Below are 55386 nucleotides of genomic sequence, written 5' to 3'. Positions count from 1 at the left end.
CACGACCCACGCGTGACGACGCGGGCGAGGCGATGGATACGACCATCAAGTGGTACAAACGCCTCAAAACGATTGGCGATATCATCGAATGGCTTGAGCGCTTTGGCGGGGGGACGCCGCCTGTGAGCTAGCCACCGCACGCTCCCTCCAGGCCTGCGCAACAGCCGCCATTTTGCCCGACGCAAAGCCGACACATAGCCGACAGATGTCCGACAGCGAAAATCCTTTGATTTTCAGCGCCTAAGGCGCATCCGGTATCAGGACTTACTTGGCCCTCCGTTCGGTGCGTTAGGATTACGTTAGGCGGCGCCATGGCTCGGGTTGGGGCTTGCGCTCGGCGCCCTTGCCATGTCACTGGCAGGACCATGAGCGCGCCCCTTTTCATCTCGTGCCTTTGGGTCTTGGCGGCGACCGTCACCGCGATGCTGCCCATGCGGCGGCAGTTCGTGCCTGGGCTGGTGCTGCTCGGCCTGGCTCCCGTTCTGATTGTCTGGATCGGGGTTGTACATGGTCCTACGGTTGCTATTCTGGGCGTACTGGCCTTCCTGTCCATGTTCAGGCGCCCCCTGATCTACCTGATCCAACGGGCGCGCGGCCGCAACCAGACCCCGCCGGAGGACCCACCGGAATGACGCTCTCTTTGATCCTTGCTTGCCTCTGGGTGCTCGTCGCCTCGCTGGCGGCGATGCTGCCCACGCGGGACCGGCATTGGCGGCTGGCTTACGGCCTGATCGCGGTCGGCATCCCCCTGCTGGGCTATGTCACCTACCAGAACGGCCCCTGGGTGGGGCTGCTCTGCCTGGCCGCCGGGGTCTCGGTGCTGCGCTGGCCGGTGATCTACCTGCTGCGCTGGCTGCGCGGGCGGTTCACGGCCTAGGGCTTGCGCCGCTGCTGGTGGCGTGCTGATCTCTCGCAAAAGGGGAGGTCGGTTCCATGCGCAACATCGTCATCACCGGGGCGGCTGGCGGGATCGGGCGCGCGTTATGCCCGCTCTTGCGCGGCGAGAACCTCTTGCTGATCGACCGCCCCGAGAGCGGCGTGGAGGCGCTGGCCGAAGATCTGGGCGCCAAGGCCGTGGCGGGGGCGCCGCTGAGCGCCGAGGAATGCCACGCCGCGCTGGCCGAGCTGGACGGGCCCGTCCATGGCTTCGCGCATCTGGCGGGCAGCTTCACCCCCGACCCCGAGCTGGGCGGTGACCCCAGCATATGGACCAGCACGATCCAGAACAACGTCGAGAACGCCTATAACTTCGCCACAGCACTAGAGCCGCGTCTGTCCGATGATCACATGACCCGCATCGTGTTCGTGGCCTCGCTGGCCTTCCGGCAGGGCTCGGGCGATCACACGGCCTATTCCGTGGCCAAGGGCGGGATCGTGGGGCTGACCCGTTCGCTGGCGCGCCGCTTTGCGCCGCGTGCCACGGTGAACGCGCTGGCGCCGGGCATCATCGAGACGCCCATGCCCGCGCATATCATCGCCACGCGGGGCAACCTGCTGCGCGCGAGCAACCCGCTGGGCCGGTTCGGGCAGCCCGAGGAGGTTGCCTCGGTGATCCGGTTCCTGCTGTCGGACGAGGCGAGCTATATCAACGGCCAGACGATCAACGTGGATGGCGGGCATTCCATGGCGTGACGCGGGGGCCTATTCCCGCGCGATCCGCGCCAGGATCGTGATGTCGATCCGCGGGCCGACCAGGTCGGCAAAGCCGCTGGCGCCGAAGGCGGTGCGATCCACCGAGCCGGTCAACAGGATCGACAGCCGGTCCAGCGCGCCCGGGGCGGTGCCGCGCTGCCGGTAGAGCCGGGCCTGCAATGTTACCGGCCGGGTCACGCCGCGGATCGTCAGCTGCCCGGCCAACTGTGCGGCGCTTGGCGTGCCACGCACCGCGGTGGAGACAAAGCGCATCTCGGGGTGGCGCTTGGTGTCCAGAACCCGCGCGCCGCGCATCGCCTCGGTGGCAAAGATCAGCCCGGCGCGGGCCTTGGCGGCGTTGAGCGTGACCTGGGCGGTGGAGTTTCTGAGATTGGCAAAGTCGATCTCGATATCGGCGCGGGTGACGGGCATCCGCCCGGTCATGGGCTGGCCGTTGAGCTGGTAGGTGAATTGCACCGTGGAGGCGTCGGGCTCCAGCCGGTAGCTTTGCGGGGCGGCGAGCGCCGCAGCGGCGCCCAGGAGGGCGAGCACGGCGGCCAAAAGGGTCCGTTGCATGGGCCAAGGCTTAGCGCGCCGGGCCGCCTCGATCCAATCATAACAATTTGAGGGGCGCGTTACGGGATGAAATCCGGCGCGGGCGTCAGCTGCAGCTGCCCGTTCCTGGGCGTAACATGCCAGCTTTGGCGCGGCGCGGTGCGCGCCCGCAGCCGGTCGAGCCGCCAGGCGCGGCGCCCCTCGGCGCCGTGATCGCCGGTCATCTGCCAGCGGCTTTCGATCCCCTGCGCGCCGCCCGCGCCGGGTGTTAGGATCAGCCCCAGCGGCCAGGCGCCCGAGATCTCGCGCCCGGTCTCGGCCGCCAGGTGCAGCCGCCGCACCGGGGTCAGCCCCGGCGTGCCCGGCAGGTCCAGCACCACCAGCGGCACCGCGCCCGCGCGCAAGACCTCCTCCATGCACCACAACAGGTCCTCGCCCCGCAGCGGATCCAGAAAGGTCACCCGGCCCGGCTCCACCAGGTGGCACAGCCCCTCGGGGTTCAGCCGCTCCGCCTGCCAGGCGGGGGCGATCCAGAACACCGGGCCCTGGCTGCGCGCCGCGATCATCGCCGCCAGCGTGCGCCGCGCCGGGCCGCAAAGCTCGTGCGCGCGGCCCAGGCTGAGGCTCAGATCGCCCAGGAAGGGCAGCTCTGGCCGGGCGGGGCGGCGATGCGTGGCGCGGTTGAGAAGCTGACTTGTCATCGGGCGGCCAGTATAGATGTTCTATTTTTGTTCTCAAGTCGTTTGAGGCCAAGATAGGGTGTTTTGGACCGGAGTGGGCCTTAGAAACCCGCCTTGGGCTTGACCCGGGGCCTCCCCCATGAACCAAGCACAACCTGGGCAGCGGCCGACCTGGAGGTCGCTTGCGCAACGTCGGTACTTGGCGGGCGCGCTCTACAAACGCAGTTGTTTCATTAGTTTGCAGCGTCGCAAAAGCGGCCTCCTGGGGGAGGTCGGCCGCTGCCCGAGGCAAGCTCGGGCGGTCGCACTGCTTGGATTCTGACGTGTCTGGTGTCGGCGAGCGTTGCGCAAGCGACCTCCAGGTCGGCCGCTGCCCGCGTCGCGTTTGGTTCAAGGTGGAGGCCCCGGGGCAAGCCCGGGGCGGAAGATCTTCAAAGCCCGCGCGAGCCCAGAACCACCCACACAGGCAAAAACCTAGGGCGACACATGTGGGTTGAACACATGCCCGCCCACCGAGATCGCAGGGCAAGTCCCCGCGCCGGCGCCGGTGATCAGGACGCGCTTGCTCACCGGTTCCGATTCACCGTGGCGCGCCCACGTAGCGACCCACGCCCTCGGGCCGCTCCAGGGCGGCATGGGCGTCGTGGATCGCCGCCATCCGCTGCGGGATCACGCCGGTCGGCTCGGAGGGTCGCCGCGTCTCAAGTGAGACATGGATCAGGATATGCTCGCCGCTGGCGCAGAGCCGGTCCCCGGCCCAGAGCTGGTGGAAGAGATGCATCTTCTTGCCCTGGCCGTTCAGACAGATCGTCTCGACGCGGATGCGCTCGCCGGCCTGGATCTCGTCCAGGTGGCGGATATGGGTCTCGGCGGTGAAGTAGCTGCCGCCGGTGGCGATGTACTCGGCGTCGCAGCCCACGATCCACATGAAGCGGTCCGTGGCGTCGCCGAAGGCCTGCAGGTACTTCGCCTCGTTCATGTGGCCGTTGTAATCGGTCCAGTCCAAGGGCACGGCGCGGCTGACCGTCTCGATCGGCTTGGTCAGGTCATCAATGTCGGGGAAGTCCTGCACCGTCCCGTTCTGGTCGCGCAGCCCCTTGTCGGTCTCGTTCAGCAGGGCCCCGGCGCCGTAATCCTGATGCTTGAGCGCGCGCATCATGCCCACCAGGTTGTTGTCGCGGATGCGCTCTAGCTCGCGGATGGAATACTGCCCGGACTGCGCGTCGGACTGTCCCGCGATCAGGTCCACCAGCTCGTCGGTGAACTCGGGCACGTCCATCAGCTTGGTCCAGGGCCATTTCAGCGCCGGGCCGAACTGCGCCATGAAGTGCTTCATGCCGGCCTCGCCGCCCGCCACGCGGTAGGTCTCGAAAAGGCCCATCTGCGCCCAGCGCAGGCCGAACCCATAGCGGATCGCGTCGTCGATCTCTTCGGTCGAGGCGATGCCGTCCTTGACCAGCCAGAGCGCCTCGCGCCAGACGGCCTCGAGGAAGCGGTCGGCGATATGGGCGTCGATCTCTTTCTTGACATGCAGGGGGTACATGCCGATGGCGCGCAGGATCTGTTGCGCGCGGGCGATGGTCTCGGCCGAGTTGGCCGCCGTGGTCACCAGCTCGGCCAGGGGCAAGAGGTAGACCGGGTTAAACGGGTGCGCCACGACGATCTGGCCGGGGTTGGAAGTGCCCTCTTGCAGCTCGGAGGGCTTAAAGCCGGAGGTGGACGAGCCGATGATCGCGTCGCTCGGCGCGGCGGCCAAGAGCGAGGCGTAGACCTTCTGCTTTAGCTCCAACCGCTCTGGTACGCTCTCTTGGATCCAGGAGGCGCCAGCCACCGCGTCGGCCAATTCGGCATGGAACGTGATCGCGCCTTCCGCCGGCAGCGCGGTGTCCGAGAGCCCCGGGAGTGAGCGCCGCGCGTTGTCCAGGACCTCGCCGATTTTGCGCTCGGCCTCCGGGTCGGGGTCGAAAATCCGCACCTGCCACCCCATGAGGGCAAAGCGCGCGGCCCAGCCGCCGCCGATGACGCCGCCGCCGATGATCGCCGCGATGTTGCTCATGTCATTGTCTCCTTTGGTCGGTTGCGTCCGCTATTCGACGCAGACCGTGGCGCGCGCGCCTCTATTGGTCAGAATTTCGTGGCAGCCCACCAGCGGCTTCACCGGCGCGCAGGTCCCGGAGCGCGCAAGGCATGCCCCGTCGCACTCGCCCGCGCTGACGCAGCGCCTATTGGCGTCGCGCGTGCGGGTGACGCAGACGAAGGCGCCGGATTTGAGCTTGCTGAGGCTGCCCTTGCGCTTGGTGCATTCCAGGCGAAAGGCTGCGTTTGGGTCGGGCTTTGCGGGTTCGGCCTCTGCCTGGGGCGCCTCTTCGGCCCCTTGCGGGGCCTCCTCGGCGGGGCTTTCAGCAGCCTCGTCCGCCCCTTCCGGGGCGTTCTCGGCGTCGTCGAACACATAGCCGCTGTCGTCGGTCTCGGGCGCGTCCTCGGTCGGCGGGGCCTCGGTGGTGCCGAGGCAGCCCGCAAGCAGCAGGGCCGCAAGGAAAGGCAGCGCCCGTTGGATCATTTCGCGACGGGCGCCCGCTTGGTCAGGCCGAGCTTGGCGCGCACCTCGTCGGGGCCGATGATCCGCGCGCCCATATTGGTGATAATCGTGGCAGAGCGCTCCACCAGTTGGGCGTTCGTGGCCAGCTCGCCCTTGCCCAGCCAGAGGTTGTCCTCTAGCCCGACGCGGACATTCCCGCCCGCCAGCACGGCGGCGGCGGCATAGGCCATCTGATCGCGCCCCAGCGAGAAGGCCGACCAAGTCCAGTCGCTTGGCACGTTGTTGACCATCGCCATGAAGGTGTTGAGATCGTTCGGCGCACCCCAGGGCACGCCCATGCACAGCTGCACCAGGGCGTTCGGCTCCAGCACGCCGTCCGCCACCAGCTGCTTGGCGTACCAAAGATGCCCGGTGTCGAAGGCCTCGATCTCGGGCTTGACGCCTATCTCGGTCATCATGCCGCCCATGGCGGTCAGCATGCCGGGCGAGTTGGTCATGACGTAATCCGCCTCGGCGAAGTTCATCGTGCCGCAATCCAGCGTGCAGATCTCGGGCAGGCACTCGCGCACATGCGCCACGCGGGCGGAGGCGCCGATCATGTCGGTGGCGTCCTCGTTGACGGGGAAGGGGGCCTCGGGGTTGCCGAACACGATGTCGCCGCCCATGCCCGCGGTGAGGTTCAAGACCACGTCCACATCTGCGTCGCGGATGCGCTCGGTCACCTCGCGGTAGAGGTCCAGCCGGCGCGAGGGCGTGCCGGTCTCGGGGTCGCGCACATGGCAGTGCACGATGGCCGCACCCGCTTTGGCCGCGTCAATCGCGGAGCTCGCGATCTGCTCGGGCGAGCGGGGCACGTGCGGGCTGCGGTCCTGCGTGCCGCCGGACCCGGTGACGGCGCAGGTGATGAAGACCTCTTTGTTCATGGTCAGCGGCATGGGGCGCATCCTTTTCTTGAGTTGCCGCGTAGTGGCGCGGATTCGCCCCGCCGCGCAAGTCTGAAAACGACCCGCTGGCGCGGCGGGGCGCCGCGTGCACAGCCGATGTGCAGGGATCGGCGTTGCGACGCGCGGCCCGCGCGCCCAGCTCTGCCGCAAGGTTTTGGAAAGGAGCGACCCCATGGGTGCACCCTCAGAGATGACAATTGGCCATGTCCACCTGCGCGTGGCCGACCTGGAGCGCGCGGTTGCCTTCTATCGCGACGTGATCGGGCTGGAGGTCATGCAGAGATACGGCGATCGCGCCGCCTTCTTGTCCGCCGGCGGCTACCACCACCATATCGGGCTGAACACCTGGCAGAGCCTGGGCGGCACGCCCCCGCCCAAGGGGCACACGGGGCTCTATCACACCGCGTTCTTGTTCCCCGACCGGGCCGCTTTAGGCGCGGCGATCAAACGCGCGTTGGGTGCGGGCATCGAGATCTCCGGCGCCGCGGATCACGGCGTGTCCGAGGCGGTCTATCTCGATGACCCCGACGGCAACGGCGTGGAGCTCTACCGGGATCGACCGCAAGCCGAGTGGCCGCGGGACACGGAGGGCGCGCTGGCGATGATCAACGCGCCGCTGGACGTGGCTGCGCTGGTAGCAGAGGCCGCGCCTGCCGGTTAGGGCAAACCCGCCCGTCCCGTACTTGATCCGGGGCCTCCACTTTGAACCGGGCGCAACGCGGGCAGCGGCCGACCTGGAGGTCGCTTGCGCTACCGCTCTGTGTTGCGAGCGATCTTCGAAAACGCCTGCGTTCCAATGGGGGACAACGTTGCAAAAGCGGCCTCCTGGGGGAGGTTGGCCGCTGCCCGAGGCAAGCTCGGGCGGTTGCGCTGTTTGGGTTCTGGTGCGTCTGGTGTCGGCAAGCGTTGTCAGGGCGGTGCGCATGTAGGCAATGCCCGCTCCAGGCCAAAAGCGGCGCCGAGCCCCGCAGCGGGAATCATGCTCGCGGGCCGGTCCTTTAAGGTGGCGGCAGCGGCGTCTTACACGGCGGCGCGCTGCGTTAATCCTAAATCACCGCATTCGGCGGTGCTCCCAAACGATCCAGAGGTTGCGTCTGCCCAGTCTTTGCCCGATGTTTCAGGGTAAGGCCCGGACGCTATAGGAAGAGACCATGAAACCAGCACTCTCGGCCATCGCGCTCGCGTTTGGTGCCTCGGTGGCCAGCGCCGCACCGCAGCTTGTCACCAACCCGCAGATGTGCGGGCTTTCGGCCATCGACGGCCAGGAGCTTGGCATGACGCTCACCGCGAGCGAGATGTTCGAGATCGAGTATTACTGCGCGTTCGAGCCGCCGGTGGAGTTTCGCTGGGATGGCGACGTGACCACCACGCGGCTGGGCTACTGCTCGGAGCCGGGTCTGATCGAGCCCATCCTGGTCACCTTCCAGTTCGGCAGCTACGAGCCCGGCGTGGTCAATCTCTGGTGGCAGGGCGGGGACGCGCCCACGCGGTTCTTGGCCTGCGAGTAGCGGCGCGAAATTTATCCTTGACATGGGGTATTGACGCCGGAGGCTGCAGACCTTACCTACCGCCATCTCTACTGAGAATCGGCCGCATCGCGGGGTCGCCCCCCGCCGCAGCCACGAGAATCTTATAGCGAGCCCGCTGGACCTCAAAAATCCGCGGGCTTTGGTTGTGAAAAAAGGATCTGGGGTTACGGATCCGCAACGTGAAAAGGACGTATCCACGTGGCACGTATCGCTGGGGTAAACATCCCCACCGCTAAGCGCGTACCCATCGCGCTGACTTACATTCATGGCATCGGACACACCACCGCCACGCAGATTTGCGAGGCCGTGGGCATCGACGCCACCCGTCGGGTGAACGAGCTGTCTGACTCAGAAGTCTTGCAGATCCGTGAACATATCGACGCCAACCTTAACGTTGAGGGCGACCTGCGCCGCGAAGTTCAGATGAACATCAAGCGCCTGATGGACCTGGGCTGCTACCGCGGCCTGCGCCACCGTCGCAACCTGCCGGTGCGCGGTCAGCGGACCCACACCAACGCTCGCACGCGCAAGGGCCCCGCAAAGCCCATCGCCGGCAAGAAGAAATAAGTAAGGGAGGCCGAGAAACATGGCACGTGATCGTCGCGCTCCCAAGCGCAAGGAACGCAAGAACATCGCCGCCGGTGTGGCGCATGTGAACAGCTCGTTCAACAACACAAAGATCCTTATCTCTGACGTGCAGGGCAACGCCATCGCGTGGTCGTCCGCTGGCACGATGGGCTTTAAGGGCTCGCGCAAGTCGACGCCCTACGCGGCGCAGATGGCCGCCGAGGACGCGGGCAAGAAGGCCCAGGAGCACGGCGTTAAGACCCTTGAGGTCGAGGTGCAGGGCCCGGGTTCCGGTCGCGAAAGCGCGCTGCGCGCGCTGGCGGCTGTCGGCTTTAACATCACGTCCATCCGCGACGTGACGCCGATCGCCCATAACGGCTGCCGCCCACCAAAGCGTCGCCGCGTCTAATACGTTCTGCTCGCCCGGGCCCTGGCATAGCGCCGGGGTCCGGCACCATCTTTTGAATACCTCGGGCGTTCCCTGCCATCCGGACATGCAGCAGGGAACAAGAATGGAGGATAGGCATGATCCATAAGAACTGGCAGGAACTAATCAAACCCACACAGCTGGAGGTGAAGCCGGGCAATGACCCGCTGCGCCAAGCCACTGTTGTGGCCGAACCGCTTGAGCGCGGCTTCGGGCTGACGCTGGGCAACGCGCTGCGGCGCGTGCTGCTGTCGTCGCTGCAAGGCGCGGCAATCACCAGCGTACAAATCGACAACGTGCTGCACGAGTTCAGCTCGGTCGCGGGCGTGCGCGAGGACGTCACCGACATCGTCCTGAACCTCAAGGGCGTGTCGATCCGCATGGAAGTCGAGGGCCCCAAGCGGCTGTCGATCTCGGCCAAGGGCCCGGGCGTCGTCACCGCCGGTGACATCTCGGAAAGCGCAGGCATCGAGATCCTCAACAAGGATCACGTGGTCTGCCACCTTGACGACGGCGCCGACCTGTTCATGGAGCTTACCGTGAACACCGGCAAGGGCTATGTCGCCGCCGACAAGAACCGCCCCGAGGACGCGCCCATCGGCCTGGTGCCGGTTGACGCGATCTACTCGCCCGTCAAGAAGGTCAGCTATGACGTGCAGCCCACCCGCGAGGGCCAGGTGCTGGACTATGACAAGCTGACGCTGAAGATGGAAACCGACGGCTCTGTAACACCGGACGACGCCGTGGCCTATGCCGCGCGCATCATCCAGGACCAGCTGTCGATCTTCGTCAACTTCGACGAGCCCGAGGCCGCCAGCCGCCAGGACGACGACGACGGGCTGGAGTTCAACCCGCTTCTGCTGAAGAAGGTCGACGAGCTGGAGCTGTCGGTGCGCTCGGCCAACTGCCTCAAGAACGACAACATCGTCTATATCGGCGATCTGATCCAGAAGACCGAGGCCGAGATGCTGCGCACGCCGAACTTCGGCCGCAAGTCGCTCAACGAGATCAAAGAAGTGCTCTCGGGCATGGGTCTGCACCTGGGCATGGATGTCGAGGAATGGCCGCCGGAGAACATCGAGGACCTGGCCAAGAAGTTCGAAGACCAGTTCTAAGAATTGGGACGCGCGCCCCGGCGGGCGTCCCGTCGTCCATTGGTCGCTCGGACCAATGGCGCAACCAAGAACGACCCCGCCCCCGCCCGCCAGGGCGCGCTTGGTGGATAGCGATGGGCATAACGCCCCAAGGAGAGGGCCCCGCGCGCATGGGGCCCCAGACAAAGCATAAACGCCCGTAGAGGGCACGAAACGGAGAAACGATATGCGTCACAAGCGTGGCTACCGCCGCCTGAATCGGACCCATGAGCACCGCAAGGCGCTTTGGGCGAACATGGCCGGCTCGCTCATCGAGCATGAGCAAATCAAGACAACCCTGCCGAAGGCGAAAGAGCTTAAGCGGGTCGTGGACAAGCTGATCACCCTGGCCAAGAAGGGCGATTTGCATTCGCGCCGCCTGGCCGCGTCGCGCCTCAAGCAGGACGCCCATGTGGCCAAGCTATTTGACGTGCTTGGCGGCCGCTATGCCGAGCGCCAGGGCGGTTACACCCGCGTGCTGAAGGCGGGCTTCCGCTATGGCGACATGGCGCCGATGGCGATCATCGAGCTGGTCGACCGGGACGTGGACGCCAAGGGCGCCGCCGACAAGGCCCGCGTGGCCGCGGAAGAAGCCGAAGGCTAGGCCTCTTCGCGCCCGAATGGGCGTTTATCGGCCTGGCGAAAACGCCCATCAGAGCGGGTTTACCCGCTCCATGGGCGGATCAGCCGCCGGTTTTTAGGAACCCGCCCCACACGGAGGCGGGTTTTCTTTTGACCTGCGTTGTGATTCCGTATTTTTAGCCGAAAAGAAGCCTGAGGTGGATTTTGCCTGATCTCTTCGACACTGCTCCGGTCCCGGACACGGCGCCGCGCCCATTGGCGGACCGGCTGCGGCCCAAGGCGCTGTCGGAGGTCATTGGGCAGCAGCAGGTGCTTGGGGCGGAGGCCCCGCTGGGCGTCATGCTGGCATCCGGCGCGATGTCCTCGCTGGTCTTCTGGGGCCCGCCGGGCGTGGGCAAGACCACCATCGCGCGGCTTCTGGCGGACGAGACCGATCTGCATTTCGTCCAGATCAGCGCGATCTTCACCGGCGTGCCCGACCTGCGCCGCGTCTTTGAGGCCGCCAAGATCCGCCGCCAGAACGGCCAGGGCACGCTGCTCTTCGTTGACGAGATCCACCGCTTCAACAAGGCGCAGCAGGACGGGTTCCTGCCGCATATGGAGGACGGCACGATCCTGCTGGTGGGGGCCACCACCGAGAACCCCTCGTTCGAGTTGAACGCGGCACTTCTGAGCCGCGCGCAGGTGCTGGTGCTGGAGCGTCTTGGCCTGGACGACCTGGAGCGCCTTGCGCAGCGCGCGGAGCGCGAACTGGGCCGGGCGCTGCCGCTGGATGGCGAGGCGCGCGAAGCGCTGCTGGAGATGTCGGACGGCGACGGGCGCGCCATGCTGAACCTCGTCGAGCAGATCGCCGCCTGGAAGGTCGACGCCAAGCTGGGCCGCGCCGACCTGACCGCGCGGCTGCAAAAGCGCGCCGCGCAGTACGACAAGTCCGGCGACGCGCATTACAACCTGATCTCGGCGCTGCACAAATCCGTGCGCGGCAGCGACCCCGACGCCGCGCTTTACTGGTTCACGCGGATGTTGGAGGGCGGCGAGGACCCGCGCTTTCTGGCGCGGCGCATCACCCGCATGGCGGTGGAGGATATCGGGCTCGCGGACCCGCAGGCGCAGTCGGTGTGCCTGGATGGCTGGCAGACCTACGAGCGGCTGGGCTCGCCCGAGGGCGAGCTGGCGCTGGCGCAGGCGGTGATCTATCTGGCGCTCGCGCCGAAATCCAACGCCGGCTACGCGGCCTATAAGGACGCCCGACGCGCCGCGGCCAAGACCGGCAGCCTGGTGCCGCCCAAGCACATCCTGAACGCGCCCACGCGGCTGATGAAGGAGCAGGGCTATGCCGAGGGTTATGAGTATGACCACGCTGCCGAGGATGCCTTTAGCGGGCAGGACTACTTCCCCGAGGACATGAAGCGGGGCGTGTATTACGTGCCGGTGGAACGCGGGTTCGAACGCGAGCTGAAGAAGCGGTTGGATTTCTTCGTGAAGAAGCGGGCGCAGCGCAATTTGTGAGCTGCATAGGCCTGGAACGGACCTATGGGCTCAAATGAAACGCCCTTACAACGCTCGCCGACACCAGGCGCCTGGGAACCCAAGCAATGCAACCGCCCGAGCTTGCCTCGGGCAGCGGCCGACCTCCCCCAGGAGGCCGCTTTTGCAACCGCGCATCTCATAGAAGCGTTGCGATCTCCAGAGATGCTGTGATTGTTTGACCTGATGCGTAAGCGACCTCCAGGTCGGCCGCTGCCCGTGTTGCGCTTGGTTCAAGGTGGAGGCCCCGGATCAAGTCCGGGGCGGTAGATCTTCAACGCCTGCTCCAGGCCATTTCTTGACTCCTTAACCCGCAGGCGCCGCGTTGCTGCTGACAAAGCCCGCCCTGGACGCCTAGTCTGTGTGCAGGCAATGGGAGGAGACAGCCATGGCAGTGCGCATCGAGAAGGAGGGTCCAGTTTGGACCGTGATCAACGACCGTTTCGACGCGGCGCGCAACGCGGTGGACCCTGAGCATGCAGAGCTGCTGCATGACGCCTTCTTGGAGTTCGATGCGACCGAGGCGGCGCAGGTCGCGGTGTTTTGGGGTGCGGGCGGGGCGTTCTGCGCCGGCTGGGATCTCAAATACGCGGCCTCGCTGGGCGACCCGGCGCGGTTCACGGAAGAGATCGCGCCATTGGATTTCCCGGAGGGGGACGGCGCGGCGCCCCGCGGTCCTATGGGGCCGTCGCGCCTGCAATTGTCCAAGCCGGTGATTGCCGCCGTGGAGGGGCCAGCCGTGGCGGGCGGCATGGAGTTGGCGCTTTGGGCGGATTGCCGCGTGATGGGCGAGAGCGCCTTTTTGGGCGTCTACTGCCGCCGCTGGGGCATCCCGTTGATCGATGGCGGCACGTTCCGACTGCCGCGGCTGGTGGGCGAGGGGCGGGCGCTGGAGATCGCGATGACGGGCCGCAAGGTGCCCGCCGAGGAATGCCTGGCCATTGGCCTCTGCGAGCGCGTCGTGCCGGACGGCGAGGCGCGCGCCGCGGCCGAGGCGATGGCGCATGAGATCGCGCGCTTCCCAAGCGGGGCGATGCTGGCGGACCGGGCCTCGATCCGGGGCGGGCACGGGCTGCCCCCGGCGCAGGCGCTGCGCGCGGAATGGGCGCGTGGGCTGGACGCGGCGCGCCACCAGGGCATCGCGGGGGCGGGGCGCTTTGCCGGGGGCAAGGGCCGCGGCGGCGATTTCGGCGACATCTGAGTTGACAACACCGGCGCCCCGACCCATCAGGCGCGCATGGCCTTCTTCTATGTTGCATTCGGTGGCGCTCTGGGCGCGGTGCTGCGGTATTCCGCGGGGCTGATGCTGCGCGCGCCCTGGGGGACGTTCTGCGTGAACGTGCTGGGTTCGCTGGCGATCGGTGTGGCCTTTGCGCTGCTGGTCACGCCGCGGGGCGAGGCGGCGGTATACCCGTTCCTCGTGGTCGGCGTGCTGGGCGGCTTCACCACCTATTCGAGCTTCTCGCTGGACGCGCTGCGGCTGGTGCAATCGGGGCAGGTCGGGCTGGCGGCGGGCTATGTCCTGGGCACCACGGTGCTCTGCCTGGCGGCGGTGACGCTGGGCTACCTGGCCGGGAGGGCGCTGGCATGAGCGGCGTGCAGACCCTGACGGTTGCGGCGGAGGAGGCCGAGCAGCGGCTGGACCGCTGGTTCCGGCGGCGGTTCCCACAGGTCAGCCAGGGGCAGATCGAGAAGATGTGCCGCAAGGGCGAGATCCGCGTGGATGGCGGGCGCGTGAAGCCCGCCACGCGGGTGGGCCCGGGGCAGGCGGTGCGGGTGCCCCCCTTGCCGGAGCGGCAAGAGGATCGCTGGGCGCAGCCCCGCAGCCCGCTGGTGTCAGAGGCGGATGCCAAGATGATCCAGTCCGCTGTGCTCTACCGCGACGACCACTTGATCGTGCTGAACAAACCGCCCGGGTTGCCCAGCCAGGGCGGCAGCAAGCAGACGCGGCATGTGGACGGGCTGGCGGAGGCGCTCAAGTTCGGCCGCGAGGACAAGCCGCGCCTGGTGCATCGGCTGGACAAGGACACTTCGGGCGTGCTGCTGATGGCGCGCAGCCAGGTGGCGGCCAGCAAGCTGACCACGGCCTTCCGCGCCCGCGCCACCCGCAAGATCTACTGGGCGGTTGTGGTGGGCAACCCCAGCCCGGCGATGGGCACGATTCGGTTCGGGCTGGTCAAGGCTGGCGGGCGCGGCGCGCAGGGCGAGGGCGAGCGGATGCACTGCGTCCACCCGCGCGATGTGGACACCACGCCGGGCGCAAAGCGCGCCACCACGGACTATTCGGTGCTGTCGAATCTTGGCGGGCGCGCCGCCTGGGTGGCGCTGGTGCCGATCACCGGGCGCACGCATCAGCTGCGGGCGCATATGGCCGAGATCGGCCACCCGATCGCCGGGGACGGCAAGTATGGCGGCTCGGGGCAGGAGAATCTCGGCGACGGCTGGGGCGCGCAGCTGGGGGGCGTCATCAGCCGCAAGCTGCACCTGCACGCGCGGCATTTGCGCATTGAACACCCTTTCACCGGCGCTCTGATGAGCTTTACCGCGCCGCTGCCGGATCACATGGCGCGCAGCTGGGAGACGTTCGGCTGGAACCCCTCGGACGTGCCCAGCGACCCATTCGAGGAGCTGGAATGAGCTGGGCGGCAAAGCGGTTTTGGGACACGGCCAGGGCGGTCGAATCAGAGGGCGGTTACGCGGTTCATCTGGACGCGCGGCCGGTGAAGACGCCGGCCAAGGCGGGGCTGATTCTCCCGACTCGGGGGCTTGCAGAGGCCATCGCGGCGGAGTGGGACGCCCAGAACGGCCAGGTTGACCCAAAGGTAATGCCACTCACCCGCGCCGCGAATGCGGCCATCGACAAGGTTTCGGTGCAATTTGCCGAGGTTGTCGCTTTGCTGGCTGCCTATGGCGACAGCGATTTGACCTGTTATCGGGCAGCCGATCCCGCCCCATTGGCAGAGCGGCAGGCGGCGGCCTGGGACCCCCTGATCGACTGGGCGGACCAGGCCCATGGCGGGCGCCTGATCCCCGTGCAGGGGGTGATCCACCAGCCGCAGAATCCCGCCGCTCTGGAGGCCCTGGCCGCGCCGCTTTGGGCTATGTCTGCGTTCGAAGTGACGGCCCTGCATGATCTAATAAGTCTTTCTGGCTCCTTAATAATAGGGCTGGCGGCGAGCGCCGAGCATCAACCCGTCGCGGCGCTTTGGGCGGCCTCTCGCATCGACGAAGAGTGGCAGATCGAGCAATGGGGCGCGGATGACGAGGCGACCCTGGAAGCCGACAAGAAGGCCCGCGCCTTCGCCGACGCGGCGCGGTTCCTAGCGCTGACGCGTGGCAAAAACCCGCCCGTCTAAAAGATGACCATCCCTGCGATCAAGCCCATTTTTTGATCAGAAACACTGCGTTTCCGAAACTCCAGCCTTGACCTTTTCGAACGGAATCCACCACACTGCGCCATGCTGGGGCGTTCTGCCTTCACATACACTCAATGTCCGGCCAGCAATGGCCTGGAGAACCTACCCTGTGGGACAGGGTGGATATCAGGAAGAGGTAAACATGAAAAAAACCTTCGTTCTTGGCGCGCTGACCGTCGCTGGTTTGGCGGCCGGTGCGGCACAGGCTGCCACTGTTGACGATGTTAAAGCACGTGGCAAGCTGAACTGCGGTGTGTCGACCGGTCTCGTGGGCTTCGCGGCTCCCGATGCCAACGGCAACTGGGGCGGCTTTGACGTCGAAATGTGCCGCGCAGTTGCTGCTGCCGTTTTGGGCGACTCGAACGCTGTCGAGTTCGTGCCCACCACTGGTAAGACCCGCTTCACCGCGCTGGCTTCCGGCGAGGTCGACTTGCTGGCCCGGAACACCACCTGGACCTTCTCGCGCGATGTGGACCTCAAGTTCACCTTCGTTGGCGTGAACTACTATGACGGTCAGGGCTTTATGGTTCCGGCTGAGCTGGGCGTGTCCTCGGCCAAGGATCTGGACGGCGCGACCGTCTGCATCCAGACCGGCACCACGACCGAGCTGAACCTGGCGGACTTCTTCCGCGTCAACGGCATCAGCTACGAGCCGGTCCCGATCGAGACCAACGCCGAAGCGCAGCAGCAGTACCTTGCTGGCGCCTGTGACGTCTACACCACGGACGCCTCTGGCCTGGCCGCGACCCGCGCGACCTTCGAGAACCCGGGCGAGCACGTCGTTCTGCCCGAGATCATCTCGAAAGAGCCGCTCGGCCCGCTCGTTCGCCACGGCGACGACAACTGGGGCGACATCGTGCGCTGGACGCTGAACGCGCTGATCACCGCCGAAGAGCTTGGCGTGACCTCGGCCAACGTGGCAGAGATGTCCGGTGGCACCAACAACCCCGAGATCAACCGTATGCTGGGCACCGAGGGCAACCTGGGCGAGCAGCTGGGCCTCGAAGCCGACTGGGCGATGAAGGTGATCTCTGCTGTTGGCAACTACGGCGAGAGCTTTGAGAAGAACATCGGTGAGAACACCCCGATCGGCCTGGCGCGCGGCCTGAACGCGCTCTGGACCGAAGGTGGCCTGATCTACACACCGCCGTTCCGTTAAGCACATAGCGGTCAAGGGCGCGGAAATTCCGCGCCCTTTTCCTATCTACCGCGTGAGTCCGCCCTGGAAGGCTGACGCGGCACGACAGGGCCTTTATGGTTAAGTACCAGGGAGTGACAGGGATACATATGACGACTCTCACCGACCCTCCGAAGGAGACGTTTCGGCTGAGCATGTTAATCAACGATACCCGGTATCGTTCATTAACATTTCAAGCCATTGCGGCCATCATCCTCGCACTGTCGTTTTGGTACCTTCTGAACAACCTGTTTCAGAACCTTGCGGCAGCCGGGCTTAACATCTCATACAGTTTCTTTGGTGAGTCAGCCGGTTATGACATTAACCAGCGGCTTATCGAATATGACAGCCAGTCCAGCCATGGACGCGCGGCGGTTGTGGGTATCCTCAATACCCTGCTGGTCGCCTTCCTGGCTTGTATCACGGCCACGATCTTTGGCGTCGTGGCGGGCGTGCTGAGGCTGTCCAACAACTGGCTCGTCAGCAAGCTGATGGCCTTTTATGTCGAGATCTTCCGGAACATCCCGGTGCTGATCTGGATCATCATCATCTTCACCATCATGACGGCGGTGCTGCCCGCGCCGCGGGCCTTCCGCGGCGACGAGCCCGCGGCGAGCATGCTGTTTGGATCCGCGGCCTTCACCAATCGGGGCGTCTATATCCCCGGCCCTTGGTTCTCCCGCCCGCTGTTTGATGTGGCGGTGCTGAACTGGCTGCTGGTGCTGGCCTTCCTGGTTGGTTCGTTCTTTGGCGCGCGGGCGCTGGGGCGCTGGGCCACCAAGGTCCAAGAGGCTACGGGCGACCGCCCGGTGACTTGGTATTTTAGCTTGGGGATCTGGCTGGTGCCGTTCCTGGCGCTCATGGTCATCATGGGGCTCTCTTGGGAGTATCCCGCGCTGAAGGGCTTTAACTTCAGCGGCGGCATCAAGATCGGCGGGCCGCTGATCGCGCTGTGGTTCGCGCTGTCGATCTACACCGGGGCCTTCATCGCCGAGAACGTGCGTGCGGGCATCCAGGCGATCAACAAGGGCCAGACCGAGGCCGCCGCCTCGCTGGGGCTGCGTCCCGGGCGGGTTATGAACCTTGTTGTGCTGCCGCAGGCGCTGCGGGTGATCATCCCGCCGCTGATCTCGCAGTATCTCAACATCACCAAGAACAGCTCGCTGGCCATCGCCGTGGGCTATGCCGACATCACCGCCACGCTGGGCGGGATCACGCTGAACCAGACGGGGCGCGCCATCGAATGCGTGCTGCTGCTGATGCTGTTCTACCTGACGATCTCGTTGCTGATCTCGGCGTTCATGAACGTCTATAACAGCTCGATCAAGCTGAAGGAGCGCTGAGATGCCGACTGACACCTCTAACGTCGCCTTCGTACGCACCGAGACCCTGCCGGAGAAGGCGCCACCCGCCTCCGAGACCGGCATCGTCAAGTGGCTGCGCGAGAACCTCTTTGCGGGCTGGGCGAATTCGCTGCTTACCTTGTTGGCGATCTGGGCGATCTACATCATCCTCAGCAGCATCCTGCCTTGGCTCTTCGGCGGGCTTTGGACCACGTCAAGCCTGTCTGAGTGCCGTGAGATCCTGCAGGGCCGGGTGGGGGGCTGTTTCTCGGTCCTCACGGAGCGCTGGAACCAGCTGCTCTATGGCTTCAAGTACCCCAACGACCAGTATTGGCGCCCGAACCTGGCGCTGGTCTTGCTGTTCTTTGCGGCCGCACCGGTGCTGTTCTTTGACCTGCCGCGCAAGCTGCTGATCTTCACCGGGCTCTACCCGTTCCTGGCGTTCTGGCTGATCTGGGGCGGCGCGATTGCGGTGCCGATCGTGGCGCTGCTGGGTGTCGTTGCGGGCTATGTCGTGTTCGACCGCCTGGGTAAGCAGACCTTTGCCGGCGGCTTCTTTGGCGGCATTGCGGCGGCGATCTTGGTCTGGGTCTTGGGCATGGCTCTGATCCCAGAGACGGCGTCCGAGAACGCATTGCTGGAATCAGTTCCGTCGCGCGATCTTGGCGGCTTCATGCTGAACCTGATGCTGGGCGTGACCTGCGTGTCGCTGTCTCTGCCCATCGGGATCGCGCTGGCGCTGGGGCGGCAATCCAACATGCCGCTGATCAAGTGGATCTGCGTGGTGTTCATCGAGTTCATTCGCGGCGTGCCGCTGATCACGCTGCTGTTTGTGGCCTCGGTGATGCTGTCCTACTTCTTCCCGCCGGAAAGCACGGTGGACCTGTTCCTGCGCGTGGTGATCATGATCACGGTGTTCTCGGCGGCCTATATCGCCGAGGTGATCCGGGGCGGTCTGGCCGCCCTGCCGAAGGGGCAGTACGAGGCGGCGGACAGCTTGGGGCTGGACTACCCGCAGGCGATGCAGCTGATCATCCTGCCGCAGGCGCTTAAGATCTCGATCCCGGGCATCGTCAACGTGGCGGTGGGGCTGTTCAAGGACACCACGCTGGTCTCGGTGATCTCGATGTTCGACCTGGTCGGCATGATCCGCGGGCCGATCCTGGCCTCGACGGAATGGAACGGCGTCTACTGGGAGCTCTTGGGCTTCGCCGCCGCGCTCTTCTTCGTCGTGTGCTACGGCATCTCGCAATATTCGCAATGGCTCGAGCGCAGGCTCGCAACGGACCACCGGTAAGGGGGGTATAGAAATGGCTGAAGCAGCTCAGATGACGGTCAGCGACGAGGTCGCGATCTCCATCGAAAACATGAACAAGTGGTACGGCACGTTCCACGTGCTGCGGGATATCGACCTTACGGTGTATCGCGGCGAGCGGATCGTGATCTGCGGGCCCTCTGGGTCCGGCAAGTCGACGCTGATCCGCTGCATCAACGCGCTGGAAGAGCACCAGCAGGGCTCGATCACCGTGGACGGCACGCTCTTGTCCTCGGACATCAAGAACATTGATGTGATCCGGTCAGAGGTCGGCATGTGCTTTCAGCACTTCAACCTCTTCCCGCATCTGACGATCCTGGAGAACTGCACGCTGGCGCCGATCTGGGTCCGCAAGATCCCCAAGAAGGAAGCCGAGGAAACGGCGATGCACTTCCTGGAGAAGGTTAAGATCCCCGAGCAAGCCGACAAGTATCCCGGACAGCTCTCTGGTGGTCAGCAGCAGCGTGTGGCCATCGCGCGCTCGCTCTGCATGAAGCCGCGGATCATGCTCTTTGACGAGCCGACCTCGGCGCTGGACCCCGAGATGATCAAGGAGGTGCTCGACACTATGATCGAGCTCGCCGAAGAGGGCATGACCATGCTCTGCGTGACCCACGAGATGGGCTTTGCGCGGCAGGTCGCCAACCGGGTGATCTTTATGGACCAGGGCCAGATCGTAGAGCAGAACGAGCCCGAGCCGTTCTTTAGCAACCCGCAATCTGACCGGACCAAGCTGTTCCTGAGCCAGATCCTGGGGCATTAGGCCCGGCGGGCCTGGCCCGCGACCCAACAAGAACAAGACGCCCGTGACGCGAGATGCGTGCGGGCGTTTTTTTATGCGCGCGCGCCCAGCCCGCCCCAGATTTTTTAGCTCAAAACCCAGACGTTACACCACGACCGGCAAAATGCTGCCCGGCTTTGCACGGGGCCAGAGACTCAATCTCCGGCAGAACAGTCCGGCTTGCTTGACATGGCCGCGCAATGCGGCACTCTACTTTTACCAATTTGGGAGGAGTTCTATGAAACGTATGATTACTGGTGCTGCCGTTGCAGCAACAACCCTTGCCCTGACGGCAACAACAGCTTTGTCGGAGGGTGAACTTGTCATCTCGGCCAACACCTCAGACGCCGCACCTCGCGCGGCTTTCGAGGCCGTGGTCGACAAATTCCGCACCGCCAACCCGGACATCGATGTTCAGTTCAACGTGATCGAGCACGAGGCCTATAAGACCGCGATCCGCAACTTCCTTGTGGCCGATGAGGGCCCGGATGTGGGGTTCTGGTTCGCGGGCAACCGCATGGCGGGCTTTGTCGAGAAGGGGCTGTTCGCCGACATCTCTGACGTCTGGGCCGAGAACGGCCTGGCCGAGACCATGGCCTCGACGATGCCCTCGATCACCTTCGACGGCAAGCAATACGGGCTGCCCTATAGCTACTATCAGTGGGGCATCTACTATCGCGAGGACGTGTTCGCGGACAATGGCGTCGGGGTCCCGGCGACCTATGACGACCTGCTGGCGGCCTGCGAGACGCTGAACGCCGCGGGCATCGCCCCGGTGACCATCGGCACCAAGTTCCTGTGGACCGCCGCGGGCTGGTTCGACTACCTCAACATGCGCACCAACGGGCTGGAATTCCACATCGACCTGATGCTGGGCAAGGCCAAATACAATGATGACCGCGTTGTGGCGACCATGGCCAACTGGCGCAAGGCGCTGGATGCGGGATGCTTCATCGAGAACCACCAGAACTACTCCTGGCAGGAGGCGCAGCCGCCGCTGATCAATGGCGAGGCCGCGATGTACCTGATCGGCAACTTCCTGGTGCCGAACCTCCCAGAGGACACCGTGGCGAATATGAACTTCTTCCAGTTCCCCGACATCACGCCCGGCATGGCCCGCGGCGAGGACGCGCCGACGGATCTGGTGTTCGTTCCCGCCAACGCGCAGAACAAGGACAACGCCAAGAAGTTCCTGGCCTTCCTGTCGCAGCCCGAGAACGCCGAGGCGATTAACCAGGCGCTGCAAACGCTGCCGCCCAACTCTGAAGCCAAGCCGCTGAACGACAAGTTCCTGAACGCGGGCGCGGCGATGCTGGCGCAGTCCCAGACCGCCCAGTTCTACGACCGCGACACCACGCCAGAGATGGCCAAGGTGGGCATGCAGGGCTTCCAGGACTTCATGCTGAATCCCGATGACGTGCTTGAGATCCTCGACGAGCTTGAGGAAGAGCGCGCCCGGATCTTCGGCGACCTCTAAGTCTCGCAAAAGATATGAAAGGCCCCGCCCCGGCGGGGCCTTTTTCATTCCAGCGGGAGCATCACAGATGCAGGATGACGGGTATTTCGGAGAGGCGGTCGCGGCCCGCTACGACCAGAACCACGCCGGTGTCGATCCCTTGGTGCTGGCGCGCTCGGTGGATGTTTTGTTTGATCTGGCGGCGGGCGCACCCGCGCTGGAATTCGCCATCGGCACGGGGCGCGTGGCCCTGCCTCTGGCCGCAAAGGGCTGCGCGGTGTCCGGGATCGAGCTCTCCGCCGCGATGCTGGCCGAGCTGCGCAAAAAGGAGACCGGCACGCCCCTGAATGTCACGCTTGGGGACATGACCACGGCGCGGGTGCCCGGCCAGTTCGGGCTGGTCTACCTCGTCTACAACACCATCGACAACCTGTGCACGCAGGCCGCCCAGGTCGCCTGTTTTGGCAACGCGGCAGCGCATCTTGCGCCCGGCGGGCGGTTCCTAATCGAGACCCTGGTGCCGCCGCTGCAAAAGATCCCCTTCGGCGAGGACAAGCTGGTCACCGACGCCTCTGACGACCATATCTGCATCGACGCGTTTGATGTGGTGACCCAAAGCTACAGCTCGCGCCATGTCTGGATGCAGGGGCAGGGCGCACGCGTCAGCCAGATCCCCTTCCGCTACGCCTGGCCCGCAGAGCTCGATCTGATGGCCCAGATGGCCGGAATGGTGCTGGAGCACCGCTGGGCGGATTGGGCGCGGGCGCCGTTCACCGCGCAAAGCGAAAGCCACATCTCTGTTTGGCGCAAGGCATAGGCCTCCGCGCGCCCTTGAAAAGCCGCGCCATTGCGAGGATCGTCACAGCGGAACTCAGGGAGGGTGTGAGATGCGGTGCAGTGATGGAGAGATGCGAGATTTGGTGACCTCGCAGCCCGGGGCAGGGTGGGACTATGCGCAGACGCGCCACCCCTACCACATGATCGAGCGCCCCCTGGGGCCGCATTACTGCCTCTATAATCGCCGCCATATGGCGGTGCGCTTTGATGCGCAATCGGTCGAGGACGGCTATTGGATGCTGCGCCAGAAGGCCGCTGTGTTGCATACCGGCGAGCTGCCCTTGCAGTTCAAGGGCCCGGATGCCGAACGGTTGTTGGACCGGCTCTTCACCAAGGACATCACCAAGGTGAGGCCGGGGCGCTGCGGCTACGGGCTGGCCTGCTACGAGGATGGCGGGCTGATCGTGGACGGGGTGTTGCTGCGGCTGGAACCGGATCTCTTCTGGTACGCCCAGGCGGATGGCGATTTCTATTCCTGGGCGCGGGCGCATGGCGCCGGGATGGATGTGGAGATCAGCGACCCGGATATCTTCGCCAGCCAGGTGCAGGGGCCCGAGGCCTTGAATATTCTGGCCGCCGCGGCGGGTGGCCTGCCGGATGGGTTCACCTATTTCGGGATCGCGCGGGTGGATCTCGGCGGCCAAGAGGTTGTCATCACGCGCACCGGCTACACTAACGAGCTTGGCTGGGAGTTCTACACCGAGCCGCAGCATGACGCCGAGGCGCTCTGGGCGCATATCAAGGCGGCGGGTGCCTATTGCGGGCTGGACATGTTCGGGCTCGACAGCATGAACATCCGGCGCATTGAGGCAGGTATCCTGAACGCGGGCTCCGACTTTGATCTGCACACCACGCCCTTTGAGGCGGGGCTGGGGCGGTTCGTGGATTTCGACAAGGGAGACTTCATTGGCAAGGCGGCGTTGGTCGCGGCGGAGCGCGGTTGTCGCAGCTGGGGGATCAAATGCGTGGAGGGCGAGCCTCTGATCGGGGCGGTTTTGGAGGTCGACGGGGACGCCGCGGGTGTTGTCACCGCGGGGGCCGTATCGCCCTATTTGGGCCACGGGATTGGGATCGCCTTGATGGACAGCGCGGCGCATGGGCCGGGGACATCGGTGCGGGTTGGGTGCCGGGATGGTGTGATGCGCGAGGGGGCGCTGGTTGAGATGCCGTTCTATGACAAAGAATGCCTGATCCCGCGCGGCAAGTTGGTGGATGTGCCTGTGCGGGCTTAGGGCTGCGGCTGCCGCGGGGGGCTGCGAATTGAATGATGCGAGTCTGTCGGTTTGAGGAAAATTAACGTTTCCGAAATGCGAATCGGAAGAGAATAGGGGTGGAGGACGGGGGGATCCCCCACCCATAAAATTCGCTGAAATGAAGCTCCCCCGAGCCGCCCGCGGTGGGATGCTGGCTGATTCTGCTTAAGGAACTCTTAAGCGCAGGCAGGCGCGGCCTTGCTGCCTAACCCTTATTCGCGCCCAGGGTCAGCCCCGCGATGAACTGTTTCTGCAGCACGAAGAACATCAGCACCGGCGGCAGCGCCACGAGCAAAGACCCCGCCGCCAACACGTTCCAGGCGTTGTAGAACCGCCCCTTGATGATGTTGTTAAGCCCCGCGGGCGCCAGCATGCCCTCAGGCGAGGCCGGCGTCAGCACCAGCGACCAGAAAAAGTCGTTCCACACGAAGGTGAAGATCAGCACCGCCAGCGCCGACATCGCCGGCACCACCAGGGGCAGCACGATGCGGCGGAAGATCTGCCACTCGTTGGCGCCCTCGACCCGTGCGGCCTCGATCAGTTCCGACGGCAGCTGCGCGATGAAGTTGCGCATGAAGAACACGCAGAACCCGGTTTGGAACGCCCCGTGGAACAGGATCAGGGCCCAGCGGGTGTTGTAGATGCCCAGGTCCTGGGTCAGGCGCAGCACCGGCACCATCAGGATCTGGAACGGCACGAAGTTCCCGCCCACGAAGATCGCGAAGATCAGGATCTGGCCGCGGAACCTGTATTTCGACAGCCCATAGCCCGCCATCGTCGCTAGGCAGACCGAGATCGCGGTGACCGGGATCACCACCAGGAAGGAGTTCATGAACGAGGCCATGAAATCCTGGTTCGTGAAAGCGGTGCGGTAGCCTTCGATCGAGAACGGGTTGGGCAGGTTCAGCCCGCGCCCGCCGGTGTTGAGCTGGTCGGCGGTCATAAAGCTCGCCAGCATGATGATGATCAGCGGCAGCAGCCACAGCAGCAGCACCACGATCACGCTGATCTTGTAGAGCGTGCGCGATTGCGGCTTCCAGGTTTCCATCGGGGCAGGATACATGGGCCTAGTCCTCCTGCTGAACCATCTGGCGGATGAACACCGCGATGAACACAAGCATGATCAGGAACAGGATCACCGCGAGCGTCGCGCCATAGCCGTAGTCCTGATCAAAGAGCGTCTTCTGGTACATGTAGCGCGCCAGCACGTCGGACGAGCCGCGCCCGGGCCCGCCGATGGTCATCACCTGCACCAGATCAAAGCTGCGCAGCGCGCCGATCGTGGTGACCACCAGAGCCACGAAGGTGGCGGGCCAGAGCTGTGGCAGGATGATGCGCCGCAGGAGCTTCCAGCGCCGCGCCCCGTCCAGCCGCGCGGCCTCGATCTGCTCGGGCTCAATCGCCGTCAGACCCGCCAGGTAGATGATCATGCAATAGGCGATCTGCGGGTACCAGCCCGCCACGATGATCCCGTAGGTCGCGCGGGTCTGGTCGCCGATCACGCCGCTGTCCCAGCCCAGCAGGTCATAGATCCCCTCAAGCGGTCCGCTTGGGTCGTAGAAATACTGGAACACGAACCCGATAACGGCGGGGCTGAGCACAAAGGGGAAGAAGAACATCGACTTGGTGGCGCGGATCCACACCGAAGTCTGGTTGAGAAACAGCGCAAAGGCCAACCCGATGGGGATCGCCAGCGGGAAGAGCACCAGCCATTTGATGTTGTTCAGAACCACCTTGGTCTCGACCGACAGCCGCGGCCAGCGCGGGCTTTCTCCGGCGAACACACCGCTCCAATATTCCGCAATCCGGCCCGCATCGCGTGGGGTCTTGTCAAAGAAGCGCTCGTAATTCTCCAGGCCCACCCAGGTCATCAACGGCACCCGGCGACAGCTTTCATCCTCGGCCAGCTCCTGCAACGTGCGGCCATCCGAGCATTGGAAGGTGGTGCCGTCCCAGTCGTGGAAGGAGACCCAGAAGGAGCCGAAGATCGGATAAATCACCAGCGAGAAAAAGTAGATGGCGGCGGGGGCCAGGAACAACCAGGGGGCCAATCGATACGCGCGGGACATCACTTAGCTCCTCTGCAGGGGGCCGCTCCTCGGCCCTTGCGGGCGATCCTCGCGGGGTGCGCGCCTCGCATCAGCGCACCGCCAAGCCATTGGCGTCAAAGGCGTGCAGACAGCCCTCGGCGGGTCTTAGATGCACCGTGTCGCCCGCGGCATCGCCGCCCGCGCCGGGCTCGCTGAGCACGAACTCGTGCCCCGAGGCAAGCTTGAGATGGGTCAGCGTCTGCCCGCCCAGATGCTCGACATGAAAGACCTGGCCCGCCAGGCCATGACCCGCGCGCACCATATGCTCGGGCCGCACGCCGAATTTCACCGCAGAGCTGGCCTCATTCGAAAGCCAGCCCGCCTGCGCGGCCACGTCGGCGGCGAACATGTTCATCTTGGGCGAGCCAATGAACCCGGCCACGAAATCATTGGCGGGGCGGTCGTAAAGCTCCATCGGGGCGCCGACCTGCTCGATCACGCCGCCATGCAGCACCACGATTTTGTCGGCCAGGGTCATCGCCTCGATCTGGTCATGGGTGACGTAGATCATCGTGGCGGACAGCTCCTGATGCAGCAGGGCCAGTTCCACCCGCATCTGCACGCGCAGCTCGGCATCCAGGTTCGACAGCGGCTCATCGAACAGGAATACACCCGGGTCGCGCACAATCGCGCGCCCGATGGCGACGCGCTGGCGCTGCCCGCCGGAGAGCTGCTTGGGCTTGCGGTCCATCAGCTCTTCGAGGCGCAGAATGCCCGCGGCGCGGTCCACTTTGGGGGCGATCTCGGCCTTGGGGTGGCCGGTGACCTCCAGCCCGAAGGACATGTTCTCGCGCACGGTCATATGCGGGTAGAGCGCGTAGCTTTGGAACACCATCGCGACCTGGCGGTCGCTGGGCGAGACGTTGTTGACCACGCGCCCGCCGATCTCGATCTCGCCGCCGGTGACTTCCTCTAGCCCGGCGATGGTGCGCAAGAGCGTGGACTTGCCGCAGCCGGAGGGGCCGACCAGCGCCACAAACTCTTGATCCGCGATGTCGACCGATGCGCCTTTGATGACGTGAACATTGCCGAAAGATTTATCGACGTTCTTAAGGCTAACGGTCGCCATCGCACTCTCCCCCAAAAGTCTTTCAGCAAGCAGATTAGGTTTCCGCGGGTCTGTCAATCCGAAGTTGCAATGCTGGTGGATTCCATGAGGTTCTGGGCGCTTTTGGCCGGTTTTTGGGACCGATAGGGCGGCGTGGCGGCCAGGACTACGCGGTTGACAAGCCTTCCATCGCGGCGCGACATTGCCGCGCAATGCAATCGGGGAGGGCGCGACGTGGTGAGCAACAAGATCAAAGAGATATGGGCCGCGGGCAAGCCGGTGATCAATGGCTGGTGCTCGATTGGGAACCCGTTCGTGGCCGAGATCATGGCCGGGCAGGGCTATGACAGCGTCACCGTGGACATGCAGCACGGCGCGCTGGACTATAGCGATCTCTTGCCGATGCTGCAGGCGATGAAGGGCTCTGGCCCGGCGCTGATGGCGCGGGTGCCCTGGCGCGACCCGGCGCAGATCATGAAGGCGCTGGACGCGGGCGCGATGGGCATCATCTGCCCGATGATCAACTCCCGCGCCGAGGCGGAGGAATTCGTCAGCTACCTGCGCTACCCGCCGCTGGGCCAGCGCAGCTTTGGCCCGACCCGCGCGGGGTTCGCGATGCCGGGCTATAGCGTGGCGGTGAATGACGAGGTGCTGGCCTGGGCGATGATCGAGACCGCCGACGGGATGGCCAACCTGGCCGAGATTGCCGAGACGCCGGGGCTGGACGGCATCTATGTGGGCCCCTCGGACCTGACCCTTGGCACGCAGAACGGCCGCCTGGCCCCGGCGCTGGACCGGCAAGAGCCCGAGATGATCGCCCTGATCAAAGAGATCGCCCAGGTCAGCCGCGACAAGGGCGTGAAGTGCTGCCTGCACTGCCTGACGCCGGAATACGCCGCGCAGGCCATCGCGTGGGGCTATGACATGGTCACCGTGGGGGCGGATGCGCGCTTTTTGGCGGCGGCGGCCTCGGCCAGCGTGCAGACCTGGCGCGAGCTTACCGGTAACTAGACGACGCCACGGCGACGTGCGCGCCCTGGGTTAAGGCGTCGGAGGCGGGGGGCACAAGCGCCTTGATCGCCGCCACCAGCACCGGCGCGCGCACCGGCTTCATCAAGAGCTTGATATGCGCCAAGCCGAGGACCGTCTGCTTTGACAGGAAGTCCTCGCGATAGCCGGTCAGGAATACGATCGGCGTCTGCGCGCGCCGCTCTTGGGCCCGCACCGCGACGTCAAGCCCGGACAGGGGCGATTGCAGCACGTAGTCCAGAACGAGCAACGAGATTTCCTGTGGCCCGTCCAGGATTTGCAGCGCCTGTTCGGGCTGGGCGACGGTGATCACCTCGAATCCGACAAGCCGCAAGATGCGCTCGACCACGCGGCTGACATAGCGACTGTCCTCTAAAAGCAGCGCCACGTGGCCCTCAAAAACGCTATGTTCTGCAATGCCTTCTGGGCCTTCTGGCGCGTTGGATGATTTCATCATTCTTCTGTCTCGACTAACGCTTGACCCGACAATGTAGCTTCCATTTTGCGCAATCAAGCGATAAAACCATGATGAACGATGCAAAAATCCGATGATATAAAACTGGACACGCACACGCTGAAGGTCTTTGTGGCGGTGTACGAGCTGAACTCGGTCAGCCGCGCCGCCGAGCGCTTTGACGTCAACCAGTCCACCATTAGCTATTGCCTGGACAAGCTGCGCAGCTACTTCGGCGACCAGCTGTTTGTGAAGGCGGGGCGCGGGATCATCGCGACCGACCGCGCCGCGTTCCTGGTGCCCAAGGTGCGGCAGCTTCTGGCGGATCTAGAGGGCATGGCCGATATCGGCCAGTACAGCCCCGACCAAAACCAGGCCCCGCTTGTCGTGGCCACCAACGCCACAGAGCTTTTGCCCGAGCTTAAGCAATTGCGCTCTGGTATCTGGGCCAAGGCGCCGGATCTGGCGGTGAAGTTCCTAGAGCTCGGATCGCGTGAGAATATCGAGAACCTGCTAGAGCATTCCACCGCCGACCTGGTGATCTCGGCGGGCATGGCGAACTACCCGCCGACGCTTAAATACCAGCCGCTTTTTGAGGACGAGCCGCGGGTGTTCTATGATCCCAAACAGCGCGGGCCGATCCAGAGCATAGAGGATTACGCGGCCAGCAGGCATGCCGTGCTGGATTTCGGCGGGCATAAGAAAAGCACGGTCGAGCTGGCGCTGGAGGATCAAGGGCTGTCTCGCAAGGTGGCGCTCTATGTGTCCAACGCCTATGTCATGGCGCAGATGATGAAGGGGACCGCGCTGGTCGCCACGATGCAGCAGCGGCTGCTGCATTCGGCCTTTAAGGGGTTCGCGACCAGCCCGGTGCCCTTCCGGATGCCGAATGTGGTGTTCGATCTGATCTGGCATCGCCGCTACGACGGCACCGGGCGCAATATGTGGCTGCGCCGCCAGATCGCGCAGCTGCCTCGGCGGCCAGCGCTGACCGGCGCCGAGCACGCAGCGGGTTAGGGGCGATGGGGCGGGCGGCCCTTGAGCGATTGCGTCGGCGTTTTTTAGCGTGGTACCACGCGCGGGATTTCGGCCGTTTGGATTGGGATGACACATGACCAGGCTCTTGATTTTCGGCCGGACCGGCCAGGTGGCGACAGAGCTGCGCCGCCGCGTGCCCCAGGGCGTGAGCCTGCAGGTTCTGGGTCGGCAAGAGGTTGACCTGACCGCGCCTCAGGCCGCCGCAGAGGCCATCGCTGCCAGCGATGCCAATGCGGTGATCAACGCCGCGGCCTATACCGCGGTGGACCAGGCCGAGGAGGACGAGGCGCAGGCCACGACCATCAACGCCGCCGCGCCCGGCGCAATGGCGCGCGCCGCCGCCGCCAAGGGCATCCCCTTTGTGCATGTCTCTACGGATTACGTGTTCAGCGGCGCGGGCACCCGCGCCTGGAGGCCCAGCGATCCGGTCGGCCCCATCGGGGCCTATGGGCGCTCTAAGCTGGCCGGCGAGGACGCGGTGCGCGCCGCGGGCGGCCCGCACGCGATCATGCGGACCTCCTGGGTGTTCTCCGCCCATGGCAACAACTTCGTCAAGACCATGCTGCGGCTGTCAGAAAGCCGCGACCGGGTGAGCGTCGTGGACGACCAGGTGGGCGGGCCGACCGCGGCGGCGGACATCGCCGATGCGCTGTTTGCCCAGGCGCTGGGGCTGCTTCGGGACCCGGCGACCAGCGGCACCTATCACTTCTCCAACGCGCCGGATGTCAGCTGGGCCGGTTTCGCGCGCGAGATTTTCGCGCAGGCGGGCAAGTCGACGGAGGTGGTCGACATCCCAAGCGCGGAGTTCCCCACCAAGGCCGCGCGGCCGATGAATTCGCGCCTGGATTGCACGGATATCGCCCGCGTCTTCGACGTGGCGCGCCCGGATTGGCGCGCCAGCCTGGCCGATGTTTTGCAAGAGCTGGGGGCGGCTTAGGCGGGCGCGTTCAGGCCTCCTGCGGGCCCGATCTTGGGGCTCTTTGGCTGTCACAATAGTTTAATAAATACGTCACAAATCCGAATCTGAGCCAGTGCTACCCCGCAACAACCGAAGTTGGGGGCCGCATGTTACGGTTAGAAAGTTTGACGAAGCGCTTTGGCGCAAAAGCTGCCGTGGACAACGTCTCCATCGAAGTCAGCAAGCCCATGATGATTGGCATCATCGGGCGCTCGGGCGCGGGGAAATCCACGCTCTTGCGTGTGCTCAACCGCCTGGCGGAGGCCACCGAGGGCACGGCGGAATTCGAGGGCCGCGATATCCTGGGACTACGGGGCCGCGAGATGCGCGCCTGGCAGTCCGATTGCGCGATGATCTTCCAGCAGTTCAACCTGGTGCCGCGCATGGACGTGGTCTCCAACGTGCTGCACGGCACGCTGGCGCGGCGCTCGACGCTGGCCACGGTGATGAACCTCTATCCGCAAAGCGACATCCATATGGCGATCGACATCCTCGACCGCCTGGGCATCGCCGAGCAGGCCCCTAAGCGCGCCGAGGCGCTCTCTGGTGGCCAGCAGCAGCGCGTCGCCATCGCCCGCGCCCTGATGCAGGACCCCAAGATCATCCTCGCGGACGAACCCATCGCCTCGCTTGACCCGATGAACGCCCAGGTGGTGATGGAAAGCCTGCGCCGCATCCATGACGAGGACGGCCGCATGGTGATCTGCAACCTGCACACGCTGGATACGGCGCGGCGCTATTGCGACCGCGTGATCGGGATGCGCGATGGGCGGGTGGTGTTTGACGGCACCCCAGAGCAGCTGACCACCGGTGTCGCGCGCGACATCTATGGCGCCGATGCCTCGTTCTCCGAGGCCGCCACATCGACCGAGATCGAAACCCTAAACGCTCCCCAGGCCGTCCCCGTGACGGCCTAATTTTTTCCGCCGGGCCTGTCGAGACAGACAGATCTGGCACCAACCCCGTGGAGAGACCCATGAAAAAGACCATCGCGACGATCCTGGCCACCACGGCCATCTCTACCGCCGCATTCGCGGACGGCCATGCCATCACCGAATTCCGCATCGGTCTGCTTGGTGGCGAGAACGCCCAAGACCGCCTGAACAACAACGAGTGCCTGCGCGCTTACACCGAGGAAGCCCTTGGCGTTCCCACCAAGCTCTTCGCCCCGGCTGACTACGCTGGTGTGATCGAGGGCCTCGTCGGCGGCACACTGGACATGGCCTGGCTGGGCGCGTCCTCCTACGCCGCGACCTACCTGCGCGACGCCGAGGCCGTCGAGCCGGTGCTGGTTAAGATCAACCTGGACGGCTCCTACGGCTACCACTCGATCGGTTTCGCCCGCAAGGACAGCGGCATTGCCTCGATCGACGACATGCAGGGCAAGGTCTTTGGCTTCGGCGACCCCAACTCCACCTCCGGCTACCTGATCCCCTCCATCGAGATCCCGCAGTACAAGGCCGGCATCACCATGGAGTCGGGCGAGTATTTCGGCGAGGTTAAGTTCACCGGCGGCCACGAGCAGACCATCGTTGCTGTGAACGCGGGCGACATCGACGGCGGCGTGACCTGGGCCGACGGCCAGGGCGACTGGGAAGACGGCTACAACTCGGGCGCGCTGCGCCGCGCCGTGGACGCCGGCCTGGTGGACATGAACGACCTGGTGCAGATCTGGAAATCCGCGCCGATCCCCGAGGGCCCGATCGTGCTGCGCAAGTCGCTGCCGGCGGACGCAAAAGCGAAGATGGTCGCCCTGGTGGACGGTCTGCACGAGGCGGATGCCGACTGCGCCTATGGCGTTGCGGCGGGTGACAGCCTGGGCTTCGACCCGATCACCCACGAGGCCTACATCTCGATCATCGAGGCGCGCAAAGCAAAGTCGAACTAATCGACGCAACCAAAATGTAGGGCGGGACAAGTCCCGCCCTACGATTGCAGGCACATGACAGACATCTCCCACCCAACGCAGACGCTCGGCGAGATTCGGACGGGCTATCTGGCCCTGGTCCGCCAGCGGCGGCTTTATTCCTTTGTCGCGATCTTCATTTTCGCGGCCCTGATGATCTCGGGCTTCAACCTGGCCGAGGGTCGCAACGGCGGCAGTTTCTGGGGCGGGATCGATAACTTCTTTGACTACCCGGTCGAGGTGATCGCCGAGGCGGCGGGCAAGCTTGACGAGATGCCCGGCCACTTCGTGAACTTCTTCCCGGCGCTGGTCGAGACGGTGAACATCGCCGCGGTCTCCACGCTGATCGGCGCCTTGCTGGGGATCCTGTTCTCGCTGCTGTCGACGCGCGGCATGGCGCGGTTCCCGGCGCTGATCCCGGTGTTCCGCCGGGCGATGGATATCATGCGCGCGGTGCCAGAGATCGTGGTCGCATTGGTCCTCATCTTCATTCTGGGCGGCGGCCCGGTGCCGGCGATGATCGCCATCGCGATCCACACCACCGGCGCGCTGGGCAAGCTCTTCTCGGAGGTGAACGAGAACGCCTCGCTCAAGCCCGTCGAGGGGCTGCAAAGCGTCGGCGCGAACTGGTGGCAGCAGATGCTGCTGGGCGTGGTGCCGCAGGTGGCGCCGAACTGGCTGAGCTACGCGCTCCTGCGGTTCGAGATCAACATCCGCGCCTCCGCGATCCTGGGCTTTGTCGGCGCGGGCGGGCTGGGCTACGAGCTTAAGATCGCCATCCAATGGGGCCAGGGCAAGCTGGACGATGCGGTGGCGCTGTTCCTGCTCTTGTTCATCACAATCATCATCGTGGACCAGGTGTCGGGCTATATGCGCGGCAAGCTGACCCACGGCTCGGCAGGGCAGCAGTAATATGACCGACATCGCCGCGCTTCAGACCCAGGCCACGCAGATATTCCAGCGCAAGCGCATGATCGCCTTCGGCGTGCCGGTGCTGGTGCTGCTCTACCTGGCTTATGTGTTCTTCGCCTTCAACATGCCCGACCTCTGGGCGCGGGCCAGCGCCGATAACGCGCGCAGCCTTGTGGCGGACACCTATAGCCACAAGACCCATGTCACGCTGGACAACCGCTCTGGCGAGGTCACGGTGGCCATCGAGGGCGAAAAGAAGGGCCGCTATCCCGAGGGCATGAGCCCGGACTGGGTAACCCTGGGCGAGACCACGGTGATCGACCTCGAGGAAGGCCACGTTGTGACCTTCGGGCCCGAGCAGATCACCTATGACGTGCCAGATTTTGGGCTGATGAGCTTCGAGGTCTCCCGCGCCCGCGGCGTGGTGGCCGACTACCCGGTGGACACGCTGCCCGACTGGATCAACGCCTCTAAGAACCGCGTGACGATCACCACCGAGGCGGGCCGCCTGACGATCACCCGCAACCGCACCGAGGTGCTGCGCTACTTCACCGGCTGGGAGCTGTTCTTCTTCACGCTCGACAGCCCCTATCACGGGCTGAGCGTCGCGCAGGTCATGAGCCGCGCGGCCAGCGGCGAGGCCGGGGCCATTCTCAGCGACTTCTGGAACAACAAGATGTGGCTGCACAAGGATGTGGCCTGGGCGATCTTCGAGACCATCCTGATGGCCTTCCTGGGCACGTTCGGCGCGGCCATTGTGGCGCTGCCGATGGCCTTTGCCGCGGCCCGGAACTTTGCGCCCTTTGTGGCGCTGCGGTTCGCGATGCGGCGGCTGTTTGACTTCTTCCGCGGGGTCGACGCGCTGATCTGGACGATTGTGCTGACCCGCGCCTTCGGGCTTGGGCCGCTGACCGGCGCGCTGGCGATCCTGATCACCGACACGGGCACCTTCGGCAAGCTCTTCTCGGAGGCGCTGGAGAATGTGGACGAGAAGCAGATCGAGGGCATCCAGTCCACCGGCGCCAATGCCGCGCAGAAATACCGCTTTGCCGTGATCCCGCAGATCATGCCGGTGCTGCTGAGCCAGGTGCTTTACTTCCTGGAATCCAACACCCGCTCGGCCACGATCATCGGCGCGATCACCGGCGGCGGCATTGGCCTGCTGCTGACCCAGGCGATCATCACCCAGAAGGACTGGGAGGAAGTCACCTATTACATCGTGCTGGTGGTGCTGATGGTGATGCTGATGGACACGTTCTCGGGCTGGCTGCGCAATAAGCTGATCAAGGGCCAGTAGATGGCGCGACTGAGTGCCGACGGCCCGGTGATCGCCGAGGGCTGCATGACCTATGGCTCCAGCTTTGGCGCCTATACCGAGCTGCACGAGGGCTGCCGGGTGCTCAATTCCGAGCTTGGCGACTACTCCTATTGCGCGCGGTTCGCGGATCTGGCGAACACCACGGTGGGCAAGTTCGCCAATATCGCAAGCTTTGTGCGCATCGGCCCCACGGATCACCCGATGGGGAACGCCTCGCTGCACCACTTCCTCTACCGCTCGGGGGACTATTTCGACGGGGTCGCGCCGGACGAGGCGTTCTTTGAGCGCCGCAGCGCGCGCCGCGCCACGATTGGGCATGACACCTGGATCGGGCATGGCGCGGTGATCCGCCCCGAGGTCACGGTGGGCCACGGCGCGGTGGTGGCGACCATGGCCGTGGTCACCAAGGACGTGCCGCCCTACACAATCGTCACCGGCATACCCGCCAAGCCCATGCGCCCGCGCTTCCCGGCAGAGATCGCCGAGCGCCTGATTGCCCTGGCGTGGTGGGACTGGCCGCATGACCTGCTGCAAGAGCGCCTGCCAGAGTTCCGCGCGCTGCCTGCCGAGGAATTCTTAAACAAATATGAATGACTCGCCCCTGGCTCAGGCGCGCAGTCAACGGGGTGTTACACAGAGCAGATAAGTCTCAGGGTATTCTCAATGAACGGAGGTTCCCGTGAAACACCATCTTCTCTTGGCGGCATCGGCCCTGGCTTTGACAGCCGGCGCGGCGCAGGCCGACATGAACTTTAACCGCATCGCCAGTTTCGAGACGACGCTCAACATGGCCGCGGGCGAGGATCTGAGCCGCGAGACATCCGCCGAGATCATCGACGTGACCGCCGATGGCATGACGCTGGTCTATACCGACAGCCCGCTGGGCGTGCTGGGCCTGATCGACATCACCGACCCAAGCAACCCCGCCCCCAAGGGCAACGTCGCCCTGGATGGCGAGCCGACGGCGGTGGCGGTTGTCGGCACCACGGCCTATGCGGGTGTGAACACATCGGAAAGCTATGTCGCGCCCTCGGGCCACCTGGCCGCCATCGACACCGCCACTGGCACCGTCACGGCCACCTGCGACCTGGGCGGCCAGCCCGACAGCATCGCGGCGTCCAAGGACGGCAGCTTTATTTCGGTCGCGATCGAGAACGAGCGCGACGAGGATCTTGGCGACGGGCGCACCGGCCAGATGCCCGCGGGCTTTCTGGTGATGGTCAACACCACCGAGGGCGGGCTTGACTGCGCCAGCCTGAAGAAAGTCGATATGACCGGCCTGGCCGAGGTCAGCCCCGAGGACCCAGAGCCGGAATTCGTCGACATTAACGGGCTCGGCGAAACCGTTGTTTCCATGCAGGAAAACAACCACATGGTGGTTGTCTCCGCCGACGGCTCGGTGCTGAGCCACTTCTCCGCCGGTGCCGTGGATCTGGACATGATCGACGCCACGGACGAGCGCGCCATCCTGCGCTTTGACGAAAGCCAGCCGGGCCGCGTGCGCGAACCCGACGCGGTGAAATGGCTGGATGACAACCATTTCGCCACCGCCAACGAGGGCGACATGGACGGCGGCTCGCGCGGCTGGACGATCTTTAACAAGAACGGCTCTGTGGTCTATGAGAGCGGCGTGAGCTTTGAGCATGCGCTGGTCCAGATCGGGCATTACCCCGACAAGCGGTCCGACAGCAAAGGCGTCGAGCCGGAGTCGATTGAGACCGCCACCTTTGGCGGCACCCCGATGGTCTTCGTGGGCTCCGAGCGCGGCTCTGCCGTGGGCGTCTATGACGCCACCGACCCGGTGAACCCGGTGCTGAAGCAGATCTTGCCCTCGGGCATCGGGCCAGAGGGCTACGCGGCGATCCCCGAGCGCAACCTGCTGGTTTCGGCCAACGAGAAGGACCTGATCGAGGACGGCGGCGTGCGCGCGCATGTCATGATCTTCGAGTACCAGGACGCGCCGGCGATGTACCCGACGCTGACCTCGGAGGGCGCGGACGAGCTGATCGGCTGGGGCGCGATCTCTGGCATGGTTGCCGATAAGGACGGCATCGTCTGGGCGGTGAATGACAGCTTCTACCTGTTCCAGCCGACGATCTTCAAGATCGACACGAAGACCACGCCTGCCACCATCGTCGACGCCATCCGCGTGGTGCGCCAGGACGGCAACCCGGCGCAGCAGATCGACATGGAGGGCATCACCCTGGACGGCAAGGGCGGGTTCTATGTGGCCTCCGAGGGCCGCACCGGTCGCGTCATCCCGCACGCGATCTACCACGTCTCCGCGGATGGCGTGATCAAGAACCGCAAGGGCGAGATCGGCCTGCCGCCAGAGCTGATGGCCGTCGAGAAGCGCTTTGGCTTCGAGGGCATCACCAAGGTCGGCGACACGCTATGGATGGCCGTGCAGCGCGAGTGGAAGGACGACCCCAAGAACCACGTCAAGCTGGTGGCTTACAATCTAGAGACCAAGGAATGGGGCGCGGTGCACTACCCCAAGGCCGAGCCTGCGAAGGGCTGGGTCGGGCTGTCCGAGATCGTGGCCCACGGTGATTTTGTCTATGTGATCGAGCGCGACAACCAGATCGGCTCGAACGTGGTGACCAAGAAGATCTACCGCATCCCCGCCGCCGAGATGGTGCCTGCGCCGCTGGGTGGCACGCTGCCTGTGGTGTCCAAGGAAGAGGTGCGCGACCTGATCCCTGACCTGCAATCCTTTGGCGGCTATGTCGTTGATAAGGTTGAGGGCCTGGCGATCTTCGAAGACGGCACGGCCTGGGTGTCCACCGATAATGACGGCGTGGATGACAGCTCTGGCGAGACGTTCTTCTGGTCGATCGGCAATCTCTGATCGCTCCATCCGGAGTTACGCATGGAAAGAGCGCCCCCGGGCGCTCTTTTCTCTTTTGGCGACGCGTGCGCGGCTTTGGAGGGGGCCAGGGCAAGGGCGCCTCGTCTGCGGGTCACGCCAGCTGCTCCGGCATCCCAGCCGCCAATCGGGGTCGCCTATTGCAGCGCGATCAGGTCCGGCTTGCCCGTGGGCTTCACCACCCCGGCCACGCGCTTGAACTCGCGCATCTGCCATAGCGGCCAGCCCATGAGCTGGCTGAGGCTGCCGAATTGCAACCCGCGCTCGATCAGCCCGTCGAACGTGCCCGGCATGGCGCGCACGGTTGGGCTATGGATGTCGTGGCTGAGGATGATCGAGCCCGGCACCGAGTTCGCCACGATGCGGCGGCGCACCACGGACGAGCCCGGGCGCTTCCAGTCCAGCGGGTCCACCGACCACAGCACCGTGGGCATGCCGCGGGCCTTCCAGAGCATCTTGCGCTGACGCAGGGTGAACGAGCCATAGGGCGGGCGGAAGGTGACGGGGGGGCGGCCGGTGACCTTAAAGATGGCCTCGGTCGTGCGGTCGATCTCGCGCAGCACCGAGGCGTCGCCATGGCGCGCCAGGTTGGGGTGGGTCCAGGTGTGGTTGCCGATCTCGTGCCCCTCGTCGGCGATGCGGCGCACGATGTCGGGCCAGGTGACCACGGAGCGCCCGATCAGATTGAAGGTGGCGCGCAGGCGGCGCTTTTTCAGCTCGTCCAGCAGGATGGGGGTCAGGGTCGGGTGCGGGCCGTCGTCATAGGTCATCGCCACATGCGGGATCTTGGTGCGCACCGCGGTGATCGTGGCGGGCTCGCCGCGCAGCAAATCCGGCGGCAGCTTGATCTCATAGGCGGCCTGAGCCGCGCGCGGCGCGAACGCCAAGGCGGCCGCGCCAGAGGCGAGGAATGTTCGTCTAGATTGCGGCAGCATTACCATTACCCATAGATAAATCTATGACGAGAAACAGGATTCGCTTTCCGCGCCTGACGCAAGCAATCGTGTAACATGTCTTAAGCTTTCATGGCGCGCGTGGCGCGGGCGACACGGGTTTGCGCCTTTGGGCCCAGTTATCCACAGGGCGCGCCAAAAAAGGCCCGAGTTATCCACGGCCGAGACTGTGGTGAAGATTTCCTGCAAATCCGTGCTCAAATACGCTTGACGCCCCAAACCGCTTACCGTATCCCGCCCCTCACGCGCGGTTGTAGCTCAGTTGGTTAGAGTACCGGCCTGTCACGCCGGGGGTCGCGGGTTCGAGCCCCGTCAACCGCGCCACTTATTTCCCTCCAGACGATGAACGCAGGATTAACCCTGCGCACGGTGGGGGCGGCCCCTCCGCGCCGGAGGGCCCGCGCGGCCCTTATTTTGCTGGAAAATCGCGGTCGGCAAAGTGTCGGACTTTTGTCGGCTTTCTGTCGGGCACGCATATGGCTTTGGCCGCTCAGGGGATCACGATCCGCCGATCTTACCTTTCGCTGCACGTATGGCCTCTGCCGCCGCCTTGGCGTGGCCGACAATCGGATTGACCCAACCGATATACTCCTGACCCCAAAGCCGAGCGGCAGTGAGGATCGTCTCGGCATTCAGGGCGAGCCAGGCTGACCATTGTGCGGCTTCTGGGGAAAATGCCGCTGGTAATATCGTGGTGGCGGCCGCTGCGGCACCAAGGGGGGACTTCTTGAACTCGCGTACCACGGCGATAACGGCGTTCTGCGCCAAGGGCCGTCGCGAGCGGGTCAACTGGTCATCCACATCAGGCGCCGCACTATCGCGCGCGACCCCTTGAACCTCGTTATCAAAAGGCGCGTCTTCGCGAGCGATCGCGAGGGCGACCTCGATGTCAGCGGCGTCTTCGGCGGCATCGACGCGGTCGCGCCGATTGGCGGCCTGGCGATCCAGCAGGTCGCGCACCTTCTCGTCCGCCAAGGTCAAACCGGGAAGGGTCTCTACCAGATCCTGGAGTGTCTGGGCGCAGTCACCATCCAGCGGCTCAGACCGGTTCCCGCGTTGGTCGTAAATACGCTGTAGCCGTTGAAACGCCAAATGCGCCCGAACAAGGTCAATCGCATCGCCGCTAAGGCGGTCCCTTAGGGCCAGCGCGCGACGATAGATATCCTCATGGTGGTTGCCGCTTTGGCGAACCAACTCGTCCATCATCTCTCGGAGGTCCTCAAGAGTGGCCAGCGCCACCGGGTCTTGATCAAGCGAGACCGGGCCGGAGTTAAAGCCAAAGCCGTCTTGCGCCCAAGCCAGTTCCAAAGCGGAGGATTGCGACGGTCCCTTGCTGTCCTCGCCGGAAACCTCCCAGGGCAGGGGCTCGGGATAGGGCGGCAGGCTGTTGAGATATTCTAGGAGGGCGGGCATCGCCTCGCGGATCTCCGTAAAGCTATCGTATCTCTTTGCTGGCAAGTTCGGGTCCGCCGCCGCCGCTGCTGTCTCATGTATATAGACCGCGAGCTGTTCCTTTGGCTCCTCTGGCGGGTTTAGGATCACTGCGAATTGCAGCAGAGGTCTGAGATCGGCCACAGCGCTGCCTCTCAAGTTCAGCGCTCGCAATTTGCCCAGCCCCGCGATTGGGGTGAGGTCACTGACCAGGGTGTTGCTGAGGAAGAGGGTCTGCAACTGGCCCAGCCCCGCGATTGGGGTGAGGTCACTGACCTGGGTGCCGCCGAGGCGGAGGCTCTGCAATCGGTCCAGCCCGGCGATTGGGGTGAGGTCGGTGACCTGGGTGCTGTCGAGTTCGAGGCTCTGTAACCCGTCCAGCGCCGCGATTGGGGTGAGGTCGGTGACTTGGGTGCTGTTGAGGTCGAGGGTCTGCAACTGGTCCAGCCCCGCAAGGGGGGTGAGGTCGGTGACCTGGGTGAAGTTGAGGTCGAGGCTCTGCAACCGGCCCAGCCCCGCGATTGGAGTGAGGTCGGTGACCTGGGTGCCGCTGAGGTCGAGGGTCTGCAACTGGCCCAGCCCCGCGATTGGGGTGAGGTCGGTGACCTGGGTGTTGCGGAAGTCGAGGCTCTGCAACTTGTCCAGCCCGACGATTGGGGTGAGGTCGCTGACCTGGGTGCTGTTGAGTTCGAGGCGCTGCAACTGGCCCAGCCCCGCGATTGGTGTGAGGTCGGTGACCTGGGTGCTGAGGATCTGGAGGATCTGCAGCTTGTCTAGCCCCGCGATTGGGGTGAGGTCGGTGACCTGGGTGTAGTCGAGGTCGAGGCTCTGCAGGTTGGTGAGCTCTGCGATTTCCGGCGGCAGTTGGGTCAGCGTTTTAAACGGGTTGTCCGTGAGGCGCCAGAGAGCGAGCCCAGTGCCGCCTTCCTCGCGAACCTTCGCCATCTCGGCCCGCGCCGCGTCATAGGCGGCGCGTTGCTCTGCGTTCATCTGGTCATAGGACATCGCCATATCAGCGCCCGGTCGCCTCTTGATTGAATGCTGGCAATGTGGCGCAGATCGCCTCCGCTGGCCAGGGGCGGTGCGGGCAAGCAGGGCGCCCACCGGACTGGATACCGCCGGAATGCCGCCCATCGCCGCGCGCCGATTTGCTTTTGACGCCATCGCCGTACTAGGGTTGCGCTCTAGTTCAGTGCCAAAATTTTATAGGGAGGACGTCATGTGCCAGATTTTCGCCGGGCAGGACCCGGAACGTTATGCCAGTACCACCCGACGGCTGCGGTTGAACGGCCAGAGCACCAGCATCCGGCTCGAGAACGCCTATTGGCAGGTGATCGACGAGATCGCGGGCAATGATGGGATGACCACGCCGGTCTTCATCTCGACGCTGCATTCCGAGGTGCTGGAGCTGCGCGGCGAGCCCGAGAACTTCACCTCGCTGCTGCGCTGCGCCTGCCTGAAGTTCATGGAGGTCTCGGCGGGCGACGCGGGCAAGGCCATCGCCGCCGAATAGCGGGCGTTTCAAAAGCGCTGAAATAAACGGCAGGTAGTAAACCCATACTACCCCGACGCTTGGCGCCCCGCGCTACCCTAGCTGGACCACATAGCAGGGAGGCGCCGCATTGGCCAAGTGCATCCACTCGATGATCCGCGTGACAGACGAGGCGCGGTCCGTGGCCTTCTACGAGCAGGCCTTTGGGCTGACCGTCGCAGAGCGCCTCGATTTCCCGGACTTCACGCTCGTCTACCTGAGCAACCCCGAGAGCGGGTTCGAGCTTGAGCTGACCGTCAACAAGGGCCGCGCCGCGCCCTACGAGTTGGGCGACGGCTACGGCCACCTGGCGGTCAGCGTCGACGACCTGGACGCCGAGCACGCCCGCCTGGAGGCCGCCGGCCTCGCCCCCCGCAAGCTTGTCGCCTTCGCCCCCGCCGGCGAGGTCTTCGCGCGGTTCTTCTTCGTGGCCGACCCGGACGGCTACCAGATCGAGGTGCTGCAGCGGGGCGGGCGCTTTCAGTGACACAGAACCAAAACCACCCAGGGAGGAGAAATCATGACCCAGGCACACGGCCCCAAGGGGCTTACCCGCCGCCAGCTTCTGGCGCGCGCAACATCGGCCAGCGCGTCCCTTGTGGTCGGCGCGGGCTTTCTGGCGTCCACCGACGCCGCATGGGCGATGGAGACCACCGCGCTGCAGCCCGAGACCATGGCCACCCTGGTGCAGATGGCCCGCGACATCTACCCGCATGACCAGGTCGGCGACGAATTCTATGCCACCGCCGTCAAGGGCTATGACACCGAGGACGCCGCCCCGGGCATCGAGCAGGGCATCGCCAAGCTGAACGCCGCCGCCCAGGCCTCGGGCCATGGCAGCTACCTGGCCATGGGCTGGGAGCGCGACCGCGTCGACATCCTGCGCGCCATGGAGGGCGACGCGTTCTTTCAGCAGATCCGCGGCGGGCTGGTGACCGGGCTTTACAACCAAAAGGCCGTCTGGCCGATCTTTGGCTACGAGGGCGCCTCTTTCGAGTTCGGCGGCTACATCGACCGCGGCTTTAACGACATCAACTGGCTTTAGGAGGAGGCGATCATGTCAGCACCTTTTGATCTGAGCGACGACTCTGTAGTGGTCGTCATTGGCACCGGCGCGGGCGGCGGTGTTCTGTCCAACGAGCTGGCCCAGAAGGGCGTGAGCGTGGTGGCGCTTGAGGCCGGCGGGCGGCACTACCCGGAGGATTTCATCAACGACGAATGGGCCAGCTTCGTGCAGCTGGCCTGGCTGGACGCGCGCACCACCTCGGGCGACTGGCGCGTGGCCAAAGACTTTGCCGGTCTGCCCGCCTGGATCGTGAAATCCGTGGGCGGCACCACGCAGCACTGGGCGGGGGCCAGCCTGCGCTTTCAAGAGCATGAGTGGAAGGCCAAGACCGCCTATGGCGCGGTCGAGGGCGCGAGCCTGCTGGACTGGCCGATCGACGCCGCCGAGATGGACCCCTGGTACAGCAAGGCCGAGGACAAGCTGCAGGTCACCCGCACCGGCGACCGCCCGGGCCTGCCGGGCAGCAACAACTACAAGGTCTTCGAGGCCGGGGCCAAGGCGCTGGGCTATCAAGACGTGCATACCGGCCGGATGGCGATCAGCTCTAAGGAGAACGGCGACCGCATCATGTGCCAGCAGACGGGGTTCTGTTTCCAGGGCTGCAAATGGGGCGCCAAGTGGTCGGCGGGCTATCACGACATCGAGCAGGGCGAGGCGACCGGCAACCTTGAGGTCCGCCCGCAATCCCATGTCGCGCGCATCCTGCATGGCGATGACGGCAAGGTCACGGGGGTCGAGTATTTCGACGCCGACGGCAATCTGCAGATGCAGAAGGCCCGCGTGGTCTGCCTGGCGGGCAACTCGTTTGAGAGCCCGCGGCTGCTGCTGAACTCGGCCTCGTCGATGTTCCCCGACGGGCTGGCGAATTCGTCCGGCCAGGTCGGCAAGAACTACATGCGGCACATGACGGGTTCGGTCTATGCGGTGTTCGACAAGCCGGTGAAGATGTGGCGCGGCACGACCATGGCGGGGATCATCACCGACGAGTCGCGCCATGACCCAAGCCGCGGCTTCGTGGGCGGCTACGAGATGGAGACGCTCAGCCTGGGCCTGCCCTTCATGGCCGCCTTCCTCGATCCCGGCGCCTGGGGCCGCGAGTTCACCACCGCGCTGGACCTCTACGAGAACATGGCCGGCATGTGGCTGGTGGGCGAGGACATGCCGCAGGAAAAGAACGGCGTCACCCTGTCGGACACCAAGGACCAATACGGCCTGCCGGTGGCGAATGTGCATTTCGATGACCACCCCAATGACATCGCCATGCGCAACCACGCCTACCAGCAGGGCCAGGCGGTCTATGACGCGGTGGGAGCCACGCGCACCTTCCCGACGCCGCCCTATCCCTCGACCCATAACCTGGGCACGAACCGGATGTCGGACGACGCCAGCATGGGCGTGGTGAACCGCTGGGGCCAGACCCACGACATCGAGAACCTGTTCATCTCGGACGGCTCGCAATTCACCACGGGCGCGGCCGAGAACCCGACGCTGACCATCGTGGCGCTGGCGATCCGGCAGGCGGATCACCTTGCGGGCGAGCTGGGGAAGGGGAACCTATGATAATCTTATGGCGGCGCTATGATGGCGCCGCCGCCGGTCGGTTGTAATGGTTACTTCGGAGGACGTGATGCCCAGGGCTTGCCCGCAACTCTCCGTGCTTTTTCGGGCGCTTTTGGGCGCGTTTTTTGGGGCGCTTTGCCTGGCCGGCGCCGCCTGGGCGGCGGAGGAGACCTCAAGCCAAGACGCGGCAAGCGAAGAGGTGGCCACAGCAGAACCGGCCGCCGCGGCTCTGCCGGGCGACGCGGCGGCGGGCAAAAAGCTCTACCGGCGCAACTGCCGGGCCTGCCACGGCGCGACGGCCAAGGGCGCGTCGAGCTATCCCAAGCTGGTCGGGCATCCCGCCGCCTATCTGATCGACAAGGTGGTGCGCTATCGCGAGGGCGAGAAGTTCGGCCCCAACACGCCGCTGATGGCGCAGCGGGTCAAGAAGCTGTCGGACCAGGACATCGCCAACGTCACCGCATTCATTATTTCCCTACCGGACGACTAGCGCTATGATTGTTTAACACCGGCGCGCATCCCTGTTTTGCGCGCATAAGGCGAGCGCCGGCGGGGCGCGATAAGACGCCCCCCAAAAAGAGCGCGACCGAGGCCGATCACCATACCGAACCAAGACCTCTCGAGCAGTTAAAAACATGCGATTTGGGAGGAGTTCCTATGACTTTACGCTTTAAGATGACCTCGGCGCTGGCCTTTAGCGCGGCGTTCTGCGCCAGCACCGCGCTGGCGCAGAACACCACCAGCCTCAGCTACGAGCTGGTGCTGGGCGGGCTAGAGAACCCCTGGGACATGGCGTTCCTGGATGACGGCACTATGCTGTTCACCGAGAAGTGCAAGGGCCTGTCCGTGCGCATGCTCGACGGCACTGTGAACGCGCTTTACGGGATGGGCGGCGTGGGCGGCTATGCCTCGAACGGCGACGACCTATTCTGCGAGGGCCAGGCGGGCATGATGGGCGTGGCCTTCGACCCCGCCTTTGCCGAGAACCGCCGGATCTATGTCTACTCGACCTCCAACATGACCGCGCCGGGCACCAACCGGCTGATGCGGATGGTGGTGAATGACGACTTCACCGGCGTCTCGGACCGCACGGATATCGTGGACGATGTGGAGTACAAGCCCCTGGCCTCGGACCACCCGTTCGGCGGGCCCGGCGCACATAACGGCGGGCGGGTGCGCTTTGGCCCCGAGGGCGCGTTGTGGCTGACCACCGGTGATACGCATAACGAGGACGTGCCGCAGAGCCCGACCCTGATGGGCTCCAAGATCATGCGCATGGACACCGACGGCAACGCGCATCCCGGCAACAACCCGCCCGATGGGTTCGACGCGCGCACCTTCACCTATGGGCACCGCAACGTGCAGGGCATCGCCTTCCACCCCGGCACCGGCAACCCGATCACCGCCGAGCATGGGCCGTGGCACTCGGACGAGATCACCTTCCTGGTGAATGGCGGCAATGCCGGCTGGGACCCGCGCGGCAACATGGCGGGCCGGGGCGACTGCCCGGACGGCTATTGCGGCTACAGCCCCAACCAGATGGACGGGATGGACCGCTACGAGCGCGCGGCGTTCATGCCAATGACCGACCTAGAGACCTACCCCGACGCCATGGTGCCGATGTGGGACAATAATGGCTGGTCGCAGGGCACCTCGTCGAACGCCTTCCTGGCCGACAACTGGGGCGCCTGGTCGGGGCAGATGGTCGTGGGCATCATGGGCATCGGCTTCGGCGGCACGCCGATTGGGCAGCGCATCGACGTGTTCGAGCTGTCCGATGACGGCCAGGAAGTCTATGACGTGGTCGAGATGACCCTGCCCGAGGGCATGGAGGCCGGCCGCTTCCGCTCGGTCGTCGTGGGGCCGGATGGCAGCCTTTACGCGGCGGTCGATGAGGGCATGATCCACAAGTTGACGCCTTAGGTTCACAGCGTGCTGCCAAGAAGCTGAACCGCAGCTCTTGGCAGTGCGCCCAAACGATTACGAGGTTGTCCGCGTCCAGCCCTTATCTGATGGCTCAGGTGAGAGGCCGGACGCTATAGGCAACAGGTCGTACCGACCGCTTGTGCCCGTTGCACAGAAGGGATATCTGCGAGAGCCGGTCTTGGCGCGGCGCAATTTTCTTGCAAGAAAATTGCGAAACTCTTGCAAGAGTTTCTTCAGCGCGCCCCGAGATGAGTCTTCAATTGCAACCTCTTGCCGCTTGCGGGGCAACTTTCCTTAAAAGGAAAGTGCAAATCTCTTGCAAGAGATTTGGATCATGCCAATGCCCGCTCCAGCCATTCCACCAAGAGCCCCTTATTTACGGCCCAGGACAAACTCCACCGGAATCGCAAAGCGCTGATCGTCGACGCGGATCTGATACGCGCCGTCCTGCAGAGACCAGTCGGTGTCTATGCCCACGCCGGACATGGTGGCGTTGCCGCGCATGAATGCCCCATGGGTGAAGTAGAGCAACCGAGAGAAGCCATTCGGGAATGTGGCCACCACGGTGGCGTCGCCGCCGCCGCCGCGCGCGACCGCGCCGGCGCATTCGCCCATCTGCTGGCCCTGCTCCTGCGCGCAGGGGAATGAGGACCGCGCGTCAAAATCCCTCGATTTGGCGCGCCGCTTGCTGGTGTCAACGCCGGTGGGCAGCACGCCGTCGGGGCCTATCGCGGGGCTTACGCTGGAGGCCAGGACATATCCTTTCGCGCCGCCGTGCAGGGGGGTGACTTGGCACCAGGCCTCGCCCGTGGTGGCCTCGCAGCCATGGTTCAAAAGAAGCGTGCCCGGCGCCAGCGCGCCTAGGAGGTCTGAACCTGTCGCTGGCGCCGCGTATAGCTCGCCCCCCGCCTGGAGGGTTTGCAGCCGTCGGGGACCGCCCGCCTCTGGCGCGGACCAAAGCGTGGCCGGATCGCTCGATTGTGCGAATGAGGACGCGCCCTGAACCCCTGCGGCCCCTAGGGCGACGGCAAACGAGATAGTTCGCAATAGAAAAGCAGACATCGCGGCGCCTTTCCTGAGGTCAATGAGTATTGCTTCAATTGGAGCCCCGAGATTGAGGCGAAACGCCCGCAACTTCAATGCAGAGGTTCCAACTGACCCCGCCGCGGGTCTGGCGGCGAAACTGGGCCTTCCTTGGTTCGGCGCGTGAAGGCCCGCGAGCCACTTGGGAGCTGACGCGCAAAATCGCAGATCCGTTCACATTATCTAAACCCGAATCGCAACACCCTACACGGGTGGTGGTTGGGGAACTACCTTCGAGACAGTCCCCTACCACCACCCGAATATTATGAGGGGCGGCTGGGTTAAGATCACGTGAACTTTGCATGAGGCCAAATCACGCATGCGGTGCGTCTCTGATCGCGTTGGGGGCAGCGCCGCATCGCGTTCGACCGACTTTGCGCCTGCCGGAGCCCCATAGGGCCATCGCGGCATGGGCTGCGGTGCGGTCAGGGCGACCGGGAAAAGCCCGCTGCGTGGCGGCGACATCCGCCTGGCCCAAAAGCGCCGCCCGGGTGGTGCGCCAGGGATTCTTTGTAAGGGTACGCCCTTGGGCGGGGAATTCTCACGAAGAATCATTGATTTACGCGGTGAGAAAGTGTCCCGCCGACCCATTCCCGGCCTGAACCAAACATTTAAGCTGACCCGCGATGTGTCCTACCGTGGTCATCGACAGCGATCCGCTGTCTAAGTCACTGATTCTCAACGGGGAAACACCCGATTGGCAGTCCCTAGGGGAATCGAACCCCTCTTTCCAGGTTGAAAACCTGGCGTCCTAACCGATAGACGAAGGGACCGCGCTATCGAGTGAGCGGGTTTTAGGAAAAGCGCGCGGCAAGGGCAAGGGGGTATTTGCACCAATTGCGGCGTAATTTATCCGGCCCGTGCGGCGTCCTCCAGCCGAAGCTGCGCCGAGCTGCGGCCCTGCCATCGGTTCAGCTCCAGCCGCCCGGCCAGGTGGAAGGGCGCGCCGCCATGGGCCTCGAGCGCGGGACCCAGCGGGCCGTCATAGGCGCCAAAGCAGATCGCGTCGCGTTTTGCCCCCAGACCGTCGGTGAAGCTGACCTTCAGGTGGCTCTCGCCCACGCGGCGGGCGAAGGCGATCTTGACCTCTGGGAAGGCGAATCGCGGGGCAGGGGCCGCGGCGCCGAAGGGTCCGGCCTGGTCGATCGCCTCGATTAGCTCGACATTGGCCGCGCCGGGCATCAGCACGCCGTCCAGGGCCAGGTCCTTTGGCCCCAGCGCGTCGGCGCCCTGTCGCGCCAGCAGATCGCCCAGCCGCGCCATCGCGGCGTCGAGCTGATCGCGCGCCACGGTCAGCCCGGCGGCCATCTTGTGCCCGCCGCCCTTGACCAGCAGCCCCTCGGCGGCCAGCCGCTGGATCGAGGCGCCCAGGTCGATCCCCGAGACCGAGCGGCCCGAGCCCTTGCCCTCGCCGCCATCCAGGCCGATCACCACCGCGGGGCGGTTCGTGGCCTCCTTTAGCCGCGAGGCCACGATGCCCACCACGCCGGGATGCCAGCCCTCGCCCGCGGCCCAGACCAGCGGCCCGTCCAGGCCGCGCTCCGCCGCCTGATCCAGGGCGGCCTCGCGCACCTGGTTCTCGATCTCCCGGCGCTCTTTGTTGAGCATGTCGAGGCGCTCTGCGAGCGCCGATGCCTCGTGAGGATCGCGGCTCGCCAAGAGCCGCGCCCCCAGATCCGCCTTGCCGACGCGCCCGCCGGCATTCACCCGCGGGCCAAAGACGAAGCCCAAAGTGTAGGAGGAGGGCGCCGCGTCCAGCCGCGCCACATCCGCCAGCGCCACCAGGCCGGGGCGCTGCCGCGCGGCCATCACCTTGAGCCCCTGGCGCACCAAAGCGCGGTTCACCCCCACCAAAGGCGCCACATCTGCCACCGTGGCCAGCGCCACCAGGTCGAGCATCGCCATCAGGTCGGGGGTCTGCGCCTTGCCGCGCAGGCGCCGGTTCACCTCCACCAGCACCAAGAACACCACCCCCGCCGCGCAGAGATGCCCCAGATCGCCGCTTTCGTCCTGCCGGTTGGGGTTCACCACGGCCACCGCGCGGGGCAGGGTCTCGCCGCCCAGGTGGTGGTCCAGCACGACCACGTCCACAGTCGCGGCCTCGAGCGCCTCGTGGCTCAGCGTGCCGCAATCGACGCAGATGATCAGGTCGTGCTCGCGCGAGAGCGCCGCCATGGCCGGCGCGTTCGGGCCATAGCCCTCGTCGATGCGGTCGGGCACATAGAGCGTGGCGTCGTGGCCCATCCCCTGCAACCAGGTGATCAGGAGCGCCGCACTCGCGCCGCCATCCACGTCGTAATCGGCGAAGACCGCGATGCGCTCGCGCCGCTCCACGGCGGCGATAAAGCGCTCGGCGGCGGCGGCCATGTCGCGCAGGGTCAGCGGATCGGGCAGCAGGTCGCGCAGGGCCGGGGCCAGGAACCCCGGCGCCTCCTCCGGCGCCACGCCGCGCCGCGCCAGCACCGCCGCCACGGCGGTGGGCAGCCCGGTGGCCTGCACCATCGCCTCGCGGGCGCGCTCCTCGTCAATGCTGGGCCCGACCCAGCGCCGCCCGGTCAGCGAGGCTTCCACATCTAGATAGGCGCGATTGGTCACGTGTTGCATTGCCTCAGTGTGTCAATATCTGGAGGATAGAGTGGCGATCACAGCCAGATGTTGCAAGAGCTAGGATCAGTCCCCGGTCAATCTGGTGCCGGTCAGCGTCCCGCCCCCATCCACCGGCACGTTGCGGCGTGGCCGCTCTTGCAGCGCGCTGTCATCGTCGCGCACCCCCGCGGTGCGGGGCGCCCTGCCAAGATCGGCGCTGCTGGGCGAGAGCCGCGCCTCAGAGGGGATCGTGATCGGGTCCTGCCCGAGAAGGCAGGCGCCCGCGCGGGCCTCCACCGCCACGCCCTTCACCTTGTCGCCGCCGCCGTTCATGCACAGGCTCACCCCGGTCACAAACACCTGCGGCGCGGCCAAGCGCACCGTCGCCGGATCGCCGGAATTGTTGCGGTTGGCGTTGCCATGGCAGGCGATGAATTCGCCCTTGGGGCCGACAGTGCCGTTGCCCACCGGGTCCCAGAAGGACGCGATCACGTGGCAGGGCTCGTCGGATTTCTCGCGGATCGTGATCCTGTAGAGACCCAGCACGTCGCCCGGGTTCACGCTGAGACCGCGCGGCAGGCTGCCGGGGCGGCCCGCGTCGCCGCTAAACGTGATGGGGCCGCTGGGGCCGGTGAACTCGAACTTGCGCCCCAGATCACCAAGGATCTGCTGTGCAAAAGCGGGGGCGGCAAGAAAAGGGCAAGAACGAGAAGCGCGCGGCGCGTGTCAGAACCTCCGGTCTCTATGGCGGAAACCGTAGGCCAGGCGCGCCGCGCCCGTCAAACCTCACGCGGGTTGGGCTATTTTATCGGGTTGCGGTAGCGCATCCGCCGCACCGAGCCGGTCTTGGAGCGCATCAAGAGCGTCTCGGTCTCCAGGTATCCCGGCTCGCGCTTCATGCCCTGCAGGATCGAGCCGTCCGTGACCCCGGTGGCGGCAAAGATCACGTCCTGGGTCACCATCTCGTCGCGGTTATAGATACGGTCGAAATCGGTGATCCCGGCCTTGGAGGCCCGCCCGCGCTCGTCATCGTTGCGAAAGAGCAGCCGGCCCCACATCTGCCCGCCCATGCATTTCAGCGCGCTTGCCGCCAGCACCCCCTCGGGTGCGCCGCCGGCGCCCATATACATGTCGATGCCGGTCTGCTCGGCCTCGGCGCAGTGGATCACGCCCGCCACGTCGCCATCGGTGATCAGCCGGATCGAGGCCCCGGTGCCGCGCACCGCCTCGATCATGTCCTCATGCCGGGGGCGCTCCAGGATGCACACGGTGATGTCCTGCGGCAGGCAGCCCTTGGCCGAGGCCAGGGCCGAGACCCGCGTCGCCGGGTCCATATCCAGCGAGACGATCCCTTCCGGATAGCCCGGCCCGATCGCCAGCTTGTCCATATAGACGTCCGGGGCGTGCAGCAGCGTGCCGCGCGGCGCCATCGCGATCACCGTCAGCGCGTTGGGCATATCCTTGGCCGTCAGGGTCGTGCCCTCCAGCGGGTCCAGCGCGATGTCGACCTCCGGTCCCTCGCCGGTGCCGACCTCCTCGCCGATGAACAGCATCGGCGCCTCGTCGCGCTCGCCCTCACCGATGACCACTACGCCCTGGATGTTCAGCAGGTTGAGCTGGTCGCGCATCGCGTTCACCGCCGCCTGGTCGGCGGCCTTCTCGTCGCCGCGCCCCACCAGCCGGGCCGAGGCCATCGCCGCCGCCTCGCTGACGCGCGCCAGGCCCAAAGAGAGCATGCGGTCCTGAAAATCGATCTTGGGGGCGGGGCTGGCCATACGGGTAATCCTATGCTTCGGGGTCACTGTCGCGACCTCCCTAACGCGCCGAAGGGGCGGGGCTCAAGGGGGCTCGCGCCGCGTTAGCGCAAGCAGCGCCACGCGTCGCGCCCGTGTGGGCGCCGCGAGGCCGGTGGATCTCGATGGGGGAGGGGCAATGCGTCGCAAGATGCGGAATGCGGCGGGCCCGCCTTGAGGGGTCGTAAGGGTGGCGGGGATGTCAGTCCCGCCGGAGAAGCGCTTCGGCCGGCCAGGTAGCGCGGCGGGGTTAAGCCTTTCGTAACCCTGCGCGCGGTCGTGCTTGCCCAGCGTGGCGGTGTATTGCTTTGTGCTGGGTCTGATTTTGGCTTGGCGGGGACGTTGAAGAGCTACCGCCCCGGGCTTGACCCCGGGCCTCCATCTTGAGCCAAGCGCAACCCGGGCAGCGGCCGACCTGGAGGTTGCTTGCGCGTCAGTCCCATCAACGTCGACGTCTCTGGAAACCAAAACGAATCAAATAGATGGGCGGTTGCAAAAGCGGCCTCCTGGGGGAGGTCGGCCGCTGCCCGAGGCAAGCTCGGGCGGTTGCTCTGCTTGGGTTCTGCTGCGTCTGATATTGGCCTGCAGCAGTCGTTTGGACGGGCCAAATCTCTTGCAAGAGATTTGCACTTTCCTTCTAAGGAAAGTGGCCCCGCGCGCCGGTAAGAGTTTGGGATAGAAGAATCTTTTTGAGGGGCGCTGAAGAAACTCTTGCAAGAGTTTCGCAATTTTCTTGCAAGAAAATTGTGCCGCGCCAATACCCGCTTCAGGCCAGCATCGCCCTAAGGCTGTGCCTCGCCCCGGGCACTCGCGCGCCACTCGTAGCGATTGTCCAGCGCATCGGATCCGGTCAGCTCAAACCCGCAGGACTGGTAGAAACCGTTCGCCGGGCTACCTCTGAGCGCCGTCAGCTGCACGGGCAGGCGCGCGGCGCGCGCGCGATCCTGCACCCGGGCCACCATCTGCCGCCCAAGCCCGGCGCCCTGATGCGCCGCCAGGACGTAGAGGTGATCCAAATAGAGGTGATCCGCCCGCGGCCGCAGCACATAGAACCCCGCCAGGGCGTCGCCCAGGTAGGCCAGCACCGTGTCCTCGGCGGCGTAGGCGCTCAGGAGCCTGTCGCGGGCGCGGTCGGGGTCGAACCGCCCGACGGCCTCGAGGCTGGGGCGCATGGCCTGCGCCCGGATGTCGGCCAGAAGCGCGGGATCGAACCGGCCCGCCGGGCGGAAAGAGGCGCGCTGCATGGGCCGGGGCCGCTCGCTAGACCGCCTCGATGCGGATCGCCACCGGCGTGCCGTCCACCACGTCGCATTGCGCCATGCCGTCCATCGCGGCGTCGAGCGCCTCTTTGGTGGTCTTGTGGGTCACAAAAAGAACCGGGGCGGTGGGCTCGTCATGGCCGTATTGGCGCATCCGGTCGATGGAGACGCCGGATTCGCCGAGCGCCGTGGCCACCTTGGCCAGCGCGCCGGGTTTGTCGAAGAGCTGGGTGCGGATGTAGTAGGGCGCGGGCACGGCGGAATTGGCCGGCGTCGCCGGTTGCAGCCCCGCGGCGGGCTGGCCGAAGGTCGCCAGGCGAATGCCGCGCGCGATGTCCATGACGTCCGACATCACCGCGCTGGCGGTGGGGCCTTCGCCCGCGCCGGGGCCGCGCAGCACGATCTGCTCGACGCTGTCGCCCTCCAGCACGACCATGTTCGTGCCGCCCTCGAGCTGCCCCAGCGGGCTGTCGGCGGGCACCAGGCAGGGCTGCATGCGCTGCTCCAGCCCGCGCCCGGTCATCTGCGCCACGCCCAGAAGCTTGATGCGATAGCCCATGTCGCGGGCCTGCTCGATATCGGCGATCTCGATGCGCTGGATGCCCTCCAGCTGCACGTTGTCAAAGCTGACCTGGGTGCCGAAGGCGATCGAGGCCAAAAGCGCCAGCTTATGCCCCGCGTCGATGCCGCCCACGTCCAGGTTGGGGTCGGCCTCGAGATAGCCCAGCTTGTCGGCCTCCTCAAAGAGCGCGTTATAGCCCTGGCCGGTGGCCTCCATCCGGGTCAGGATGTAGTTGCAGGTGCCGTTCATGACGCCCATCACGCGGGTGATCTCGTTGCCCGCCAGCCCCTCGGTCAGGGCCTTCACCACCGGGATGCCGCCGGCCACGGCGGCTTCAAAGCGCAGCACTTGGCCCGCCGCCTCGGCGGTCTCGGCCAGGGCCTGGCCATGCACCGCCAGCATCGCCTTATTGGCGGTCACCACGTCCTTGCCCGCCGCAAGCGCGGCCTCGGTGGCGGCCTTGGCGGGCCCGTCCGAGCCGCCCATGAGCTCGACGAAGACGTCCACGTCGTCGCGGGTCGCCAGCGCCACCGGGTCGTCCTCCCAGGCGTAGCCGCCCAGGCGCACGCCGCGGTCCTTGTCCCGGGTGCGGGCCGAGACCGCGCTGATCTGGACCGCGCGCCCCGAGCGCGCCTGCAGGAGCGCCGCCTGGCGCTGCACGATCTTCACCACGCCGGTGCCAACGGTGCCAAGCCCGGCTATGCCAAGGCGCAGGGGGTCGGTCATGGGAAAGCTCCGTTCTTGTGGTGGTTTCGCCAGCCCATAGCCGCATTGCGCGGCGGCCTCAACCGCCCAGGCTGCTCAGGCGCGCCGATATGCGCCGCCGGGTCTCTTCGTCGATCACCGGCAGGGCGCGCAGGATCGCGCCGCGCTGGCGCAGGCGCTCGGCGCGCTCCAAGAGCGCCGCGCCGTCCTCGGGCGAAAGCCGCGCCTCCCGGCGCTTGGCCAGGATGTCATCGGCGGGCACCAGGCTGGGGTAGTCCGCGGCCTTGGCGCGCGCGCTCACCGCCGCGTCCAGCTCGGGGAACTGCGCGCAGCCCGCAAGAACGGCGCCCGCCGCCAAGGTTAGCAATAAGATCCTCATGGCCCCCGCCCAGGTGAAGTGTCGCAAGGTTAGCGCGGGGGCGGGCGGGCATGCAAGCGGGGGATTGAAATGAACGCGTGTTCAGATACAAACCGCCTATGGCACGAAAAACCGGCTCACATTCCGAGATCACTGGCCCGCGCATCCGCGCCGCCGCGCTGCAGCTCTTTGCGCGGCACGGCTTCGCGGCGGTCTCGATGCGCCAGATCGCGGGCGAGGTCGGCGTGCAGGCGGGCGCGCTCTACCTCTACACGCCGGACAAGCAGACGCTGCTGTTCGATCTGCTCGAGGCGCATATGGTGGAGCTACTGGACTCGTGGTCCAAATCCGAGGCCGGCGGCGATCCGGTCCAGAACCTAGAGGCGTTCTGCCGCTGCCACATCCAGTTCAACCTGTCGCATTCGGATTCGCTGTTCATCTCTTACATGGAGCTGCGCAACCTGGACCCCGACAACTTCGCCAAGATCGAGGCCTATCGGAAGCGCTACGAGGACGCGCTGGAGGCGATCCTGAAGGCGGGCACCGAGGCCAAGCTGTTCTCGCTGCCCGACACCAAGCTGGCCACCATGGCGGTGATCGCGATGCTGAACGGGGTGAACACCTGGTTCCGCGAGGGCGGGCGGCTGAGCCAGGACCGCGTGGAGCGGATCTATTGGAACATGGTGCGCCGCGCGGTCGGCGCGAAGGGCTTTTCATGAGCGTTGAACTGGGCGAGGGCGACGTCATCCTTGCCATCAAAGCGAACGCGTTCCGGCGCGGCGTGACATTGGCGGCGATGGTGAACAGCCAGGGGGCCAGCGGTCGGGTCGCCTGGTAGTCGCTGGCCGCCCTGTGAACGCGCAGGAAGATCGCCTGGAAGAGGTCGTCGCGTTCGCCCGCGCCGACGCCGGCGCGAACTAAATAACCGTAGACCGGGCGCCTATAGGCGGCGAGTAGGGCGGGAAAGGCCGCCGTGTCGCCCCGGACATGGCGCGGCAGCCAGCCCCGTTCCTCCAGCGCGACCACACGCTCGGCCGGGGCCGGCGGTGCTTTGCTCACCTCGTCCGATCCCGCCGCCATCGGCCCCGATCTCCGAGCTGTTTCACAGGCATCCATACCCCTCCGTACCCGGTGGGCCTGGAAAGGTTTCAGGATCGCGAAAAAATACGCCGGAATTTGGACCGGGGCGGAAAATCGCGTAAGCACGGTGGCAGTGGACTTCGACGGGAGGGGCGGAAATGTCCGGTGAAAGACCTCA

56 protein-coding genes, 2 tRNA genes and 1 pseudogene are annotated in these 55386 nt (G+C 65.4%); 39 read left to right on the top strand and 20 right to left on the bottom strand.

The window, feature by feature from the left end; all coding sequences use genetic code 11:
• Positions 1 to 365: 365 nt before the first annotated feature.
• The 3 genes from AIOL_RS14890 to AIOL_RS14880 are packed head-to-tail and all read left to right on the top strand — an operon-like array spanning position 366 to position 1632.
• On the top strand, positions 366 to 632 hold the full coding sequence (locus AIOL_RS14890) for a DUF2484 family protein (protein WP_049643709.1): 267 nt from the start codon (positions 366 to 368) through the stop codon (positions 630 to 632).
• On the top strand, positions 629 to 877 hold the full coding sequence (locus AIOL_RS14885; protein WP_049643708.1) for a DUF2484 family protein: 249 nt from the start codon (positions 629 to 631) through the stop codon (positions 875 to 877). The genes AIOL_RS14890 and AIOL_RS14885 overlap by 4 nt, the downstream gene beginning before the upstream one ends.
• A gap of 56 nt (positions 878 to 933) precedes the next feature.
• Positions 934 to 1632 carry an SDR family NAD(P)-dependent oxidoreductase gene (locus tag AIOL_RS14880; protein ID WP_049643707.1) on the top strand — a complete coding sequence of 233 codons (699 nt, stop codon included), beginning with the start codon at positions 934 to 936 and terminating at the stop codon, positions 1630 to 1632.
• 9 nt (positions 1633 to 1641) lie between these two features.
• Here the strand turns inward: AIOL_RS14880 and AIOL_RS14875 are convergent, their stop codons facing one another.
• The 5 genes from AIOL_RS14875 to AIOL_RS14855 all read right to left on the bottom strand — a co-directional run bounded on the left by AIOL_RS14875 (position 1642) and on the right by AIOL_RS14855 (position 6341).
• On the bottom strand, positions 1642 to 2208 hold the full coding sequence (locus tag AIOL_RS14875; RefSeq protein ID WP_049643706.1) for a YceI family protein: 567 nt from the start codon (positions 2206 to 2208) through the stop codon (positions 1642 to 1644).
• 59 nt (positions 2209 to 2267) lie between these two features.
• Positions 2268 to 2888 (bottom strand): ImuA family protein, encoded by a 621-nt coding sequence (locus tag AIOL_RS14870; protein ID WP_049643705.1) that lies wholly within the window; start codon positions 2886 to 2888, stop codon positions 2268 to 2270.
• Positions 2889 to 3447: 559 nt separating this feature from the next.
• On the bottom strand, positions 3448 to 4923 hold the full coding sequence (locus tag AIOL_RS14865; RefSeq protein ID WP_049643704.1) for a carnitine 3-dehydrogenase: 1476 nt from the start codon (positions 4921 to 4923) through the stop codon (positions 3448 to 3450).
• Positions 4924 to 4953: 30 nt separating this feature from the next.
• Positions 4954 to 5427: a hypothetical protein gene (locus AIOL_RS14860; RefSeq protein ID WP_049643703.1), complete on the bottom strand. Its 474-nt coding sequence runs from the start codon at positions 5425 to 5427 to the stop codon at positions 4954 to 4956.
• Positions 5424 to 6341, bottom strand: a complete 918-nt coding sequence (locus AIOL_RS14855) for a BKACE family enzyme (RefSeq protein WP_049643702.1) — start codon at positions 6339 to 6341, stop codon at positions 5424 to 5426. The genes AIOL_RS14860 and AIOL_RS14855 overlap by 4 nt, the downstream gene beginning before the upstream one ends.
• A 181-nt stretch (positions 6342 to 6522) precedes the next feature.
• Between AIOL_RS14855 and AIOL_RS14850 the strand changes: the two genes are divergently transcribed.
• The 18 genes from AIOL_RS14850 (at position 6523) to AIOL_RS14765 (ending at position 23672) form a co-directional block, all read left to right on the top strand.
• Positions 6523 to 7011 (top strand): VOC family protein, encoded by a 489-nt coding sequence (locus tag AIOL_RS14850; protein ID WP_082152610.1) that lies wholly within the window; start codon positions 6523 to 6525, stop codon positions 7009 to 7011.
• A gap of 490 nt (positions 7012 to 7501) precedes the next feature.
• Positions 7502 to 7858, top strand: coding sequence for a hypothetical protein (locus AIOL_RS14845; protein ID WP_049643700.1), 357 nt, complete (start codon positions 7502 to 7504; stop codon positions 7856 to 7858).
• A 219-nt stretch (positions 7859 to 8077) separates the two neighbouring features.
• Entirely contained in the window at positions 8078 to 8446 is a 369-nt protein-coding gene (gene rpsM / locus AIOL_RS14840) for a 30S ribosomal protein S13 (RefSeq protein ID WP_049643699.1), read from the top strand.
• 19 nt (positions 8447 to 8465) lie between these two features.
• Entirely contained in the window at positions 8466 to 8855 is a 390-nt protein-coding gene (gene rpsK, locus AIOL_RS14835; protein WP_049643698.1) for a 30S ribosomal protein S11, read from the top strand.
• A 116-nt stretch (positions 8856 to 8971) separates the two neighbouring features.
• Positions 8972 to 9988 (top strand): DNA-directed RNA polymerase subunit alpha, encoded by a 1017-nt coding sequence (locus AIOL_RS14830; protein WP_049643697.1) that lies wholly within the window; start codon positions 8972 to 8974, stop codon positions 9986 to 9988.
• A 205-nt stretch (positions 9989 to 10193) separates the two neighbouring features.
• Positions 10194 to 10610, top strand: coding sequence for a 50S ribosomal protein L17 (gene rplQ, locus AIOL_RS14825; RefSeq protein WP_049643696.1), 417 nt, complete (start codon positions 10194 to 10196; stop codon positions 10608 to 10610).
• A gap of 182 nt (positions 10611 to 10792) precedes the next feature.
• Complete coding sequence (locus AIOL_RS14820; protein ID WP_049643695.1) at positions 10793 to 12097, top strand: replication-associated recombination protein A; 1305 nt, start codon at positions 10793 to 10795, stop codon at positions 12095 to 12097.
• A gap of 406 nt (positions 12098 to 12503) precedes the next feature.
• The gene (locus AIOL_RS14815; RefSeq protein ID WP_049643694.1) at positions 12504 to 13316 is read left to right on the top strand and encodes a crotonase/enoyl-CoA hydratase family protein; all 813 of its coding nucleotides are present in this window, start codon (positions 12504 to 12506) and stop codon (positions 13314 to 13316) included.
• Positions 13317 to 13352: 36 nt separating this feature from the next.
• Positions 13353 to 13706 carry a fluoride efflux transporter FluC gene (locus tag AIOL_RS14810; protein WP_049643693.1) on the top strand — a complete coding sequence of 118 codons (354 nt, stop codon included), beginning with the start codon at positions 13353 to 13355 and terminating at the stop codon, positions 13704 to 13706.
• Entirely contained in the window at positions 13703 to 14752 is a 1050-nt protein-coding gene (locus tag AIOL_RS14805; RefSeq protein WP_049643692.1) for an RluA family pseudouridine synthase, read from the top strand. The genes AIOL_RS14810 and AIOL_RS14805 overlap by 4 nt, the downstream gene beginning before the upstream one ends.
• Positions 14749 to 15471, top strand: coding sequence for an ATP12 family chaperone protein (locus tag AIOL_RS14800; protein WP_049643691.1), 723 nt, complete (start codon positions 14749 to 14751; stop codon positions 15469 to 15471). The genes AIOL_RS14805 and AIOL_RS14800 overlap by 4 nt, the downstream gene beginning before the upstream one ends.
• A 202-nt stretch (positions 15472 to 15673) precedes the next feature.
• A complete protein-coding gene (locus AIOL_RS14795) occupies positions 15674 to 16690 on the top strand; it encodes an amino acid ABC transporter substrate-binding protein (protein WP_049643690.1) in 1017 nt (338 codons plus the stop codon).
• 128 nt (positions 16691 to 16818) lie between these two features.
• Positions 16819 to 18051 carry an amino acid ABC transporter permease gene (locus AIOL_RS14790; RefSeq protein WP_049643689.1) on the top strand — a complete coding sequence of 411 codons (1233 nt, stop codon included), beginning with the start codon at positions 16819 to 16821 and terminating at the stop codon, positions 18049 to 18051.
• Between the two features lies 1 nt (position 18052).
• The gene (locus AIOL_RS14785) at positions 18053 to 19348 is read left to right on the top strand and encodes an amino acid ABC transporter permease (RefSeq protein WP_049643688.1); all 1296 of its coding nucleotides are present in this window, start codon (positions 18053 to 18055) and stop codon (positions 19346 to 19348) included.
• A gap of 13 nt (positions 19349 to 19361) precedes the next feature.
• Positions 19362 to 20129, top strand: coding sequence for an amino acid ABC transporter ATP-binding protein (locus tag AIOL_RS14780; protein WP_049643687.1), 768 nt, complete (start codon positions 19362 to 19364; stop codon positions 20127 to 20129).
• A gap of 256 nt (positions 20130 to 20385) precedes the next feature.
• Complete coding sequence (locus AIOL_RS14775) at positions 20386 to 21624, top strand: ABC transporter substrate-binding protein (protein WP_049643686.1); 1239 nt, start codon at positions 20386 to 20388, stop codon at positions 21622 to 21624.
• Positions 21625 to 21691: 67 nt separating this feature from the next.
• Complete coding sequence (locus tag AIOL_RS14770) at positions 21692 to 22420, top strand: class I SAM-dependent methyltransferase (protein ID WP_049643685.1); 729 nt, start codon at positions 21692 to 21694, stop codon at positions 22418 to 22420.
• A gap of 70 nt (positions 22421 to 22490) precedes the next feature.
• Positions 22491 to 23672, top strand: a complete 1182-nt coding sequence (locus AIOL_RS14765) for an aminomethyltransferase family protein (RefSeq protein WP_082152609.1) — start codon at positions 22491 to 22493, stop codon at positions 23670 to 23672.
• Between the two features lie 226 nt (positions 23673 to 23898).
• Here the strand turns inward: AIOL_RS14765 and AIOL_RS14760 are convergent, their stop codons facing one another.
• From AIOL_RS14760 to AIOL_RS14750, 3 genes are all read right to left on the bottom strand, one after another.
• Entirely contained in the window at positions 23899 to 24756 is an 858-nt protein-coding gene (locus tag AIOL_RS14760; RefSeq protein WP_049643683.1) for a carbohydrate ABC transporter permease, read from the bottom strand.
• Positions 24757 to 24760: 4 nt separating this feature from the next.
• On the bottom strand, positions 24761 to 25762 hold the full coding sequence (locus AIOL_RS14755) for a carbohydrate ABC transporter permease (RefSeq protein WP_082152608.1): 1002 nt from the start codon (positions 25760 to 25762) through the stop codon (positions 24761 to 24763).
• A 70-nt stretch (positions 25763 to 25832) separates the two neighbouring features.
• Positions 25833 to 26852: an ABC transporter ATP-binding protein gene (locus tag AIOL_RS14750; protein ID WP_049643681.1), complete on the bottom strand. Its 1020-nt coding sequence runs from the start codon at positions 26850 to 26852 to the stop codon at positions 25833 to 25835.
• Between the two features lie 216 nt (positions 26853 to 27068).
• On the opposite strand from AIOL_RS14750, the gene AIOL_RS14745 reads away from it, so the two are divergent.
• Positions 27069 to 27842, top strand: coding sequence for an HpcH/HpaI aldolase family protein (locus tag AIOL_RS14745; protein WP_235439041.1), 774 nt, complete (start codon positions 27069 to 27071; stop codon positions 27840 to 27842).
• Here AIOL_RS14745 and AIOL_RS14740 read toward each other — a convergent pair.
• Positions 27829 to 28248, bottom strand: a complete 420-nt coding sequence (locus AIOL_RS14740; RefSeq protein ID WP_235439040.1) for a response regulator — start codon at positions 28246 to 28248, stop codon at positions 27829 to 27831. The genes AIOL_RS14745 and AIOL_RS14740 overlap by 14 nt on opposite strands.
• A 147-nt stretch (positions 28249 to 28395) precedes the next feature.
• On the opposite strand from AIOL_RS14740, the gene AIOL_RS14735 reads away from it, so the two are divergent.
• The 8 genes from AIOL_RS14735 to AIOL_RS14700 all read left to right on the top strand — a co-directional run bounded on the left by AIOL_RS14735 (position 28396) and on the right by AIOL_RS14700 (position 37297).
• On the top strand, positions 28396 to 29331 hold the full coding sequence (locus AIOL_RS14735; RefSeq protein WP_049643678.1) for a LysR family transcriptional regulator: 936 nt from the start codon (positions 28396 to 28398) through the stop codon (positions 29329 to 29331).
• Positions 29332 to 29425: 94 nt separating this feature from the next.
• On the top strand, positions 29426 to 30289 hold the full coding sequence (gene rfbD, locus AIOL_RS14730) for a dTDP-4-dehydrorhamnose reductase (protein ID WP_049643677.1): 864 nt from the start codon (positions 29426 to 29428) through the stop codon (positions 30287 to 30289).
• A 128-nt stretch (positions 30290 to 30417) separates the two neighbouring features.
• Positions 30418 to 31227, top strand: coding sequence for a phosphonate ABC transporter ATP-binding protein (gene phnC / locus AIOL_RS14725; RefSeq protein ID WP_049643676.1), 810 nt, complete (start codon positions 30418 to 30420; stop codon positions 31225 to 31227).
• A 59-nt stretch (positions 31228 to 31286) separates the two neighbouring features.
• Positions 31287 to 32198, top strand: a complete 912-nt coding sequence (gene phnD / locus AIOL_RS14720; protein ID WP_049643675.1) for a phosphonate ABC transporter substrate-binding protein — start codon at positions 31287 to 31289, stop codon at positions 32196 to 32198.
• 54 nt (positions 32199 to 32252) lie between these two features.
• Complete coding sequence (gene phnE, locus AIOL_RS14715; protein WP_049643674.1) at positions 32253 to 33128, top strand: phosphonate ABC transporter, permease protein PhnE; 876 nt, start codon at positions 32253 to 32255, stop codon at positions 33126 to 33128.
• Between the two features lies 1 nt (position 33129).
• On the top strand, positions 33130 to 34425 hold the full coding sequence (phnE, locus tag AIOL_RS14710; protein WP_049643673.1) for a phosphonate ABC transporter, permease protein PhnE: 1296 nt from the start codon (positions 33130 to 33132) through the stop codon (positions 34423 to 34425).
• The gene (locus tag AIOL_RS14705; protein ID WP_049643672.1) at positions 34426 to 35040 is read left to right on the top strand and encodes a chloramphenicol acetyltransferase; all 615 of its coding nucleotides are present in this window, start codon (positions 34426 to 34428) and stop codon (positions 35038 to 35040) included. It begins immediately after the preceding gene.
• A gap of 85 nt (positions 35041 to 35125) precedes the next feature.
• The gene (locus AIOL_RS14700) at positions 35126 to 37297 is read left to right on the top strand and encodes an esterase-like activity of phytase family protein (RefSeq protein WP_049643671.1); all 2172 of its coding nucleotides are present in this window, start codon (positions 35126 to 35128) and stop codon (positions 37295 to 37297) included.
• Positions 37298 to 37452: 155 nt separating this feature from the next.
• Here the strand turns inward: AIOL_RS14700 and AIOL_RS14695 are convergent, their stop codons facing one another.
• Complete coding sequence (locus AIOL_RS14695; protein WP_082152607.1) at positions 37453 to 38250, bottom strand: polysaccharide deacetylase family protein; 798 nt, start codon at positions 38248 to 38250, stop codon at positions 37453 to 37455.
• Between the two features lie 265 nt (positions 38251 to 38515).
• Here AIOL_RS14695 and AIOL_RS14690 point away from each other — a divergent pair.
• Positions 38516 to 38592, top strand: a tRNA-Asp gene (locus tag AIOL_RS14690).
• A 174-nt stretch (positions 38593 to 38766) separates the two neighbouring features.
• Here the strand turns inward: AIOL_RS14690 and AIOL_RS14685 are convergent.
• A complete protein-coding gene (locus tag AIOL_RS14685; protein WP_049643669.1) occupies positions 38767 to 40710 on the bottom strand; it encodes a leucine-rich repeat domain-containing protein in 1944 nt (647 codons plus the stop codon).
• Positions 40711 to 40918: 208 nt separating this feature from the next.
• Between AIOL_RS14685 and AIOL_RS14680 the strand changes: the two genes are divergently transcribed.
• From AIOL_RS14680 to AIOL_RS14655, 6 genes are all read left to right on the top strand, one after another.
• The gene (locus tag AIOL_RS14680; RefSeq protein WP_049643668.1) at positions 40919 to 41212 is read left to right on the top strand and encodes a ribbon-helix-helix domain-containing protein; all 294 of its coding nucleotides are present in this window, start codon (positions 40919 to 40921) and stop codon (positions 41210 to 41212) included.
• A gap of 109 nt (positions 41213 to 41321) precedes the next feature.
• Entirely contained in the window at positions 41322 to 41717 is a 396-nt protein-coding gene (locus tag AIOL_RS14675; protein WP_049643667.1) for a VOC family protein, read from the top strand.
• Positions 41718 to 41750: 33 nt separating this feature from the next.
• On the top strand, positions 41751 to 42275 hold the full coding sequence (locus tag AIOL_RS14670; protein ID WP_049643666.1) for a twin-arginine translocation pathway signal: 525 nt from the start codon (positions 41751 to 41753) through the stop codon (positions 42273 to 42275).
• Positions 42276 to 42287: 12 nt separating this feature from the next.
• Positions 42288 to 43856, top strand: coding sequence for a GMC family oxidoreductase (locus AIOL_RS14665; RefSeq protein WP_049643665.1), 1569 nt, complete (start codon positions 42288 to 42290; stop codon positions 43854 to 43856).
• A gap of 46 nt (positions 43857 to 43902) precedes the next feature.
• Positions 43903 to 44346: a c-type cytochrome gene (locus AIOL_RS14660; RefSeq protein WP_082152605.1), complete on the top strand. Its 444-nt coding sequence runs from the start codon at positions 43903 to 43905 to the stop codon at positions 44344 to 44346.
• A 167-nt stretch (positions 44347 to 44513) separates the two neighbouring features.
• A complete protein-coding gene (locus tag AIOL_RS14655; protein WP_235439039.1) occupies positions 44514 to 45779 on the top strand; it encodes a PQQ-dependent sugar dehydrogenase in 1266 nt (421 codons plus the stop codon).
• 375 nt (positions 45780 to 46154) lie between these two features.
• On the opposite strand, the gene AIOL_RS14650 is transcribed toward AIOL_RS14655, so the two are convergent.
• The 8 genes from AIOL_RS14650 to AIOL_RS14615 form a co-directional block, all read right to left on the bottom strand.
• Positions 46155 to 46844 (bottom strand): hypothetical protein, encoded by a 690-nt coding sequence (locus AIOL_RS14650; RefSeq protein ID WP_152912543.1) that lies wholly within the window; start codon positions 46842 to 46844, stop codon positions 46155 to 46157.
• Positions 46845 to 47563: 719 nt separating this feature from the next.
• A tRNA-Glu gene (locus tag AIOL_RS14645) sits at positions 47564 to 47638 on the bottom strand.
• A 76-nt stretch (positions 47639 to 47714) separates the two neighbouring features.
• Positions 47715 to 49469 carry a single-stranded-DNA-specific exonuclease RecJ gene (gene recJ, locus AIOL_RS14640; protein ID WP_049643662.1) on the bottom strand — a complete coding sequence of 585 codons (1755 nt, stop codon included), beginning with the start codon at positions 49467 to 49469 and terminating at the stop codon, positions 47715 to 47717.
• 66 nt (positions 49470 to 49535) lie between these two features.
• The gene (locus AIOL_RS14635; RefSeq protein ID WP_049643661.1) at positions 49536 to 50012 is read right to left on the bottom strand and encodes a hypothetical protein; all 477 of its coding nucleotides are present in this window, start codon (positions 50010 to 50012) and stop codon (positions 49536 to 49538) included.
• 239 nt (positions 50013 to 50251) lie between these two features.
• On the bottom strand, positions 50252 to 51226 hold the full coding sequence (gene glpX / locus AIOL_RS14630; RefSeq protein WP_049643660.1) for a class II fructose-bisphosphatase: 975 nt from the start codon (positions 51224 to 51226) through the stop codon (positions 50252 to 50254).
• Between the two features lie 800 nt (positions 51227 to 52026).
• On the bottom strand, positions 52027 to 52488 hold the full coding sequence (locus AIOL_RS14625; RefSeq protein ID WP_049643659.1) for a GNAT family N-acetyltransferase: 462 nt from the start codon (positions 52486 to 52488) through the stop codon (positions 52027 to 52029).
• A 16-nt stretch (positions 52489 to 52504) separates the two neighbouring features.
• Complete coding sequence (locus AIOL_RS14620; protein WP_049643658.1) at positions 52505 to 53791, bottom strand: homoserine dehydrogenase; 1287 nt, start codon at positions 53789 to 53791, stop codon at positions 52505 to 52507.
• Between the two features lie 58 nt (positions 53792 to 53849).
• On the bottom strand, positions 53850 to 54149 hold the full coding sequence (locus AIOL_RS14615; protein ID WP_049643657.1) for a hypothetical protein: 300 nt from the start codon (positions 54147 to 54149) through the stop codon (positions 53850 to 53852).
• A 98-nt stretch (positions 54150 to 54247) separates the two neighbouring features.
• On the opposite strand from AIOL_RS14615, the gene AIOL_RS14610 reads away from it, so the two are divergent.
• The gene (locus AIOL_RS14610) at positions 54248 to 54847 is read left to right on the top strand and encodes a TetR/AcrR family transcriptional regulator (protein WP_049643656.1); all 600 of its coding nucleotides are present in this window, start codon (positions 54248 to 54250) and stop codon (positions 54845 to 54847) included.
• Positions 54844 to 54966 (top strand): hypothetical protein, encoded by a 123-nt coding sequence (locus AIOL_RS26150; protein WP_268760213.1) that lies wholly within the window; start codon positions 54844 to 54846, stop codon positions 54964 to 54966. The genes AIOL_RS14610 and AIOL_RS26150 overlap by 4 nt, the downstream gene beginning before the upstream one ends.
• A 5-nt stretch (positions 54967 to 54971) precedes the next feature.
• Here AIOL_RS26150 and AIOL_RS26325 read toward each other — a convergent pair.
• Positions 54972 to 55208: pseudogene (locus AIOL_RS26325) on the bottom strand (hypothetical protein); the annotation flags it as partial.
• Positions 55209 to 55386 lie beyond the last annotated feature (178 nt).

Origin of the sequence: Candidatus Rhodobacter oscarellae (assembly GCF_001078595.1) — a bacterium.
In the GTDB taxonomy this organism is placed as follows: domain Bacteria; phylum Pseudomonadota; class Alphaproteobacteria; order Rhodobacterales; family Rhodobacteraceae; genus Rhodobacter_B; species Rhodobacter_B oscarellae.
The sequence above is the reverse complement of the archived record's forward strand: the minus strand, read 5'-3'. Positions and strand labels throughout refer to the sequence as shown.

Bases quoted from the DNA above. Each gene is read 5' to 3' on its own strand.
- AIOL_RS14890 (WP_049643709.1), top strand. From the start codon at position 366: ATGAGCGCGCCCCTTTTCATCTCGTGCCTTTGGGTCTTGGCGGCGACC.
- AIOL_RS14885 (WP_049643708.1), top strand. From the start codon at position 629: ATGACGCTCTCTTTGATCCTTGCTTGCCTCTGGGTGCTCGTCGCCTCG.
- AIOL_RS14880 (WP_049643707.1), top strand. From the start codon at position 934: ATGCGCAACATCGTCATCACCGGGGCGGCTGGCGGGATCGGGCGCGCG.
- AIOL_RS14875 (WP_049643706.1), bottom strand. From the start codon at position 2,208: ATGCAACGGACCCTTTTGGCCGCCGTGCTCGCCCTCCTGGGCGCCGCT.
- AIOL_RS14870 (WP_049643705.1), bottom strand. From the start codon at position 2,888: ATGACAAGTCAGCTTCTCAACCGCGCCACGCATCGCCGCCCCGCCCGG.
- AIOL_RS14865 (WP_049643704.1), bottom strand. From the start codon at position 4,923: ATGAGCAACATCGCGGCGATCATCGGCGGCGGCGTCATCGGCGGCGGC.
- AIOL_RS14860 (WP_049643703.1), bottom strand. From the start codon at position 5,427: ATGATCCAACGGGCGCTGCCTTTCCTTGCGGCCCTGCTGCTTGCGGGC.
- AIOL_RS14855 (WP_049643702.1), bottom strand. From the start codon at position 6,341: ATGCCGCTGACCATGAACAAAGAGGTCTTCATCACCTGCGCCGTCACC.
- AIOL_RS14850 (WP_082152610.1), top strand. From the start codon at position 6,523: ATGGGTGCACCCTCAGAGATGACAATTGGCCATGTCCACCTGCGCGTG.
- AIOL_RS14845 (WP_049643700.1), top strand. From the start codon at position 7,502: ATGAAACCAGCACTCTCGGCCATCGCGCTCGCGTTTGGTGCCTCGGTG.
- rpsK (WP_049643698.1), top strand. From the start codon at position 8,466: ATGGCACGTGATCGTCGCGCTCCCAAGCGCAAGGAACGCAAGAACATC.
- AIOL_RS14830 (WP_049643697.1), top strand. From the start codon at position 8,972: ATGATCCATAAGAACTGGCAGGAACTAATCAAACCCACACAGCTGGAG.
- rplQ (WP_049643696.1), top strand. From the start codon at position 10,194: ATGCGTCACAAGCGTGGCTACCGCCGCCTGAATCGGACCCATGAGCAC.
- AIOL_RS14815 (WP_049643694.1), top strand. From the start codon at position 12,504: ATGGCAGTGCGCATCGAGAAGGAGGGTCCAGTTTGGACCGTGATCAAC.
- AIOL_RS14810 (WP_049643693.1), top strand. From the start codon at position 13,353: ATGGCCTTCTTCTATGTTGCATTCGGTGGCGCTCTGGGCGCGGTGCTG.
- AIOL_RS14805 (WP_049643692.1), top strand. From the start codon at position 13,703: ATGAGCGGCGTGCAGACCCTGACGGTTGCGGCGGAGGAGGCCGAGCAG.
- AIOL_RS14800 (WP_049643691.1), top strand. From the start codon at position 14,749: ATGAGCTGGGCGGCAAAGCGGTTTTGGGACACGGCCAGGGCGGTCGAA.
- AIOL_RS14795 (WP_049643690.1), top strand. From the start codon at position 15,674: ATGAAAAAAACCTTCGTTCTTGGCGCGCTGACCGTCGCTGGTTTGGCG.
- AIOL_RS14790 (WP_049643689.1), top strand. From the start codon at position 16,819: ATGACGACTCTCACCGACCCTCCGAAGGAGACGTTTCGGCTGAGCATG.
- AIOL_RS14785 (WP_049643688.1), top strand. From the start codon at position 18,053: ATGCCGACTGACACCTCTAACGTCGCCTTCGTACGCACCGAGACCCTG.
- AIOL_RS14780 (WP_049643687.1), top strand. From the start codon at position 19,362: ATGGCTGAAGCAGCTCAGATGACGGTCAGCGACGAGGTCGCGATCTCC.
- AIOL_RS14775 (WP_049643686.1), top strand. From the start codon at position 20,386: ATGAAACGTATGATTACTGGTGCTGCCGTTGCAGCAACAACCCTTGCC.
- AIOL_RS14770 (WP_049643685.1), top strand. From the start codon at position 21,692: ATGCAGGATGACGGGTATTTCGGAGAGGCGGTCGCGGCCCGCTACGAC.
- AIOL_RS14765 (WP_082152609.1), top strand. From the start codon at position 22,491: ATGCGGTGCAGTGATGGAGAGATGCGAGATTTGGTGACCTCGCAGCCC.
- AIOL_RS14760 (WP_049643683.1), bottom strand. From the start codon at position 24,756: ATGTATCCTGCCCCGATGGAAACCTGGAAGCCGCAATCGCGCACGCTC.
- AIOL_RS14755 (WP_082152608.1), bottom strand. From the start codon at position 25,762: ATGTCCCGCGCGTATCGATTGGCCCCCTGGTTGTTCCTGGCCCCCGCC.
- AIOL_RS14750 (WP_049643681.1), bottom strand. From the start codon at position 26,852: ATGGCGACCGTTAGCCTTAAGAACGTCGATAAATCTTTCGGCAATGTT.
- AIOL_RS14735 (WP_049643678.1), top strand. From the start codon at position 28,396: ATGCAAAAATCCGATGATATAAAACTGGACACGCACACGCTGAAGGTC.
- rfbD (WP_049643677.1), top strand. From the start codon at position 29,426: ATGACCAGGCTCTTGATTTTCGGCCGGACCGGCCAGGTGGCGACAGAG.
- phnC (WP_049643676.1), top strand. From the start codon at position 30,418: ATGTTACGGTTAGAAAGTTTGACGAAGCGCTTTGGCGCAAAAGCTGCC.
- phnD (WP_049643675.1), top strand. From the start codon at position 31,287: ATGAAAAAGACCATCGCGACGATCCTGGCCACCACGGCCATCTCTACC.
- phnE (WP_049643674.1), top strand. From the start codon at position 32,253: ATGACAGACATCTCCCACCCAACGCAGACGCTCGGCGAGATTCGGACG.
- phnE (WP_049643673.1), top strand. From the start codon at position 33,130: ATGACCGACATCGCCGCGCTTCAGACCCAGGCCACGCAGATATTCCAG.
- AIOL_RS14705 (WP_049643672.1), top strand. From the start codon at position 34,426: ATGGCGCGACTGAGTGCCGACGGCCCGGTGATCGCCGAGGGCTGCATG.
- AIOL_RS14695 (WP_082152607.1), bottom strand. From the start codon at position 38,250: ATGCTGCCGCAATCTAGACGAACATTCCTCGCCTCTGGCGCGGCCGCC.
- AIOL_RS14685 (WP_049643669.1), bottom strand. From the start codon at position 40,710: ATGGCGATGTCCTATGACCAGATGAACGCAGAGCAACGCGCCGCCTAT.
- AIOL_RS14680 (WP_049643668.1), top strand. From the start codon at position 40,919: ATGTGCCAGATTTTCGCCGGGCAGGACCCGGAACGTTATGCCAGTACC.
- AIOL_RS14670 (WP_049643666.1), top strand. From the start codon at position 41,751: ATGACCCAGGCACACGGCCCCAAGGGGCTTACCCGCCGCCAGCTTCTG.
- AIOL_RS14665 (WP_049643665.1), top strand. From the start codon at position 42,288: ATGTCAGCACCTTTTGATCTGAGCGACGACTCTGTAGTGGTCGTCATT.
- AIOL_RS14660 (WP_082152605.1), top strand. From the start codon at position 43,903: ATGGTTACTTCGGAGGACGTGATGCCCAGGGCTTGCCCGCAACTCTCC.
- AIOL_RS14655 (WP_235439039.1), top strand. From the start codon at position 44,514: ATGACTTTACGCTTTAAGATGACCTCGGCGCTGGCCTTTAGCGCGGCG.
- AIOL_RS14650 (WP_152912543.1), bottom strand. From the start codon at position 46,844: ATGTCTGCTTTTCTATTGCGAACTATCTCGTTTGCCGTCGCCCTAGGG.
- recJ (WP_049643662.1), bottom strand. From the start codon at position 49,469: ATGCAACACGTGACCAATCGCGCCTATCTAGATGTGGAAGCCTCGCTG.
- glpX (WP_049643660.1), bottom strand. From the start codon at position 51,226: ATGGCCAGCCCCGCCCCCAAGATCGATTTTCAGGACCGCATGCTCTCT.
- AIOL_RS14625 (WP_049643659.1), bottom strand. From the start codon at position 52,488: ATGCAGCGCGCCTCTTTCCGCCCGGCGGGCCGGTTCGATCCCGCGCTT.
- AIOL_RS14620 (WP_049643658.1), bottom strand. From the start codon at position 53,791: ATGACCGACCCCCTGCGCCTTGGCATAGCCGGGCTTGGCACCGTTGGC.
- AIOL_RS14615 (WP_049643657.1), bottom strand. From the start codon at position 54,149: ATGAGGATCTTATTGCTAACCTTGGCGGCGGGCGCCGTTCTTGCGGGC.
- AIOL_RS14610 (WP_049643656.1), top strand. From the start codon at position 54,248: ATGGCACGAAAAACCGGCTCACATTCCGAGATCACTGGCCCGCGCATC.
- AIOL_RS26150 (WP_268760213.1), top strand. From the start codon at position 54,844: ATGAGCGTTGAACTGGGCGAGGGCGACGTCATCCTTGCCATCAAAGCG.